The 56959-nt window shown below is 71.9% G+C and carries 51 protein-coding genes and 5 tRNA genes (2 of these 56 running past the window's edge); 18 read left to right on the top strand and 38 right to left on the bottom strand.

The window, feature by feature from the left end; translation table 11 throughout:
• From D7231_RS06400 to nsdA, 4 genes are all read right to left on the bottom strand, one after another.
• A protein-coding gene (locus tag D7231_RS06400) for a [protein-PII] uridylyltransferase (RefSeq protein WP_120753916.1) crosses the window boundary here: on the bottom strand, positions 1-1731 show its 5' portion. 699 nt of this gene lie to the left of the window's left edge; 1731 of the gene's 2430 nt are visible here — the first part of the coding sequence; it begins with the start codon at positions 1729-1731; its stop codon lies beyond the left edge, outside the window.
• Positions 1732-1895: 164 nt separating this feature from the next.
• Positions 1896-2234, bottom strand: coding sequence for a P-II family nitrogen regulator (locus tag D7231_RS06395; protein WP_120753915.1), 339 nt, complete (start codon positions 2232-2234; stop codon positions 1896-1898).
• Positions 2231-3541 carry an ammonium transporter gene (locus D7231_RS06390; protein WP_241999589.1) on the bottom strand — a complete coding sequence of 437 codons (1311 nt, stop codon included), beginning with the start codon at positions 3539-3541 and terminating at the stop codon, positions 2231-2233. The genes D7231_RS06395 and D7231_RS06390 overlap by 4 nt, the downstream gene beginning before the upstream one ends.
• 397 nt (positions 3542-3938) lie before the next feature.
• Entirely contained in the window at positions 3939-5429 is a 1491-nt protein-coding gene (gene nsdA / locus D7231_RS06385; protein ID WP_120753914.1) for a transcriptional repressor NsdA, read from the bottom strand.
• Between the two features lie 474 nt (positions 5430-5903).
• Between nsdA and D7231_RS06380 the strand changes: the two genes are divergently transcribed.
• Entirely contained in the window at positions 5904-6581 is a 678-nt protein-coding gene (locus D7231_RS06380) for a bifunctional DNA primase/polymerase (RefSeq protein WP_120753913.1), read from the top strand.
• A gap of 179 nt (positions 6582-6760) precedes the next feature.
• Here D7231_RS06380 and ftsY read toward each other — a convergent pair whose 3' ends face one another.
• Complete coding sequence (gene ftsY, locus D7231_RS06375) at positions 6761-8005, bottom strand: signal recognition particle-docking protein FtsY (RefSeq protein WP_120753912.1); 1245 nt, start codon at positions 8003-8005, stop codon at positions 6761-6763.
• A gap of 208 nt (positions 8006-8213) precedes the next feature.
• Here ftsY and D7231_RS06370 point away from each other — a divergent pair, with 208 nt between their 5' ends.
• Positions 8214-9698, top strand: a complete 1485-nt coding sequence (locus tag D7231_RS06370; RefSeq protein ID WP_120753911.1) for a purine-cytosine permease family protein — start codon at positions 8214-8216, stop codon at positions 9696-9698.
• Between the two features lie 652 nt (positions 9699-10350).
• Here the strand turns inward: D7231_RS06370 and D7231_RS06365 are convergent.
• From D7231_RS06365 to D7231_RS06345, 4 genes are all read right to left on the bottom strand, one after another.
• Positions 10351-11769, bottom strand: coding sequence for a sugar porter family MFS transporter (locus D7231_RS06365; protein WP_120753910.1), 1419 nt, complete (start codon positions 11767-11769; stop codon positions 10351-10353).
• A 222-nt stretch (positions 11770-11991) separates the two neighbouring features.
• Positions 11992-15609: a chromosome segregation protein SMC gene (gene smc / locus D7231_RS06360; RefSeq protein WP_120753909.1), complete on the bottom strand. Its 3618-nt coding sequence runs from the start codon at positions 15607-15609 to the stop codon at positions 11992-11994.
• Between the two features lie 270 nt (positions 15610-15879).
• A complete protein-coding gene (locus D7231_RS06355) occupies positions 15880-16086 on the bottom strand; it encodes a hypothetical protein (RefSeq protein ID WP_030369319.1) in 207 nt (68 codons plus the stop codon).
• A 443-nt stretch (positions 16087-16529) separates the two neighbouring features.
• Entirely contained in the window at positions 16530-16811 is a 282-nt protein-coding gene (locus D7231_RS06345; RefSeq protein WP_120753908.1) for an acylphosphatase, read from the bottom strand.
• Positions 16812-17175: 364 nt separating this feature from the next.
• On the opposite strand from D7231_RS06345, the gene D7231_RS06340 reads away from it, so the two are divergent.
• Complete coding sequence (locus D7231_RS06340; protein ID WP_120753907.1) at positions 17176-18012, top strand: CAP domain-containing protein; 837 nt, start codon at positions 17176-17178, stop codon at positions 18010-18012.
• Positions 18013-18038: 26 nt separating this feature from the next.
• Here the strand turns inward: D7231_RS06340 and mutM are convergent, their stop codons facing one another.
• The 9 genes from mutM to D7231_RS06295 form a co-directional block, all read right to left on the bottom strand.
• Positions 18039-18929 carry a bifunctional DNA-formamidopyrimidine glycosylase/DNA-(apurinic or apyrimidinic site) lyase gene (gene mutM, locus D7231_RS06335; RefSeq protein ID WP_120754025.1) on the bottom strand — a complete coding sequence of 297 codons (891 nt, stop codon included), beginning with the start codon at positions 18927-18929 and terminating at the stop codon, positions 18039-18041.
• Positions 18930-19084: 155 nt separating this feature from the next.
• Positions 19085-19966: a ribonuclease III gene (rnc, locus tag D7231_RS06330; RefSeq protein WP_120753906.1), complete on the bottom strand. Its 882-nt coding sequence runs from the start codon at positions 19964-19966 to the stop codon at positions 19085-19087.
• Positions 19967-19985: 19 nt separating this feature from the next.
• Positions 19986-20159, bottom strand: coding sequence for a 50S ribosomal protein L32 (gene rpmF, locus D7231_RS06325; RefSeq protein WP_015657589.1), 174 nt, complete (start codon positions 20157-20159; stop codon positions 19986-19988).
• A 2-nt stretch (positions 20160-20161) separates the two neighbouring features.
• Entirely contained in the window at positions 20162-20758 is a 597-nt protein-coding gene (locus D7231_RS06320) for a YceD family protein (protein ID WP_199739311.1), read from the bottom strand.
• Between the two features lie 213 nt (positions 20759-20971).
• The gene (locus D7231_RS06315; protein WP_120753905.1) at positions 20972-22090 is read right to left on the bottom strand and encodes an ATP synthase F0 subunit B; all 1119 of its coding nucleotides are present in this window, start codon (positions 22088-22090) and stop codon (positions 20972-20974) included.
• 97 nt (positions 22091-22187) lie between these two features.
• Positions 22188-22697, bottom strand: coding sequence for a pantetheine-phosphate adenylyltransferase (gene coaD, locus D7231_RS06310; RefSeq protein WP_120753904.1), 510 nt, complete (start codon positions 22695-22697; stop codon positions 22188-22190).
• Complete coding sequence (gene rsmD / locus D7231_RS06305; RefSeq protein ID WP_120753903.1) at positions 22694-23293, bottom strand: 16S rRNA (guanine(966)-N(2))-methyltransferase RsmD; 600 nt, start codon at positions 23291-23293, stop codon at positions 22694-22696. Before rsmD ends, coaD begins: the two co-directional genes overlap by 4 nt.
• Before the next feature lie 236 nt (positions 23294-23529).
• Positions 23530-25788 carry an ATP-dependent DNA helicase RecG gene (gene recG, locus D7231_RS06300; protein WP_199739310.1) on the bottom strand — a complete coding sequence of 753 codons (2259 nt, stop codon included), beginning with the start codon at positions 25786-25788 and terminating at the stop codon, positions 23530-23532.
• 95 nt (positions 25789-25883) lie between these two features.
• On the bottom strand, positions 25884-27683 hold the full coding sequence (locus D7231_RS06295; protein WP_199739320.1) for a DAK2 domain-containing protein: 1800 nt from the start codon (positions 27681-27683) through the stop codon (positions 25884-25886).
• A gap of 292 nt (positions 27684-27975) precedes the next feature.
• Here D7231_RS06295 and rpmB point away from each other — a divergent pair, with 292 nt between their 5' ends.
• Positions 27976-28161 carry a 50S ribosomal protein L28 gene (gene rpmB, locus D7231_RS06290; protein ID WP_078660562.1) on the top strand — a complete coding sequence of 62 codons (186 nt, stop codon included), beginning with the start codon at positions 27976-27978 and terminating at the stop codon, positions 28159-28161.
• Between the two features lie 239 nt (positions 28162-28400).
• Here the strand turns inward: rpmB and thiD are convergent, their stop codons facing one another.
• Together thiD and D7231_RS06280 are read right to left on the bottom strand one after the other, a co-directional pair.
• Positions 28401-29192, bottom strand: coding sequence for a bifunctional hydroxymethylpyrimidine kinase/phosphomethylpyrimidine kinase (gene thiD / locus D7231_RS06285; RefSeq protein ID WP_120753902.1), 792 nt, complete (start codon positions 29190-29192; stop codon positions 28401-28403).
• 168 nt (positions 29193-29360) lie between these two features.
• Positions 29361-30332 (bottom strand): thiamine-phosphate kinase, encoded by a 972-nt coding sequence (locus D7231_RS06280; RefSeq protein ID WP_120753901.1) that lies wholly within the window; start codon positions 30330-30332, stop codon positions 29361-29363.
• A gap of 137 nt (positions 30333-30469) precedes the next feature.
• Here D7231_RS06280 and D7231_RS06275 point away from each other — a divergent pair, with 137 nt between their 5' ends.
• Together D7231_RS06275 and D7231_RS06270 are read left to right on the top strand one after the other, a co-directional pair.
• Positions 30470-30703 (top strand): Lrp/AsnC family transcriptional regulator, encoded by a 234-nt coding sequence (locus D7231_RS06275; protein WP_030369306.1) that lies wholly within the window; start codon positions 30470-30472, stop codon positions 30701-30703.
• 20 nt (positions 30704-30723) lie between these two features.
• Positions 30724-31227, top strand: a complete 504-nt coding sequence (locus D7231_RS06270; RefSeq protein WP_120753900.1) for a DUF3515 domain-containing protein — start codon at positions 30724-30726, stop codon at positions 31225-31227.
• A gap of 15 nt (positions 31228-31242) precedes the next feature.
• Here the strand turns inward: D7231_RS06270 and D7231_RS06265 are convergent, their stop codons facing one another.
• The 3 genes from D7231_RS06265 to D7231_RS06255 are packed head-to-tail and all read right to left on the bottom strand — an operon-like array spanning position 31243 to position 34173.
• Entirely contained in the window at positions 31243-32391 is a 1149-nt protein-coding gene (locus D7231_RS06265) for a D-alanine--D-alanine ligase family protein (RefSeq protein WP_120753899.1), read from the bottom strand.
• Between the two features lie 34 nt (positions 32392-32425).
• Positions 32426-33427: an NAD(P)H-dependent glycerol-3-phosphate dehydrogenase gene (locus D7231_RS06260; protein WP_120753898.1), complete on the bottom strand. Its 1002-nt coding sequence runs from the start codon at positions 33425-33427 to the stop codon at positions 32426-32428.
• On the bottom strand, positions 33424-34173 hold the full coding sequence (locus D7231_RS06255) for a lysophospholipid acyltransferase family protein (protein WP_030369302.1): 750 nt from the start codon (positions 34171-34173) through the stop codon (positions 33424-33426). The genes D7231_RS06260 and D7231_RS06255 overlap by 4 nt, the downstream gene beginning before the upstream one ends.
• A gap of 161 nt (positions 34174-34334) precedes the next feature.
• On the opposite strand from D7231_RS06255, the gene cofC reads away from it, so the two are divergent.
• Positions 34335-35069 (top strand): 2-phospho-L-lactate guanylyltransferase, encoded by a 735-nt coding sequence (gene cofC / locus D7231_RS06250; protein WP_120753897.1) that lies wholly within the window; start codon positions 34335-34337, stop codon positions 35067-35069.
• A 9-nt stretch (positions 35070-35078) separates the two neighbouring features.
• On the top strand, positions 35079-35303 hold the full coding sequence (locus D7231_RS06245; protein WP_120753896.1) for a hypothetical protein: 225 nt from the start codon (positions 35079-35081) through the stop codon (positions 35301-35303).
• A 93-nt stretch (positions 35304-35396) separates the two neighbouring features.
• Here the strand turns inward: D7231_RS06245 and D7231_RS06240 are convergent, their stop codons facing one another.
• The 4 genes from D7231_RS06240 to leuC form a co-directional block, all read right to left on the bottom strand.
• A complete protein-coding gene (locus D7231_RS06240; protein ID WP_120753895.1) occupies positions 35397-36098 on the bottom strand; it encodes an HU family DNA-binding protein in 702 nt (233 codons plus the stop codon).
• A gap of 125 nt (positions 36099-36223) precedes the next feature.
• Positions 36224-36469 carry an SCO5555 family protein gene (locus D7231_RS06235; RefSeq protein WP_120753894.1) on the bottom strand — a complete coding sequence of 82 codons (246 nt, stop codon included), beginning with the start codon at positions 36467-36469 and terminating at the stop codon, positions 36224-36226.
• A gap of 169 nt (positions 36470-36638) precedes the next feature.
• A complete protein-coding gene (leuD, locus tag D7231_RS06230) occupies positions 36639-37232 on the bottom strand; it encodes a 3-isopropylmalate dehydratase small subunit (protein ID WP_120753893.1) in 594 nt (197 codons plus the stop codon).
• A 6-nt stretch (positions 37233-37238) separates the two neighbouring features.
• Complete coding sequence (gene leuC, locus D7231_RS06225; RefSeq protein ID WP_241999588.1) at positions 37239-38708, bottom strand: 3-isopropylmalate dehydratase large subunit; 1470 nt, start codon at positions 38706-38708, stop codon at positions 37239-37241.
• A 127-nt stretch (positions 38709-38835) separates the two neighbouring features.
• Between leuC and ndgR the strand changes: the two genes are divergently transcribed.
• Positions 38836-39564, top strand: a complete 729-nt coding sequence (ndgR, locus tag D7231_RS06220; protein ID WP_030369295.1) for an IclR family transcriptional regulator NdgR — start codon at positions 38836-38838, stop codon at positions 39562-39564.
• 195 nt (positions 39565-39759) lie between these two features.
• Here the strand turns inward: ndgR and D7231_RS06215 are convergent, their stop codons facing one another.
• On the bottom strand, positions 39760-40263 hold the full coding sequence (locus D7231_RS06215) for a DUF4188 domain-containing protein (RefSeq protein WP_120753892.1): 504 nt from the start codon (positions 40261-40263) through the stop codon (positions 39760-39762).
• Between the two features lie 81 nt (positions 40264-40344).
• On the opposite strand from D7231_RS06215, the gene D7231_RS06210 reads away from it, so the two are divergent.
• Positions 40345-41016, top strand: a complete 672-nt coding sequence (locus tag D7231_RS06210; protein ID WP_120753891.1) for a MerR family transcriptional regulator — start codon at positions 40345-40347, stop codon at positions 41014-41016.
• Positions 41017-41161: 145 nt separating this feature from the next.
• On the opposite strand, the gene D7231_RS06205 is transcribed toward D7231_RS06210, so the two are convergent.
• From D7231_RS06205 to D7231_RS06160, 10 genes are all read right to left on the bottom strand, one after another.
• Entirely contained in the window at positions 41162-42151 is a 990-nt protein-coding gene (locus D7231_RS06205; protein ID WP_120753890.1) for an MEDS domain-containing protein, read from the bottom strand.
• The gene (locus D7231_RS36435; RefSeq protein WP_158673722.1) at positions 42141-42482 is read right to left on the bottom strand and encodes an STAS domain-containing protein; all 342 of its coding nucleotides are present in this window, start codon (positions 42480-42482) and stop codon (positions 42141-42143) included. Before D7231_RS36435 ends, D7231_RS06205 begins: the two co-directional genes overlap by 11 nt.
• Before the next feature lie 252 nt (positions 42483-42734).
• Positions 42735-42810, bottom strand: a tRNA-Glu gene (locus D7231_RS06195).
• 43 nt (positions 42811-42853) lie between these two features.
• Positions 42854-42925 (bottom strand) — tRNA-Gln (locus D7231_RS06190).
• A gap of 18 nt (positions 42926-42943) precedes the next feature.
• Positions 42944-43016 (bottom strand) — tRNA-Glu (locus D7231_RS06185).
• A 39-nt stretch (positions 43017-43055) separates the two neighbouring features.
• A tRNA-Glu gene (locus D7231_RS06180) sits at positions 43056-43128 on the bottom strand.
• Between the two features lie 81 nt (positions 43129-43209).
• Positions 43210-43281: transfer RNA gene (locus D7231_RS06175), tRNA-Gln, on the bottom strand.
• Positions 43282-43486: 205 nt separating this feature from the next.
• On the bottom strand, positions 43487-44959 hold the full coding sequence (gene gltX, locus D7231_RS06170; RefSeq protein WP_120753888.1) for a glutamate--tRNA ligase: 1473 nt from the start codon (positions 44957-44959) through the stop codon (positions 43487-43489).
• On the bottom strand, positions 44952-45734 hold the full coding sequence (locus D7231_RS06165) for a fumarylacetoacetate hydrolase family protein (protein ID WP_120753887.1): 783 nt from the start codon (positions 45732-45734) through the stop codon (positions 44952-44954). Before D7231_RS06165 ends, gltX begins: the two co-directional genes overlap by 8 nt.
• A 175-nt stretch (positions 45735-45909) precedes the next feature.
• Positions 45910-46128 carry a hypothetical protein gene (locus D7231_RS06160; RefSeq protein WP_120753886.1) on the bottom strand — a complete coding sequence of 73 codons (219 nt, stop codon included), beginning with the start codon at positions 46126-46128 and terminating at the stop codon, positions 45910-45912.
• Between the two features lie 485 nt (positions 46129-46613).
• Here D7231_RS06160 and D7231_RS06155 point away from each other — a divergent pair, with 485 nt between their 5' ends.
• The 8 genes from D7231_RS06155 to D7231_RS06120 all read left to right on the top strand — a co-directional run.
• Entirely contained in the window at positions 46614-50426 is a 3813-nt protein-coding gene (locus tag D7231_RS06155) for a nitrate- and nitrite sensing domain-containing protein (protein ID WP_199739309.1), read from the top strand.
• Positions 50427-50435: 9 nt separating this feature from the next.
• On the top strand, positions 50436-50849 hold the full coding sequence (locus D7231_RS06150) for a roadblock/LC7 domain-containing protein (protein ID WP_190022198.1): 414 nt from the start codon (positions 50436-50438) through the stop codon (positions 50847-50849).
• A gap of 104 nt (positions 50850-50953) precedes the next feature.
• On the top strand, positions 50954-51361 hold the full coding sequence (locus tag D7231_RS06145) for a DUF742 domain-containing protein (RefSeq protein WP_030370003.1): 408 nt from the start codon (positions 50954-50956) through the stop codon (positions 51359-51361).
• Positions 51342-51938, top strand: coding sequence for a GTP-binding protein (locus D7231_RS06140; RefSeq protein WP_120753884.1), 597 nt, complete (start codon positions 51342-51344; stop codon positions 51936-51938). The genes D7231_RS06145 and D7231_RS06140 overlap by 20 nt, the downstream gene beginning before the upstream one ends.
• 373 nt (positions 51939-52311) lie before the next feature.
• The gene (locus tag D7231_RS06135; RefSeq protein WP_120753883.1) at positions 52312-55518 is read left to right on the top strand and encodes a nitrate- and nitrite sensing domain-containing protein; all 3207 of its coding nucleotides are present in this window, start codon (positions 52312-52314) and stop codon (positions 55516-55518) included.
• Position 55519: 1 nt separating this feature from the next.
• On the top strand, positions 55520-55942 hold the full coding sequence (locus tag D7231_RS06130; protein WP_049717348.1) for a roadblock/LC7 domain-containing protein: 423 nt from the start codon (positions 55520-55522) through the stop codon (positions 55940-55942).
• Between the two features lie 82 nt (positions 55943-56024).
• Positions 56025-56549, top strand: a complete 525-nt coding sequence (locus D7231_RS06125; RefSeq protein WP_120753882.1) for a DUF742 domain-containing protein — start codon at positions 56025-56027, stop codon at positions 56547-56549.
• Positions 56530-56959, top strand: the 5' portion of a protein-coding gene (locus tag D7231_RS06120; RefSeq protein ID WP_049717346.1) for a GTP-binding protein. The gene runs 152 nt beyond the window's last position; the window shows 430 of its 582 coding nt (coding positions 1-430); the start codon lies at positions 56530-56532; the stop codon falls past the right edge of the window. Before D7231_RS06125 ends, D7231_RS06120 begins: the two co-directional genes overlap by 20 nt.

Here is a 56959-nt window from a genome sequence, read left to right as displayed (position 1 = left end):
CCCCGCGAGGGCCGCCGCGGCCCGGCGGACCAGATCGGCGACGAGCGACGCGCGCCAGGCGCTCCATGCGGCGGGCCCCGTGGCGAGGGCGTCGGCCTCGGTGAGGGCGTGCAGGAGCTCCAGCGTGGCCGCGTCCGGTACGGCGTCGGTGACAGTGCGGACGGTCGCCGGGTCGGCGAGGTCGCGCCGGGTGGCGGTGTCGATCAGCAGCAGGTGGTGGCGGACGAGCGTGGCGAGGACGTCGGTGTCGGCGGCGTCGAAGCCGGTCCTGCGGGCGATGTCACGCGCGAGGGCCTCGCCCGTGACGGAGTGGTCGCCGGGCAGCCCCTTGCCGATGTCGTGCAGCAGGGCGGCGACGAGCAGGAGGTCCGGGCGGCCGACGCGGCGCGTGAGGCCGGCGGCGCGGACGGCCGTCTCGACGAGGTGCCGGTCGACGGTCCAGCGATGGACGGCGTTGCGCTGGGGGCGGCAGCGCACGTGTTCCCACTCGGGCAGCAGCCCGGAGACGATCCCCTCGGCTTCGAGGGCCTCCCAGACGGGCACGGTGGGCGGCCCCGCGCCCAGGAGCGTCACGAGCTGTTCGCGGGCCTCAGCGGGCCAGGGCTGCGGCATGGGGCCCGCCGAGGCGGCGAGGCGGCGCACCGCATGGGGCGACAGCGGCAGGCCGGCCTGGGCCGCCGCCGCGGCCGCACGGAGCGCCAGAACGGGGTCGCGCTCGGGCCGCGCGGTGCGGGCGAGCCCGGCCTCGCCGTCCTGCTCCACCACCCCGTCGGCCAGGGAGAGCCGTTCGACCTCGGCGAAACCGCCCCGCCCCCCGCGCCCGCCCAGGATGCGCCGCAGCCGTGGCCGCACGGAGCGGGCGCGCAGGACCCGGCCGACCTCGCGCCAGGTGATGTCCGCGGCGTAGGAGACCGTACGGGCCGCCTCGTACACGCCGTGCAGGAGGGCGTCGGCGTCGGCGAGGCCGAGGGCCTCGGCGACCTGGTCCTGCTCCTGGAGGGCGAGCCGGTCGGTGGCGCGCCCGGTGGTGAGGTGGAGGGCGTCACGGACGTCGAGGAGGTGCGTGCGGGCGCGTTCGAGCCCCGCACGGGGCGCGTCGGCGAGCCATGAGGCGGCGACGGCGCGCAGGGCGGTGGCGTCGCGGAGGCCGCCCCGTGCCTCCTTGAGGTCGGGTTCGAGGAGGAAGCGGAGCTCGCCCTGGTGCCGGGTGCGGTCCTCGCCGAGTTCGCGGAGTTCGGGGAGGCGGGTGGGGGCCTGGGCGCGCCAGTCCGCGTAGGCGGTGGTGCGCAGGGCCGCGGTGAGCTGTTCGTCGCCGGCGAGGTGGCGGGCGTCGAGGAGGCCGAGGTGGACCTTGAGGTCACCGGCGGCGGTGCGGCGGGCCTCGGCGGGGGTGCGCACGGAGTGGTCGAGCGCGAGGCCCATGTCCCAGACCGGGTACCAGACGCGGTCGGCGATGGCGGCGATCTTGGAGATGTCCGCGGTGCCGTCGTGCAGGAGGAGGACGTCGAGGTCGCTGCGGGGCGACAGTTCGCCGCGCCCGTAGCCTCCGACGGCAACGAGGGCGACTCCCCGGGTCTCGCCGAGCAGGGCGCCGAGCCACTGGTCGGTGATCCGGGCGAGGGCGGCGCGGCGCGGCGGTCCGGTGAGCGCCCCCTGGTGCAGGAGGTGCAGCCGGGCCGCCGCGTAGCCGCCGGGCTCGGTGTCGGCGGGGCGGGTCTGCGGGCCGGTCAACTCGGCTCCCTTCGCGGCGTGCTGATGGGGTCGCGTCCGGTGGAGTGGGTCCGGCCGGCCGGCCCACCGGGTGAGCCCGGCGGGCCGGGCCCGGCACCGCAAGGCTCGGCGGGCCCGGTGGATCGAGCCCGCCGCATGGGGCCCGACGGGCCGGGCCCCACGGGTCAGATGGCGTCGGGGCCGCGTTCGCCGGTGCGTACGCGGACGACGGTCTCGACGGGGACGACCCAGACCTTGCCGTCGCCGATCTTGCCGGTGTGGGCCTTCTTGACGATGACGTCGATGACGTCCTCGGCGTCGCCGTCCTCGACGAGGACCTCGATGCGGACCTTGGGGACGAGGTCGACCTGGTACTCGGCGCCGCGGTAGACCTCCGTGTGGCCGCGCTGGCGGCCGTAGCCGCTGGCCTCGGTGACGGTCAGGCCCTGGATGCCGAAGGTCTGAAGGGCTTCCTTGATGTCGTCGACGCGGAAGGGCTTGACGACTGCGGTGATGAGCTTCATGCGTCCACCTTCTTGTTCTGCGGGGTGCCCGCCTCGTCCGGTCCGGCCTGTTCCGGGGTGCCGGCCGGGCGCTGCGGGGCGGGCGCGGCGCTGCGGGTGACGGCGCCGACCCCGGTGAGGTCGTAGGCGGTCTCGGCGTGGAAGGCCTGGTCGATGCCGCCGACCTCGTCGTCCTCGGTGGCCCGGAAGCCGATGGTCTTGTCCACGAGTTTGGCAAGGAGCCAGGAGACGGTGAACGAGTAGGCCATGACGGAGAAGGCGCCGACGGCCTGCCGGCCGAGCTGCGTGGCGCCACCGACTCCGTCGGTGGCGAGGAGGCCGACGAGGAGGGTGCCGATGACGCCGCCCACCAGGTGGACGCCGACGACGTCGAGGGAATCGTCGAAGCCGAGCCGGAACTTCAGGCTGACGGCCCAGGAGCACACGGCGCCGGCGACGACGCCGATGAGGAGGGCGCCGAAGGCGTTGACGGCGGCGCCCGAGGGGGTGATGGCGACGAGCCCCGCGACGGCGCCCGAGGCGGCTCCCAGGGTGGTGAAGGCCCCGTGCCGGATGCGCTCGTAGGCGAGCCATCCGAGCATGGCGGCGCCGGTGGCGACCTGGGTGTTCATGGCCATGTTGGCGGCGGTGCCGTTGGCGGCGAGCGCGGAGCCCGCGTTGAAGCCGAACCAGCCGAACCACAGCAGCCCCGTGCCGAGCACCACCAGCGGCAGGCTGTGCGGGCGCATGGGGTCCTTCTTGAAGCCGATGCGCTTGCCGACGACGAGGACCGCGGCGAGCGCGCCGATGCCCGCGTTGATGTGGACGGCGGTGCCGCCCGCGAAGTCGATCACCTTGAGCTTGAACAGCCAGCCGTCGGCCTGCCAGACCCAGTGGGCGACGGGGAAGTAGACCACGCTGACCCAGAGGGTGATGAACAGGGCCCAGGCGCTGAACTTCACGCGGTCGGCGAGGGCCCCGCTCATCAGGGCGGGGGTGATGACGGCGAACATCAGCTGGAAGAGGGCGAAGGCGAAGACGGGGATGCCTTCCTTGCCCCCGGTCAGGGTCTCGGGGCTGATGCCCTTGAATCCGATGTGGCCGAGGTCGCCGAGCAGTCCCACGCCGACGTCGTCGCCGAAGGCGAGCGAGTAGCCGTAGAGCACCCACAGGACGGTGACGATGCCGAGCGAGACGAACGACATCATCAGCATGTTCAAGGCGCTCTTGACCCGCACCATGCCGCCGTAGAAGAAGGCCAGTCCCGGTGTCATCAGCATCACGAGTGCGGCACTGATCAATACGAATGCGGTATCCGCGCCATTCATGGTCGGTGTCTCCTCGAAGCGGTGGCCCGAGCGGGCCGGTTTTCGCCATGAGGTTGGCGCAGCGGGATTTCAGCCGATGAAGCTGCTTGTTTCGCGGCAGTGACGAAGGCGGCGGGCGTGTTACGCCCGGGTGAAGCGGACGCGGCGGGTACGTGATCGCCGCTACTCTCCGCCGCCCCCTTCGGGCGTACGAGGCCGGTGCTCCGGCGTGCAGGGCCGGCCCTCCAAGGCGCGAGCCTGAGGGCATGAGGCCGGGCACGGGGCCGGTCCTCCCGGGGCATGAGGCCGCGGGCATGAGGCCGGCCGCGGCGTCCGCCCGGGTGACCTGGCATGGGGGAGCCGAGTCGGGTTGTTCGGGAGGAGCACCGCGGCCGGGTAGAGGGGCCGGCAGGGGTGGTCAGACCGCCTGGACGGCTTCCGGCGATTCCGGCAGCTGGACGGAGATCTGCTCGGTGAGGGCGAGGACTTCGGCCACGTCCCCGTAGTCGCGCGCGGCATTGCCGACGGTCTTGCGCAGGCGGTTGTTGACCCGCTCGGAGCGCACCTGCTTGGCGAGCTTGAGGGCCTTGCCCGCGACGACGGTGGACTGCTCGGGCTCGCCCTCCATGAGGTGGACGGTGGCCATGCCGATGAGATTGAGCGCATACGAACGGGGGTGCTCGTTGTCCTTCGCGAAGAGCTCCACGGCGCGCTGCATCTTGGGCCGGGCGAGGGAGGTGTACGTGGGGCTGCGGCCGGCCACGTAAGCGAGGTCGCGGTACGAGTGGGCGTTCTCCGCGTTGAGCTCGGCCTCGGAGAAGAAGCGGATCCAGTCGGGGTCGCCGTCGCCCGGGGTGCAGTCGGAGAAGCAGTCCTCCGCCATGTTGACCGCGCGCTTGCACTTGGCGGGCTGGCCCATGTTGGCGTACGCGCGGGCCTCCACCGCGTACAGCATCGCCTGGGTGCGCGCGGTGGCCGTCTCCCGGGATCCGTACTGGCCGAGGTGGATGAGCTCCAGGGCGTCGTCCGGCCGGCCGAGGTGGATCATCTGGCGGCTCATGCAGGACAGGATGTACGCACCCAGGGGGCGGTCTCCGGCCTCTTTGGCGGCGTGGAGCGCGAGGACGAAGTACTTCTGGGCGGTGGGGTGCAGGCCGACGTCGTAGCTCATCCAGCCGGCCAGCCCGGCCAGCTCGGCAGCGGCCTTGAACAGCCGCTTGGAGGTGGCCTCCGGCTGGGACTCCTGGAGAAGGTCCGTGACCTCGTGGAGCTGGCCGACCACGGCCTTGCGGCGCAGGCCGCCGCCGCACTGGGCGTCCCACTGGCGGAACATCACCGTGGTCGACTCGAGGAGGTCGAGCTCGGGGCCGGAGAGGCGGCCCGGCCGCGAGCGCTCCTGCGACAGCACGCCGGAGCCGTCCTTGCCGCCGGAACCGGGGGCCAGCCAGCGCTGCATGGGCTCGATGAGCCCGGGGCCGGCGGAGAGGGCGAGCGAGGCGCCGAGGAAGCCGCGCCGCGCCAGCATCAGGTCGCTGCGGGAGAACTCACTGATCAGCTCGACGGTCTGCGGGCCGGCCCAGGGCAGGTCGACGCCGGAGACGGACGGGGACTGGTGGGCCGTCCGCAGGCCGATGTCCTCGATGCCGACGACGCAGCCGAAGCGCTCGGAGAACAGCTCCGAGAGGATCTTCGGGATGGGCTCGCGGGGCTGCTCGCCGTCCAGCCAGCGGCGCACGCGCGAGGTGTCCGTGCTGATGTGATGGGCGCCCAACTGCCGCGCCCTGCGGTTGACCTGGCGCGCCAGCTCGCCCTTGGACCATCCGCTCCGCATGAACCAGGAACCCAACTGCTCGTTGGGGCGCTTGTCAGCCTTCTCGGCACCGCCAGCGCCGCTGCCGTTGCTGCCCACCTGGAAGCCCCCATCCCGAACTCTGCCGTCTGTGCGTGAACCGTGTGAACCACCCACAGCTTGCCGCCTCTTGCGGCTGTCCGTGTGGCGATGCACCCCCGGGCCGCGAGGAATTCCGGCCTGGCGACGAGACGGTCCATGCCCCCGGCATACCCACCGGTGGGGCACATCTCCCTTGGGTTCGTGCACCGAAAGTAATCCTACGATCACTGCTGGGGCGAGAGCAGTCCAGTAAACGCCACCATTCGCCACCCCAAGGAATGAACCCGCCCGCTCCTCCACGCGATTGACTTGACACCGGACGATCAGGGAGGGCCCAGGGAAAGGGTGGACCGATGCACGCTCCGGCGCACATCCGGCTCCGCACTACCCGTCGCACACCGTCACGCCGCCTCCCGAAGGGATTCGGCAACGGTCCGTGTTCGAGACACTCCGACTCGTAACCATCTGCGAGCACGACCCGTTGGAGGGGGCATGGGCTTCACAATCGGCGGCATCCGGGACCTGCGCTCGGGCTCACGGCGCCGCGGACGCACGTCGGAGTGCGTGACGACGGTGGCGGAGTACACCGGCCTGTGGGGGTGGGATGTGGTGCCCGGCGCCCGCGCCTCCCGCACGGGGCGTCCGTCGGGCGCGGTCTGCTCGTGCGGTGCCGGCGACTGCCCCTCCCCCGGGGCGCACCCGCTCTCCTTCGCCCCTGCGGTGCCCGCGGGGGCGACGCTGGACGCTGCCGCGGCCGCGTGGGCCGAGGTGCCGGGCGCAGCCGTGCTGCTGCCCGTGGGGCGCTCCTTCGACGTCCTGGACGTCGCCGAGGCGGCCGGGCGGCACGCTCTGGTCCGGCTGGAGCGCATGGGGCTGCCGCTCGGGCCCGTGGCACTCACACCGGACGGCCGGGCGCTGTTCTTCGTCGCCCCGGGCGCCGCGCAGGAGCTCCCCCAGCTGCTCTACCGCATGGGGTGGGACGACGCCCGGCTCGACCTGCGCTGCCTGGGGCCCGGCGAGCACGTCACCGCGCCCCCCTCGGACCACGCCGGCCTCGGCCCCGTGCGCTGGCTCCGCCCGCCCACGCTGGACACCGCGGGGCGCCCCCCGCAGGCCCGGCTGCTCCTCGGCACCCTCGCCTATGTGTGCCACCGGTCGGCGGCCTCCTGAGCCTCGGCGGCCGCGCCCGCCCCGGCCCGCCCCGTACGAAAGGGCCCCTTTCGCAGCTGCACCTGCGAAAGGGGCCCTTTCTCGGCCCGGCTTCCGGGCCCGGGCGGGACGTCGGCGCGTGCGTCTGCGGAACCAGCCGAGGCACCGGCCGACGCGCCGGCCTATGCGCGTACGGAGCGTCAGTCGCCGATGAGCGCGTCGACGAACGCCTCCGGCTCGAACGGCGCGAGGTCGTCGGCGCCCTCGCCGAGACCGACGAGCTTCACGGGCACGCCCAGCTCGCGCTGGACGGCCACGACGATGCCGCCCTTGGCGGTGCCGTCGAGCTTGGTGAGGACGATGCCGGTGATGTTGACGACCTCACCGAAGACGCGCGCCTGCACGAGGCCGTTCTGACCGGTGGTGGCGTCCAGGACGAGCAGCACCTCGTCGACCGAGCCGTGCTTCTCGACGACCCGCTTGACCTTGCCGAGCTCGTCCATGAGGCCGGTCTTGGTGTGGAGCCGGCCGGCGGTGTCGATCAGGACGACGTCGGCGTTCTCGGCGATGCCCTCCTTGACGGCGTCGAAGGCGATCGACGCCGGGTCGCCGCCCTCCGGCCCGCGGACCGTACGGGCGCCGACGCGCTCGCCCCAGGTCTGCAGCTGGTCGGCCGCGGCAGCGCGGAAGGTGTCGGCGGCACCCAGAACGACGGACTTGCCGTCGGCGACAAGCACACGGGCGAGCTTGCCCGTGGTGGTGGTCTTGCCGGTGCCGTTGACACCGACGACCATGACGACGCCGGGCTTCTCCTCGCCGTTCACGCCCACGCCCGGCTCGGTGTGGACGGTGCGGTCGGCGTCGGTGCCGATGAGGGTGAGCAACTCCTCGCGGAGCAGGGTGCGCAGTTCCTCGGGGGTGCGGGTACCGAGCACCTTGACGCGCTCACGGAGGCGCTCGACGAGCTCCTGCGTGGGGGCGACGCCGACGTCGGCGGTCAGCAGGGTGTCCTCGATCTCCTCCCACGTGTCCTCGTCGAGGTGCTCGCGCGACAGCAGGGTCAGCAGGCCCTTGCCGAGCGAGTTCTGGGAGCGGGACAGCCTGGTGCGCAGCCGCACGAGGCGGCCTGCGGTGGGCTCGGGAACCTCGACCGCGGGCGCGGCGGGCGCCTCGGGCTCGGCCGGGGCGGCGGGGGCCTCGGGGGCGGCTTCGGCGGCCGGCGCCTCGGCGGCCGGCAGCTCGACCTCCTCCACGGTCCGGCGCGGCTCGGCGCTGGGGGGCTCGGCCTCCTCGCCTACGTGGGGCTCGGCGGGCGGCGCGGTGACGGACGGGCTGCTCGGCGGGGCCGGGGGCAGCTGCTTCTTCTTACGGCTGCTGACCACGAGCCCGCTGATCGCGCCGAGCGCGACCACAGCGATGACTACAGCAAGGATGACGATTTCCATAACGCCCCCAGTATCGGACACCGCGCCGCCGGCGGGGGGTCTCGGCGGGTGACGTGCGCGTTCGGGGATTCCTCCAAGGAGGAATCGCCCCAATGGGCTAAAGTTGGAGCAAAGTACGATGGCGTGGGGCTGTGCGACGCGCGTAGAGTCCCCTAGACCTTTTCTGCCCAGGCTTCCCGCCCCGCTTCACCCGCACGGAGCCCCCCACATGGACAACGCGTCCAAGCTGTCCGCCGCCGAATCCGGCGGCGCGATAGAAACCCGCGGTATCGAGCCCGTTCCGGATCATGAGCGTCACGGCCGGGTCCGTGAACTCTTCCCGACGTGGGTCGCTGCCAACATCAGTGTGCTGCTGCTCACCATGGGCGCGGCCCTGGTGGTGTTCAACAAGCTGAACTTCTGGCAGGTCCTGATCGTCGCCGCCTGCGCCGCGCTCGCGTCGTTCGGCATGGTCGGCGTCCTGTCGGTCTCCGGCAAGTGGGGCGGTGCGCCCGGCGCGATGCTCTCCCGCGCGACGTTCGGCGTCCGCGGCAACCTCTTCCCGGGTGCGATCCTGTGGGTCGCGCGCTTCGGGTGGGAGACGATCAACGCGGTCACCGGCGCGTACGCGGTGCTGACCGTGCTCGACCTGGTCTTCGGGATCAAGAGCAACACCCCGCTGATCGTCGTCACGCTCTTCGCGTTCGTCGCGTGCACGTTCCTGGTGAGCGGCATGGGGCGCAAGGCGCTCAACGTGTGCAACAAGTGGTCGACGTACCTCTTCGGCATCTTCAGCGTCCTGGTGCTCGTCTACCTGATCGCCAACATCAAGTGGGACGACGTCTTCTCCAAGCCGGCCGGCACCACCGCGATGATGATCGCCGGCATCGGCACCATCGCCGCCGGCGGCATCAGCTGGGTGCCCACCGGCCCCGACTTCGCGCGCTACCTGCCCCACGCGGCGTCCGGCAAGAAGATCGTCGGTGCGACGCTCTCCGGTGCGGGCATCGTGATGGTCCCCATGGTCCTCATGGGCGGGGTCATGGCCGTCGCCACCCCCGACCTGGCCGAGGCCCCCGACCCGGTCTCCTTCCTCGGTGACATCCTGCCGACCTGGCTGGCCGTCCCGTACCTGATCACCGCCATCGTCGGCATGCTGCTGATCAACAGCCTCTCGATGTACTCGGCCGGCTTCACCGCCCAGACGATGGGCGTCAAGCTGCCCCGTGCGATGGCCGTCAGCATCAACGCGATCATCTCGCTGGTCGGCGGTCTGCTGCTGATGCTGGTCGCGAAGAGCTTCCTGAGCTCCTTCATCACCTTCCTGATCCTGCTCGCGGTCTCCTTCTCCGCCTGGATCGGCGTCTACGCGGTCGACATGGCGCGCCGCAAGTCCCGCGCCGTGCGGTACGACGCGGAGGCCCTCATGGACACCGGCCGCACCAGTCGGTACTGGTACGTGGGCGGCTTCTGCTGGCAGGCGATGACGGCCTGGGCCGTCGCGCTGGCCGCGGGCATCTGCTTCACCCAGTGCGACTGGTTCACCGGCCCGCTGGCGTCGACGTTCGTCGGGAAGTACGGGCTGGGCTGGGCCGCCACGATCGCCATCTCGGCGCTGATCATGGCTGTGCTGCCGGCGCCGCGGGAGGTCTCCGCGGTGGAGGCCACGGACGCCGCCGCCGATGACTCGGAGCGGGTGAAGGTCGGCGCCTGACGCGCCACTGCTCCCTGCACGAGGGCGCCCCCACTGCTACGGCGGTGGGGGCGCCCTCGTTTGGGCATGGCGCGTCCCCTGCGCCTTGTGGCAGCGGGGCGTGCCGACAGTGAGGCGTACGTGCATCCGCGCCGGGCCGGACGGCTCACGGACAGCGGGCGGTACGGCGCCGCTTGGTCCGTGTGCCCGGCGGCCCGGCAGCCCGGGCGTGAGGCCCACTACGGGGGCGTATGGCTCCCTGCCGCCCCCGTAGCGGCGTCGTCCTGCGCGCCGCATGAGGCGCGGTCAGGGCAGGAGGCGCCCCGGGCATGAGGCGCTGCACGAGGCGCCCCATGCCACGCCGCATGGGGCGCAGCACGGGAGCGTTGCATCGGGCGCCGCATGGGGCGCTCCCGGACCGCCTCATGCCTGGGGGCCTCATGCCCTGACCGCCCCATGCCCAGGGGGCCTCATGCCCGGCCCGCCTCATGCGGCGCCCCGGGAGCGCCTCATGCGCCGCCTCATGCGCCGCCCCATGCAGCCCCTCGCCCGGCACCATCCGACCCGCCCGCATGAGGCGGCGCCCGCCCACCCCCGTACGCAAACAGGACGCTGCCCCGGCTCGTCGGTGAGCCGGGGCAGCGTCCTGTTGAGGAGAGGGCGGCGGGGGGGGTTAGCCCATCTCCTCCAACGCCTTGCCCTTCGTCTCCTTGACGTACTTGAGCACGAAGGGGATCGAGAGCACGGCGAAGACCGCGTAGATGACGTACGTACCGGAGAGGTTCCAGTCCGAGAGGCTCGGGAAGCTCGCGGTGATGGCCCAGTTGGCGATCCACTGCGCGGAGGCGGCGACGCCGAGCGCCGCGGCGCGGATGCGGTTGGGGAACATCTCGCCGAGGAAGACCCAGACCACGACGCCCCACGAGAGGGCGAAGAAGAGCACGAAGGCGTGCGCCGCGATCAGGGCGACCGTGCCCTGCGTGGTGGGCAGGGAGCCGTCGCCGGCCTGTGCGGAGAAGGCCCAGGCCTCGAGGGCGAGGGAGACGGCCATACCGGCGGAGCCGACGAGGGCGAGCGGCTTGCGGCCGACGCGGTCGACGAAGATCATCGCGATCACGGTGCCGACGATGTTGATGATCGACGTGGTGAACGAGTAGAGGAACGAGTCGCTCGGGTCGATGCCGACGGACTGCCACAGGGTGGCCGAGTAGTAGAAGGCCACGTTGATGCCGACGAGCTGCTGGAAGACCGACAGGCCGATGCCGACCCAGACGATGGGCAGGAAGCCCGCCTTGCCGCCGATGAGGTCCTTGAAGGTGGACTTCTCCTCGCTGTGCATCGCGAGCTCGATCTCGGTGACGCGCTTGTCGAGGTCGACGCCGTGGCCCTCGACGTCGGCGAGGACGGCCTTCGCCTTGTCGATCTTGCCGACGGAGATCAGGAAGCGGGGCGACTCGGGGATCGCGAAGGAGAGCAGACCGTAGAGGACGGCCGGGACGACCATGACGCCGAGCATCAGCTGCCACGCCTCGATGCCCAGGACGTGACCGCGCTGGTCGCCGTCGGCGAGGTTGAGGATGCCCCAGTTGACGAGCTGGGAGACGGCGATGCCGACGACGATCGCGGCCTGCTGGAACGAGCCGAGGCGGCCGCGGTAGGCGGGCGGCGAGACCTCGGCGATGTAGGCCGGGCCGATGACGGAGGCCATGCCGATGGCGATGCCGCCGAGGACGCGCCAGAAGGCGAGGTCCCACAGGGCGAACGGCAGGGCGGAACCGACGGCGCTGATCGTGAAGAGCGTCGCCGAGATCTGCATCACGCGGATGCGGCCTATGCGGTCCGCGAGGCGGCCCGCGGTGGCCGCGCCGATCGCACAGCCGATGAGGGCGATGGCGATGACCTGGGCCAGGGCTGCGGAGCCGATGTCGTACTTCCCGCGAATGCCCTCGACGGCGCCGTTGATCACGGAGCTGTCGTAGCCGAAGAGAAAGCCACCCATGGCCGCGGCCGCGGTGATGAAGATGACATGGCCGAGGTGGTCCGGCTGGGCCTTGCGGCCCTCGGACCCCTGCGCCGTCGCAGTGCTGGTCAACGTGTACTCCTGAGGCCCGGCGGCACTGCCGGGCGTGGGGGCTGGCTCTTCAAGTGGGGCACAGGACTTGGGGGCCCACCACTTGAAGGTATTAGCAACGATGCAGACCCTATGTCTTCATTTTCTTAAGTCAATAGGTCGTAACCAAGAAGTTTCCACGAGGCATCTCACAGGTTGAGTTCAACACTTGAAGAAGTGAAGTCGCCTACGCGGATTACAAGATCAACGAAGTCGCTGGCTGATCACCTTGGAGACGCCGTCGCCCTGCATCGATACGCCGTACAGGGCGTCGGCGACCTCCATCGTCCGCTTCTGGTGCGTGATCACGATCAGCTGCGAGCTCTCCTGGAGCTCCTTCATGATCCCGATCAGCCGCTGGAGGTTGGTGTCGTCCAGCGCCGCCTCGACCTCGTCCATCACGTAGAACGGGCTCGGCCGCGCCTTGAAGATCGCGACCAGCAGCGCCACCGCGGTCAGGGAGCGCTCGCCGCCCGACAGCAGCGACAGACGCTTGACCTTCTTGCCCGGCGGGCGCGCCTCGACGTCCACGCCGGTGGCCAGCATGTCGTCCGGGTCGGTGAGGACGAGCCGCCCCTCGCCCCCGGGGAAGAGCCGGGAGAAGACGCCCTCGAACTCGCGGGCCGTGTCCCGGTACGCCTCGGTGAAGACCTCTTCCACTCGCTTGTCGACGTCCTTGACGACCTGGAGCAGGTCGCTGCGGGTCTTCTTGAGGTCCTCCAGCTGCTCGGAGAGGAACCGGTGCCGCTCCTCCAGCGCCGCGAACTCCTCCAGGGCGAGCGGGTTGACCTTGCCCAGCTGCTGATAGGCGCGCTCGGCGGCCCGCAGCCGCTTCTCCTGCTCCGCGCGGACGTACGGGGCCGGCCGGTTCCTGGGGTGGTCCGGGTCCTCCGGGAGCTCCTCGCCCTCGGCCGGCAGGGACGGCGGTACGGGCTGGTCCGGTCCGTACTCCGCGACCAGGCCGGCGGGTTCGACGCCGAGCTCCTCCAGGGCCCTGGCCTCCAGCTGCTCGATGCGCAGCCGCTTCTCCGCGCCGAGCACCTCGCCCTTGTGCACCGAGTCGGTGAGCTTGTCCAGCTCGCCCTTCAGCTCACGGCCCCGGTTGCGCTCGGCGACGAGCTCGCGCTCCCGGGCGCCCTTCGCCTCTTCCGCACGGCGCCGCTCCTCGTCGGCGCGCACGAGGGAGACCTCGACGTGCGCGAGGAGCTGCCGGGCGCCGGACGCGACGGCCCCGGCGACCGCCGCCTCGTGCCGCAGCCTGAGGCGGCGCTGCTCCGCGCGGGCCCGGGCCTCGCGCTCGGCGCGGGCCGCGCGGTCCAGGCCGTCCGCCCGGCCAGCGAGGGCCTTGACGCGCTCCTCGTGCGTACGGACCTGGAGCCGCGCCTCCATCTCGGTCTGCCGGGCGTTCGCACCGTCGGCGGCAAGCCGGTCCCGTACGGAGGTGTCGGGCTCGCCGGCCCCCTCGCCCGGGGCGGCCTCCTCGGCCACCTCCAGCCGCTCGGCGAGCTCTTCGGCTTCTTCACGGGCCCGCGCGAGGGCCTCCTCGGCGCGGGCCACGGCCGCGGCCGTCCGGCCGGCCTCGTCGGCCGCCGCGCGTGCCTGCCCGGCGAGCCGCCCGAGGGCTTGGGCGACCTGGGACTTCTCCCGGTCGGCGGCGCTGCGCCGGGAGGCCAGCTCTTCTACGCGTGCGGCGCACTCGGCGCGCCGTGCGGCGGCGTCGTGCTGGGCGGTCTGGAGGACGGCGCACCGTGCGTCCAGGTCGGCCAGTTCGGCGGTGGCTTCGTCGACGGCCGCCTGAACCTCCAGGAGGCTCGGTGCGCCGCCGGAGCCGCCCTGGGCGAAGTGGGCTCCGAGGAGGTCGCCTTCGGCGGTCACGGCGACGGCACCGGGCCGCTCCTCGACCAGTTCTTCGGCGTCCTCCAGCGTCGCGACGACCACAACGTCGCGCAGCAGGGCGCGGACGGCGTCGAGGGCAGGGGCGGGGCCGTCGACGAGTTCGAGGGCGGGGCGGGGGCCGCATGAGGCGGCTCCCTGCGCGCCCCGTGCGGACGACGGCATGAGGCCCGGCACGGAGCCCTCGCTCTGCACCGCGCCGCGCTCCAGGCCCCGTGCCACCACGAGCGCCGCCCGCCCGGCGTCCTGCTTGCGGAGCAGTCTCAGCGCCTCAGCCGCCGTAGCGGTGTCCGTGACAGCGAGTGCGTCGGCGGCGGCTCCGAGGGCGGCGGCGATCGGCAGTTCGTAGCCGGGGGCGACGGTCAGCAGTCCGGCCGCCGGGCCCAGCAGTCCGGACAAACGATCCTGCGCCGCCAGCAGCGCGCCCGTGCCGTCCTTGCGGCGCAGCCCGAGGGCGAGCGCGTCGCGGCGTGCGCCGGTCGCCGCGCGGCGGCGCTCGGTGGCCGTGGCCTCTTCGCGGGCCTCGGTCAGTGCGGCTTCGGCGGCGGCGAGCTCCGTCTTGGCGGCCTCATGCCGGCTCGCCAGTTCGGCGTCCCCGGCGTCGAGCCCCTCGACCTCCGCCTGCTGCCGCTCGTACTCCTCCTGGGCGGCGGCCGCGCGCTCCCGGGCCTCGTCGCGCGCGGCGACCAGCCGGTCGATCTCTGACTGTGCGGAGGCCGCGCGGCCCCGTGCGGCGGTGACACGCCCCTGGAGCCGGGCGAGCTCCTCGCGGTGGTCGGCGATGGCCCGGGCGGCGTCCCTGAGGCGGCGTTCTTCCTCCGCCAGCTGCCGCTCCAGGGCGGCACGGTGCTCGCTGGTGTCCTCCAAGGCGCGGCTCGCCGCCTCGAGGGCGGCCTCCAGTTCGGCCTCCTGCTCGCGGATGCGGGCCGCCTCGCGCTCCAGGTCCTCCGGGTCGCGGCCGCGCCGTTCCTCCGCCGGGGCGTTGGTCGCGCTGGTGACACGCGCGTCGGCGAGGCCGATCGTGCCCCGTACCCGCTCGGCGAGGCGGGAGAGTTCGTACCAGGTCTGCTGGGCGCCGGCCAGGCGCGGGGTGAGCGCCCGCACCTGCTCCTCCAGGGCCGCCTCGCGCTGGAGCGCGGTCCGCAGCTCGGCCTCGGCGGCGTCCTTGCGGGACTTGAGCGCGGCCTCGTCGGCGAGCTCGGTGCGCAGCGCCTCCCGGAGGATGACGAGGTCGTCGGCGAGGAGCCTCAGGCGGGCGTCGCGCAGGTCGGCCTGGATGACGGCGGCGCGGCGCGCGACCGCGGCCTGCCGGCCGAGCGGCTTGAGCTGGCGCCGCAGTTCGTCGGTGAGGTCCTGGACGCGGGCGAGGTTGGCACGCATCGCGTCGAGCTTGCGGAGCGCCTTCTCCTTGCGCTTGCGGTGCTTGAGGACGCCCGCCGCCTCCTCGATGAAGGCGCGGCGGCCGGCCGGGTCGGCGTGCAGGACGGAGTCGAGCTGTCCCTGGCCGACGATGACGTGCATCTCGCGGCCGATGCCGGAGTCGGAGAGGAGCTCCTGGATGTCGAGGAGCCGGCAGGTGTCGCCGTTGAGCTGGTACTCGCTGCCGCCGTTGCGGAACATGATCCGCGTGATGGTGACCTCGGAGTAGTCGATCGGCAGGGCTCCGTCGGAGTTGTCGATCGTGAGGGAGACCTCGGCGCGGCCCAGCGGCGGGCGGCCGGTCGTCCCGGCGAAGATGACGTCTTCCATCTTGCCGCCGCGCAGGGACTTGGCCCCCTGCTCGCCCATGACCCAGGAGAGGGCGTCGACGACATTGGACTTGCCGGAGCCGTTGGGCCCCACGACGCAGGTGATCCCGGGCTCGAAGCGCAGGGTCGTCGCGGAGGCGAAGGATTTGAACCCCCGCAGGGTCAGGCTCTTGAGGTGCACGCGGAAGGACTCTACCGCCCGGTCCTCTTCCGGCACCGACCCGGACGGGGCGCTGGCGCGCCGTGCCGTCGCAAAGGGTTTCACCCGGGAAGGGGCAGGGCACATCAGTCGTTAAGAGCGCACCGAAAAGTGGGAAAAAATAGCCGCAGTCACCAGAAATACCGCGACCATATGATGATCGGAATATGACGAAGGGACGCCGAAGCGTCCCTTACAACTCTCAAGCGGCTGACAGTGCAGCCCGACCGGCCCCCGGGGCAGGGCCTCTGGTCAGGCGAGCGCAGGCTCCGCCTTGGAAACGTCGATGCTGTCGAGCAGCGAGTCGCCGTGGTGAGCGGCGGCAGACAGCGCGTCATTCTCGGCCTGCATCCGGATGAGCTCGGATTCGAGGTCCTGGACACGCTGCTGAAGCCGTCGCATCTCGGCGAGGACTCGGGGGTCGGAGCCGCCGACGTAACCGAGAAGCGCCTTTGCCATGATGGATGGTCCTCCACACTGAGTGACCGACCGAAGCGGTGTGGGTCGTGAGGGATTCGCACCCGCGGTGTCTGCCATCGCTACTGCGTGCTCAATGCCAAACAGCTAAGGTGCGCGGGGCTTCCAGAGTCTCACCAAAAGGTTTGACGGTCAACACGATCACACCCCGTATCCGCGGGCGTCCCAGGGGGCGCGGCGGTACGTATGCGGCGCCGACTCTGCCGGGGCCCGTAGGGGCGTGGAGATCATCCGTTGTCTCGCAGCCTTCCACGCCGGGGCCGTCTTGGCAACCATCAGGGAATTTCTGCCCTTCGCATATGCCAAAGACATATCACTAAGGTCATCGCGGCCCTTCGCACCCGCCCTTCACGGCCCCCGCGCGCCCCTCCCTGTTCCCTCCTGGATGATTTTCCGTTTTCCGAACCGTTATGTCGGCGGATCCGTCAGCGGATCTCGAACCCGTCATATCCGCCCCGCGGGTCACCCCAGATCTCGGTGACCCCGTCCACCCGCCCGGGCGTGTCGCCGGCCCGCAGCCAATCGAGCAGAAGTTCGCATCCTTCTCGCGGGCCTTCCGCGACGATCTGGACCCGGCCGTCGGAGAGATTCGACGCGAAGCCTGCCAGCGCTCCGATGCGCAAAGCGTTCTCCCTCGTGAACCACCGGAAGCCGACACCTTGCACATGTCCACGGACCCACGCCGTGAGACGGACATTCTCGTTCATGTCTGCACGCTAACCGGCCAATTGCATAATCAGCACTTCGACCCCTCATGTATTGCCGTACAGTCGCCGGTCGACAGGTCGCCCCGTACGAGTGACGCACACCGAGCCGAACACGTAAGGAAGGCAGCGGATGGGTCGCCACCGACGCTCTGGCCCACGGACCGCAGGCAGCCCCGTCCCCGCTCCCCCGGCAGCCGGGGGGACGCACGGCGCCCCGGAGTCCAGGCCCCCTGACGAACCCGGCGGCACGCCTGCCGGGTCGTGGCCCCCGGGCTCGCGCCGCCCCGCCCGCGGCCGGGCGAGGACACCGGTACGGACGGGCCTGCTGGGCGCGTCCGCCGCGATGGCCATAGGAGTGGTCGCGATGACCTCCGGCCTCCTCTCCGGCGGCGGCACCCTCCAGCTCGGCAGCGACAGCAGCGGGGACCGGCAGGTGCGGACCGACGAGCCGCCCGTCGAGTTCGCCCTGCCGGACGGCGCCGGGCCCGGCCGGGGGCAGCCTCACGTGAGCCGCAACGCCGAGCGGCCTCAGGCGCGCGGGGCGGACACCGCGGCGCCCGTCGCCGCCTCGGCGCCTGCCGCGCCCGCCACGCCCTCGGCAGCGCCTTCCGACCCGTCACCCGGCCCCGGGGCCGGGCCCGGGGAGCCGCATGAGGCGGACACCGGCTCCGAGGACTCCGGCGAGGCGCCCCCCGCCGACGCCCCGGACGAGGACGGTACGGACCCCGCGGGCCGGGCCCGCGACCAGGCTCAGGACCAGGTCCAGGCCGCCGGTCATGCGCAGCCGGCGGAGCGGGAGAGCGCGGCCGAGCAGGCCGGCATGTATCCGGCGATGGCGCGGCAATTGCTCGCCCTGGTCAATCAGGAGCGCGCCAAGGCGGGCCTCCGGCCCCTGCGGGCCAGTGCCCAACTGACGAGGCTCGCCCAGTCGTTCAGTGACGACATGGCCCGGCGGGGGTTCTTCAGCCACACGGACCCGGACGGCCGCACCCCCTGGGACCGGGCCGCCAAGAGCGGCATCCGCAACCTCGGCGGGGAGAACATCGCCCGGGGCCACCCCGACGCCCGCGCCGTCATGGACGCCTGGATGCACAGCGCGGGCCACCGCGCGAACATCCTCAACGGCGAGTACCGGACGCTCGGCATCGGGCTCAACACCAGCGGCAGCGGCCCCTGGTGGACGCAGGACTTCGGCTACTGACGGGGCCTCCCCGCCACCGGGCGCCGCTAGGAGGCGGCGCTCGGGCGCGGGGGGCGCTGGCAGCGGGGGCAGAAGTAGCTGGAGCGGTTCATCCAGGGGCGGCGGCGCATGGCCGTGCCGCAGCGGCGGCACGGCTCGTCCTCGCGCCCGTACGCGTCCAGCGAGCGGTCGAAGTAGCCGGACTCGCCGTTCACGTTGACGTAGAGGCTGTCGAAGCTCGTACCGCCGACGGCGAGGGCCTCGTTCATGACCTCACGGATGTGCGTGAGCAGCTCGGCGCTGCGCGGGCGGGTCAGGGTCGCGGTGGGGCGGTCGTAGTGCAGCCTGGAGCGCCACAGCGCCTCGTCGGCGTAGATGTTGCCGACCCCGCTGATCAGCGACTGGTCGAGCAGGGCGCGCTTGATGGTCGTACGGCGCCTGCGCAGCGCGGCGTGGAAGGCCGCCTCGTCGAAGGCGGGGTCCAGAGGGTCGCGGGCGATGTGCGCGATGACGTCGGGGAGCCCCTCGGGGTCCCCGGGCACCGTGTCGTGCAGGGAGAGCCCGCCGAAGGTGCGCTGGTCGACGAAGCGCAGCTCCGTGCCGGCATCGTCGGCGAAGCGGATGCGGATGCGCAGGTGCTTCTCGTCGGGGGCCTCGTGCGGCTGGACGAGGAGCTGGCCGCTCATGCCGAGGTGGGCGAGGATCGCGCGGTCGGGCCCCGTGGGGCCGTCCGTCTCCAGAGGCAGCCACAAGTACTTGCCGCGCCGGCGGGCCGCGCCGAGGCGGCGGCCGGTGAGCTGGGCGGCGAAGTCGCCGGGCCCGGCGAGGTGCCGGCGGATGGCACGGGGGTGGAGCACGTCGACGGCGGCCACGGTGCGGCCGCAGACCCAGCGCTCCAGGCCGCGGCGTACGACCTCGACCTCGGGCAGTTCGGGCACGGTGCTCCTCCAGCGCATGGGGCGGCCGCGCATGGGGCGGCCGGTACTCCGGATGCCGGTACTCGCGTACGGCGGCTGCTCGCGTAAGGCGGCGCATTCGCCGAACGCCGGGCGGGCCTGGAGTCAGGCCCGCCCGGCGTCCGGGGATGTGCGCGTCAGGATGCGGTGCCGGCCTCGGGCGCTTCGGCCCCGGCCCGCTCCTCGGCGTCGGCCTGGGCGGCTTCAGCCTTACCGGCGTCGGCCTTGCTGGCGTCAGCCTTACCGGCGTCAGCCTGGGCGGCCTCGGCCTTCTGGGCGGCAGCAGCGCGTGCTTCAGCCGCCTCATGGATGGCGCGCCAGGCGGCCTCGGCCGCCTGCTGCTCCGCTTCCTTCTTGCTGCGGCCGGTGCCGGTGCCGTACGCGACACCACCGACGCGGGCAGCAGCCGTGAAGGTCTTCTCGTGGTCGGGACCGGTCTCGGAGACCAGGTACTCGGGCACGCCGAGACCCTCCGTCGCGGTCAGTTCCTGGAGGCTGGTCTTCCAGTCCAGGCCGGCGCCGAGGTTCGAGGACTTCTCGATCAGGGGATCGAAGAGCCGGTGCACGAGCTCGGCAGCGGCCTCCAGGCCCTGGTCGAGGTAGACCGCACCGATCACCGCTTCAAGGGTGTCCGCGAGGATGGACGCCTTGTTGCGGCCTCCCGTGCCCTCTTCACCGCGGCCGAGCCGGATGAAGGAACCGAGGTCGAGCCCGCGGCCGACCTCCGCCAGTGCACGGGAGTTGACCACCGCGGCGCGCAGCTTGGCGAGCTGGCCCTCGGGCAGGTCGGGGTGGATGCGGTAGAGCGTGTCCGTGACCACGAGGCCCAGCACGGAGTCCCCGAGGAACTCCAGGCGCTCGTTGGTCGGCAGACCGCCGTTCTCGTACGCGTAGGAACGGTGGGTCAGCGCACGCACCAGAAGGGCGGTCTCGAGTTTGTACCCGAGCCGCCCTTCCAGAAGCGTGTGAGACGAGGCCGTGTCCGCCGGCGCCCTCTTCGGCGTAGTGGCGTCTGACATGAAGCCTGTCACCCGCCGATCAGACCTCGAGGACCTGGCGCTTGTTGTAGGTGCCGCAGCTCGGGCACGCGATGTGCTGCTGCTTCGGCTCGTGGCAGCGCTCGCACGCCACCAGGGGGGTGACCGCAGCCTTCCACTGCGACCGGCGGTGGCGCGTGTTGCTGCGCGACATCTTCCGCTTCGGAACAGCCACGGCTACTTCTCCTGTGAGTCATCCCCGCCGGAGCGGGGTGCGTTGTCCTTCTCGCCGTCCTGGTCGGAACCGGCGAGTCCCTGCAGTGCCGCCCAACGGATGTCGACGGTCTCGTGGTGGTGGTCCGGGTCGTCCGCCAGCCGTGCGCCGCATTCGGAGCACAGGCCGGGGCAGTCTTCCTGGCACACCGGCTGCAGCGGCAGTGCGAGCACCACCGCGTCGCGCAGCACGGGTTCGAGGTCGAGCAAGTCGGCCTCGAGAAAGAGCGTGTCCTCTTCGTCTTCCTCGGCGTCGTCGCCGGTATCCGCGGGGCGGCTCCGGTCATCGGCGTCGGGGTAGGAGTACATCTCCTGGAAGTCCACTTCGAGCTCTCGCTCGAGCGGCTCCAGACACCTTACGCACTCCCCGGTGAGCGGCGCACGGGCGGTGCCTGTGACAAGCACCCCTTCCATGACCGACTCCAGTCGGAGGTCGAGCTCGACGGTCGCGCCCTCGGCCACGGAGATGACCTCGATACCGAGGTGATCGGGGGCCGGGACGGAGCGGGAGTGCCGCTTCAGCGCACCGGGACGCCGCCCCAGCTCGCGTGTGTCGAACACGAGAGGAGAACGGTGATCGAGGCGGGCGTTCAGGGCTTCCTGCTTTCTACGCTGCGGTAACGGCGGCCCTGCGGCCGCAAGGGATGCGGGCAGCCGAGATCGCGAATGCACACGCGACCGAAGAGCCAGGATACTGGACGGGTCGCCGTAGACCCAATCGGCCGCATGAGGCGGCTGATCAGGCACCGGCGGGCCGGAGCCCGCCCCGTGCGGTCAGCGGCCCTGCTCGTACCTGCGGAGCTGTTCCAGGTCGATCATCGAGGTGTCGAAGAGGCTCGTCTCGTCCAGGGCGCCGCCCGCATGGGGCGGGCTCTGGGCGGGCTGGTGCTGCTGGGGCTCGTAGCCGCCCTGGGCGGCCCCGTAGCCGTCTCCTTGAGCGTGGGCGGGCCAGGCGTAGGGGTCGGCCTGCTGGTAGCCGCTCTGGACCGCGTACGGGTCCGGCTGCTGCTGCCCGTGGGAGCCGCTGTCCGCCCCGTACTGCTGCTGATAGGTGTACGGGTCCGGCTGGTAGGCCTGGGGCTCGTAGTAGCCGTCGTAGCCGCCCGCATGAGGCGCGGCATGAGGCGCCCCGTGCGCGGCCGCCGCCGGCTCCGGTGCGGCCGGCGCCTGGGGCGCGGCCAGTCCGGCGAGGAAGTCGGCGTCGCTGGTGGGGTGAGCGGCGCGGAGGCCGTCCTGGGCGGCCATGTGGGCGCCCAGCTCGTCGGCGGGGCGGGCGCCGAGGAGCTTCTCGCGGCCGCGGCCGACGGCCTCCAGCGTCTTGCTCAGGACCGCCGAGACGGCGCCCAGCTTGGCGTCGACGTAGGCGTCGGCCTGCTGCCGCTGGACGCGCGGGTCGGAGCTGGGCTCCGGGGCGTCCCCGCCGGGGTCGCCCTGGCCGCCGCCCTCCCCCGTGCGTCCCAGGAGCTTCTCGCGTCCCCGGTCGACGGATCCGATGGTCTTGGTGAGGACGACCTCGAAGTTGGCGAGCTTGCTGTCGACGTAGTCGTCGGCCTCGGTGCGGACCTCCTCGGCCTGTCGGCGGGCCTCCGCGAGGATGCGGTCGGCCTCCTCCTGGGACTGCCGGGCGACCTCGGTGTCGGAGATCAGCGATCCGCGGTGGGCCCGAGCGGACTCGATGATCCGCTCGGCCTCCTCGCGAGCCTCGGCGACCAGCTGTTCGCGGTCGCCGATCACTTCCTGCGCGCGGGCGAGCGACCCCGGCATCCCGGCACGGAGCTCCTCGAGGAGGGCGAGCAGCTCGGCGCGGTTGATGACGCATGAGGCGGACATCGGCATGGACCGTGCGGCGGTGACGGTCGCGACGATCTCGTCGAGCTTCTTCTGGACGTCCACCTGGCGCTCGCCACTTTCTTCTGCCGGACGACACGAACGGGGACGACTGTACGGGCAGTCGGGCCCCGCCCGACAGCCGCCGGCGGAGGGGTGGGCGTCAGCGCTCGCCGAGGCGTTGCGTGAGCGCTTCCAGCACCAGCGGGGGCACCAGGTGGGAGACGTCGCCGCCCCAGGCCGCGACCTCCTTGACCAGGCTGGACGACAGGAAGCTGTACGTCGGGTTGGTGGGGACGAACAGGGTCTCCACGCCCGAGAGCCCGTTGTTCATCTGGGCCATCTGGAGCTCGTAGTCGAAGTCGCTGACCGCCCGCAGCCCCTTGACGATGGCGGGGATGTCGCGCTGCTTGCAGAAGTCGACGAGCAGGCCGTGGAAGGACTCGACCTTCACGTTCCCGTACTCGGCCGTGACCCGGCGGAGCAGGTCTATCCGCTCCTCGACCGTGAACAGGCCCTGCTTCGACTGGTTGATCATCACTGCGACGTGGACGACGTCGTACAGCCTGGAAGCGCGGGCGATGATGTCGAGGTGTCCATTGGTGACGGGGTCGAACGACCCCGGACAGACGGCGCGGCGCAACGGTGTCTCCTCGCTCTCCGGTCCATTCATGACGCGCGGGGAGATGTCTCTTCGGCGCACGTCGAGGCGGCGCGACCGTACCAAAGCGTCCCCTCGCCGTAGCGACGGGCCCTCAGTGCCTCGAAGCCGTCCGGCCAGGGGAATTCCCCGCCTCTGGTGCTCCGCTCCACGGTGACCAGCACATCGTCGGCAAGCCACCCTCCGGTACGGAGTGTGAGGAGAATCTCGCGGAGCGCCTCGTCGGTGACGGCGTAGGGCGGGTCCAGGAAGACCACGTCGTACGGGGCGGCGGGCGCGGGTCCGGCGACGGTCTGCTCGGCCTTGCCGGCGCGGACTTCGGCTCCGGGGAGGCCGAGGGTGCGGACGTTCTCCCGGATGGTCCGCACCGCGCGGGCGTCGGACTCCACCAGCAGGACGTGCGCGGCGCCGCGCGAGAGCGCCTCCAGGCCGACCGCGCCCGAACCGCCGTACAGGTCGAGGACGCGGGTGCCGTGGAGGGTGCCCAGGAGCGACTCCAGGGTGGAGAACAGGCCCTCGCGCGCCCGGTCGGAGGTGGGGCGGGTGCCGGTGCCGGGCGGCACGGCGAGGCGGCGTCCGCCGGCGGTGCCGGCGATCACGCGGGTCATTGAGGTCCTCGGTCCTTCGCGACGGTGTGACGGAGCGGCGGCGGCCTGACAGTCGGCCGGTCGGGGCGCCGCCCCTTCAGCCTAGGGCGTCGGCGCCCGGCGAGCGCCTCCGCGGGACCTTTGACGAGGGGCTCCACGGAGGCCGGGACGCCTGCTTGCCGGTCCGGCGCGGTGTGCGCGGCACCGCGCTCCCTCAGCCATACGTCACTGGCCGTACGTACGTCACAGGCCGTACGTCAGCCCTTGTCCAGGTACTGCTCGCGCTCCTCATCCAGCAGGGCGTCCAGGGCGGTGCGCAGCTCGGGGAGCCCCTCCAGCTCCGGATCGGCGGCGACGACCGCGGCGGCCTCCTCGCGGGCCGCGGCGATGATCTCCTCGTCGTCGATGACGGCGAGCATGCGCAGGGACGAGCGCACGCCGGACTGGGCCTGGCCGAGAACGTCGCCCTCACGGCGCTGTTCGAGGTCGATGCGGGACAGCTCGAAGCCGTCCAGCGTGCCCGCGACGGCGGCGAGGCGGGCGCGGGCGGGGCTCGCCTCGGGGGCGTCGGTGACGAGCAGGCACAGGCCCGGGGCGGAGCCGCGGCCGACGCGGCCGCGGAGCTGGTGGAGCTGGGAGACCCCGAACCGGTCCGCGTCCATGATCACCATGACGGTGGAGTTCGGCACGTTCACACCGACCTCGATGACGGTCGTGGCGACCAGGACGTCCACCTCGCCGGCGGCGAAGCGGCGCATCACGTCGTCCTTCGCCTCGGGCTGCATGCGGCCGTGCAGCACCTCCACGCGGAGCCCCTTCAGGGGCCCCTTGGTGAGCTGTTCTGCGACATCCACGACCGCGAGGGGCGGGCGCCGCTCGCCGTCTCCCTCGGCGGCCTGCTCGGCGTCGCCCTTGGTGCCGCCGGAACCACCGGCGCCGCGCTTCGCGGCCGTCTTGGTGCCGTTCTCCTCCCCCAGGTCGTCGCCGATGCGGGGGCAGACCACGTACGCCTGGTGCCCGCCCTCGATCTCCTCGCGAACCCGCTCCCAGGTGCGCGCGAGGAAGTGGGGCTTGTCCTTCGCGGGCACCACGTGGGTGGCGATGGGCGAGCGGCCGGCGGGCAGCTGGTCCAGGACGGAGGTTTCCAGGTCTCCGAAGACGGTCATGGCGACGGTGCGCGGAATGGGGGTCGCCGTCATCACCAGGAGGTGCGGCGGCTGCTTGCCCTTGGAACGGAGGGCGTCCCGCTGCTCGACGCCGAAGCGGTGCTGCTCGTCCACGACGACCAGGCCGAGGTCGTGGAACTGCACCTTGTCCTCGATGAGGGCGTGGGTGCCGATGACGATGCCGGCTTCGCCGGTGACGAGGTCGAGCAGCGCCTGCCGCCGGGCCGCCGTCCCCATGGAGCCCGTGAGCAGCACGACCTTGGTGCTGCGCTCGGCGCCGCCGAGCATGCCGCCCTCGGCGAGCTCCCCCATCATCTCGACGACGGAGCGGTGGTGCTGCTGGGCGAGCACTTCGGTGGGAGCGAGCATGGCGGCCTGGCCGCCCGCGTCGACGACGCCGAGCATGGCGCGCAGCGCCACCATGGTTTTGCCGGAGCCGACCTCTCCTTGAAGGAGGCGGTGCATGGGGTGCTCAGTGGCCAGGTCGTCGAAGATCTCCGCCGAGACGGTGCGCTGGCCCTCGGTGAGGGTGAAGGGCAACTTGGCGTCGAAGGCGTCGAGGATGCCGCCGGCCACGGGTTTGCGGGCGACGGCGGGCAGCTGGGAGTCGGCGTGCCGGCGGCGGGCGAGGGCGACCTGGAGGACGAACGCCTCGTCCCACTTCAGGCGGGCTCTGGCGTCGTCGATGTCGGCCTTGGTGCGGGGCCGGTGGACCTTGCGGAAGGCGTCGGGGAGCTCCGCGAGGCCGCGGCCGTCGCGCAGGGACGGGGGCAGCGGGTCGGTGAGGCCCTGCCACTGCTCGGCCTCGAAGAGGTCCAGCAGGGTGTCGACGGCCTTGGTGAGCTTCCACGACTGGAACTGCTTGCAGGCGGGGTAGATCGGCAGCAGGCGGCCCGCGAAGGCCTCGGCCGCGTCGGCTCCGCTGTCGCGGTCCAGGAGCTCGTAGTCGGGGTGGAGGAGCTGGCGGGTGCGGTTGAAGACGGAGACCTTGCCCGCGAACATGCCGCGGCGGCCGGGGATCAGCTCCTTCTCCCGCGCGTAGGCGCCGCGGCCGAAGAAGACGAGCGTCAGGGAGCCGCTGCCGTCGGTGACGACGACCTCCAGGCGGACGCCCTTGCCGTGGTTGAAGGTCTTCATGGCGGCCTTGGCGACCTGGGCGACGACGGTGACGTGCTCGTCCAGCGGCAGGTCCGCGAGGCGGGTCAGCTCACCGCGCTCGGCGTAGCGGCGCGGGTAATGGTGCAGCAGATCGCCGGCCGTGTGCAGGTCGAGGTGCTCGGCCATCACCTTCGCGGTGCTGCCGCCGAGGATCTTCTTCAGGGGTTCATGAAGCGCGGGCACGGGTCCCATTGCACACCACGGCACTGACAGGCCGCGTCACGCGGCGCCGTCCGCCGTCGTCCGAGCCGTGTCACCGGGGTCATTCGATGGGGTCGTCCATGGGGTCATTCGATGCCGATGAGCAGCGGCGGCGACTGCTGTCCGCCCCGGTAGACGACCGTGTCGACGGCGAGGTGCGCGCCCCGTACGTGCCGCTCCAGGCGGTCGGCGACGGCGTCCGGGACGCCGGCACCGAGGACGAGGGTGACCATCTCGCCGCCCGCGGCGAGCATGCGGTCGAGGACGGTGCCGGCGGTGACGGCGAGATCGGAGCCGATGACGACCACGTCGCCGTCGATGAGGCCGAGCACGTCGCCGGCCTGGCAGACGCCGGCCATGGTCCAGGCCTGCCGTTCGGCGACGGCGAGCTCGGCGTAGCGGGTGGCGCCCGCGGCGGAGGTCATCGCGACGACGTCCTCGTCGAAGCGGCGTGCGGGCTCGTGGACGGCGAGCGCGGCGATGCCCTGGACGGCGGCGCGGGTGGGGATGAGGGCGACGCGGACGCCCTCGGCGCGTGCCTGCTCGGCCGCGGCGGCCGCGGTGTGCTGGAGTTCGGGGTCGTTGGGCAGCAGGACGACCTCGCGGGCGTTGGCGCGCCGGATGGCGTCGACGAGCTCGCCGCTGGCGGGGGGCTCCCCGGGGCGGGCCGCGACGGCGGTGGCGCCGGCGTCGGTGCACAGGGCGGCGAGGCCCTCGCCGGGGACGACCGCCACGACGGCGCGCTGGGCGGGCTCGCGGGTACGGGCCGCGGCCGGTTCGCCCGGGGCTGCCGCGGTGGCGCCGGAGCCGGCGAAGTGCGTGATGCGGATGCGGTGGGGGCGGCCCGCGTCGATGCCGGCTTCGACGGCGGCTCCGGCGTCGTCCACGTGGACGTGGACGTTCCACAGGCCGTCGCCGCCGACGACGACGAGGGAGTCGCCCAGGGCGTCGAGGCGGGTGCGGAGGCGGGGGATGGCGGTGTCGTCGGCGTCGAGGAGGTAGATGACCTCGAAGGCCGGCGTGGTGCTGCCGCCTGGGGCGGCGGTCGGGCAGGGCATGGGGCCGTGGGCGGAGGCCCGGGGCCGGGGCTCGGCATGAGGCGGGGGCTCGGCATGAGGCGGGGCCGGCTCGGGGTGCTGCCGGTACGGGGCGGGGGGACGCGTCCACGCGCGCGCCCCACGCGGGCTCCATGGGGCCGTCTCGCCGGACAGGGCCCGGGCGAGGGCTCCGATCACCTCCACGAGGCCCAGGCCGCCGGAGTCGACGACTCCGGCCCTGCTCAGGGCGTCGAGCTGGCCGGGGGTCATCGCGAGGGCGGAACGGGCGGCCTCGTCCGCGGCGCGGGCCACGGCGGCGCTGTCGCCCTGCGCTTCGGCTGCGGCGTCCGCCGCGGCCGCGGCGACGGTGAGGATGGTGCCTTCGACGGGGCGGGCGACGCCTTCATAGGCGGACTCGACGGCCCGCCGCAGGGCGCGGCGCAGCTGCCCGGCGTCGTCCGGGCCCCCCATGCCCCCCATGCCCTCTGCGTCCGCGTCGTCTACGCCCTGCGCTACGTCCGCCGCCAGGACCTCGGCCATGCCGCGCAGCAGCTGGGCCAGGATCGTGCCGGAGTTGCCGCGCGCACCTATGAGGGCGCCGTGCGCCATGGCGCGGACGGCGTCGGGGAGCGTGGGGCGGGAGGCCGGGCCGGTGGTGGCGTGGCCGTCGAAGACCGCGTCGACGGCGCGGGCGGCGGATTCGACGGTCAGGTACAGGTTCGTGCCCGTGTCGCCGTCCGGGACGGGATAGACGTTGATGGCGTCGATCTCCTCGCGGGCCCGCCCCAGTGCGTCGAGGGCCAGCGCGCACCAGGTGCGTACCGCAGCGGCGTCGAGCGTGTGCGGCACGTGTGTCCTCCTCGGACTCCCTGGGGCTGTGGAACGGTGATCGCAGACTAGCCCCGGGGCGGGTCCCGGCGGGAAGGCGGGCGGCCGGGGGCGGGACGACAGGTCACAGCCCGGGCAGCCATGGTAGTTTCGTGGAGCGGGAGCAGTCGTTGTATGCTGCTCCGGTTGCCTGATGAAAATCAGGACATCCCCCCTGGTAATGCCGGTCACTACAGATTTCGGCACGCAGGGATTTTCCGTACGTGCCTGTCGTCTCCGCGTAAGCGGGGGTGACCCGTCTTTGGAGTAACCCGTGGCTGCCAACTGCGACGTCTGCGGCAAGGGGCCGGGCTTCGGCAACGCTATTTCGCACTCGCACCGCCGTACCCCCCGCCGTTGGAACCCCAACATCCAGCGGGTGCGTGCTGTGGTCGGTGGGACGCCGAAGCGGCTCAACGTCTGCACCTCGTGCATCAAGGCCGACAAGGTCTCGCGCTAAGCGAGTGCTGTCCCCCGCGCAAGCGGGGGAAGCCGGTCTCGCTGTGACGTTATGTCGTGGCGCAGCCCATCCGGTTGCCTTGAGAGCCGGTCCACCTCACGGTGGGCCGGCTTTTCGCCGTATCCGGACGCCGTACCCGGACCGCACTCATGACTCATTGCCGCGCGTCCGGACCGCGCCTCATGCGGCGCCCCGTGCCCCCGCACGGCGCGCCCCGCAAGCCCCCCCGGCGGCACGCCCTACAGCCGCCCGCGCCACCCGTGGTCGACGGGCCCGATGCCGCCCCCCAGCGGGAAGCCCGCCGCGATGGCGCCCGTCACGTAGTCCTTGGCCTCCGTCACCGCTTCCGGCACCGTGCGCCCCTTGGCGAGGCCACTGGCGATCGCGCTCGCCAGCGTGCAGCCCGTCCCGTGCGTGTGGCGGTTGTCGTGGCGCGGAGCCCGCAGCCAGTGCTCCTCCGTGCCGTCGGTGAGCAGGTCCACCGCATCGCCTTCCAGGTGGCCGCCCTTGATGAGCGCCCACCGGGGCCCGAACGCCAGCACCTCGTCCGCTGCCCGCCTCATGCCCTCCTCCGAGGTGACCCGCAGGCCCGTCAGCCAGGCGACCTCGTCGAGGTTGGGGGTGGCGACGGTGGCGACCGGCAGCAGCTTCGTACGGACGGCGTCCAGGGCGGATGCGGCGAGCAGTGCGTCACCGTGCTTGGAAATGCCCACGGGGTCGACGACGACGGGGACGGGGGTGCCGGCGAGGAGTTCGGCGACGGTCCGCACGAGTTCGGCCGAGGCGAGCATGCCGGTCTTGACGGCCTGGACGCCGATGTCGTCGACGACGCTGCGGTACTGGGCCCGCACGGCCTCCGCGGGCAGCTCCCAGGCCCCTTGCACGCCGCGGGAGTTCTGCGCGGTCACGGCCGTGAGCACGCTCATGCCGTGCACGCCGAGCGCGAGCATGGTCTTGAGGTCGGCCTGGATGCCCGCACCGCCGCCGGAGTCGGATCCGGCGACGGTCAGTACGCGTGGGGGTATCGGCATGGGGCCGAATCTACAGCGCCGCCCCGGCCGCATGAGGCGGGGCATGAGGCGGTCCGCATGAGGCAGGGCACGAGGCGGTCCGCACGATGCAGGCCGCCTCATGCGGGCCGCATGAGGCGCGCCCCCTACTGCTCCGCTCCCCTTACTGCTCCACTCCCCCGTGCCGCGCTACTCCCCCGGTTCCAGGTCCCCGAAGTGGTCCCAGCCGCTGGTCTTGTCCCACGGGGCGCCGTCCACCGTCACCTGGGGCAGGGCCGAGGGGCTGACGACCTCACCGATGACCTTCCAGCGGGCGGGCAGCTTCACGTCCGGCGGGAAGGTCGCGACGATCGCGTGGTCCTCTCCCCCGGTCAGCACCCACTGGAGCGGGTCGATGCCGACGGCCTGCCCGATGTCCGACATCTGGGTGGGGACGTCGATGGCCGCCGTGCGCAGGTCGATCCGGACCTTGCTGGCCTCGGCGATGTGCCCGAGGTCGGCGACGAGGCCGTCGCTGACGTCCGTCATCGCGGTGGCGCCGAGGCTCGCCGCGGCCGGGCCGGCGTGGTACGGGGGCTCGGGGCGGCGGTGGGCCTCCACGAAGGCACGGGGCGAGCGGAAGCCGCGGGCGAGGACCGCGAGGCCGGCGGCGGACCAGCCGAGCCATCCGGTGACGGCGACGACGTCGCCGGGCTGGGCGCCGGAGCGGGTGACCGGCTCGTGGTTGCGCAGGTCACCGAGGGCGGTGATGGCGACGGTGATGGTGTCGCCGCGCACCACGTCGCCGCCGACGACGGCGGCACCGGCGACCTGGCACTCGTCGCGGATGCCGTCCATGAGCTCGGTCGGCCAGGTGGCGGGGAGTTCGGCGGGCACGACCAGGCCGAGCAGGATCGCGGTGGGCACGGCGCCCATGGCCGCGATGTCGGCGAGGTTCTGCGCGGCGGCCTTGCGCCCGACGTCGTAGGCGGTCGACCAGTCGCGGCGGAAGTGCCGCCCTTCCAGAAGCACATCCGTACTGGCCACGACCCTGCGGTCGGGCGCAGCCACCACCGCGGCGTCGTCACCCGGCCCGAGCCGGACCGCAGGGGTGGTGGTGAGCCGGGAAGTAAGCTCTCTGATGAGCCCGAACTCCCCCAACTCGCCCACGGTGCCTTTCACTGAGCTCCTCCTAGGAGTATCGGTTGTGACGTACGCCGCGCCGCGCAGGCAGCGCGGGTCTCCCCGCGCCGTGCGGCGACGCGGTACCGTGGCGTCTCTTCTCCCCACATGATCCTCGTAGCCGCCCTGGAGGTTCCGTGGTACAGGCGTACATCCTGATCCAGACCGAGGTCGGCAAGGCGTCGACCGTGGCCGAAGTCATCTCGAAGATCTCGGGGGTGATCCAGGCCGAGGACGTGACCGGTCCGTACGACGTGATCGTGCGCGCCCAGGCCGAGACCGTGGACGAGCTCGGCCGCATGGTGGTGGCCAGGATCCAGGCCGTGGAGGGCATCACCCGCACACTGACCTGCCCGGTCGTCCATCTCTAGGTCCCCCGTATGCTCGGCCGGTGAAGTCTTTCCTTCGCCGGCCCTTCGGCCTGCCCGCTGTCGTCGTGCTGTGCGCGGCCGCCGGCTGCTCGCCGGCGGGCGGCACGGAGGGGCCCGCGGTGCCCACGCCGCCGGCGCGGGCCGCCGGGCTCTGCCGGGCGCTGCACAAGGAGCTGCCGAAGACCGTGGGCGGGAAGGAGCGGCGCACCGCCGATCCCGTCTCGGACTTCACCGCAGTGTGGGGCGATCCCCCGATCGCCCTGCGCTGCGGGGTGGAGCGTCCCGAGATCATCAAGCCCGGTTCCGAACACTACAACCCCGCCGCGGACTCGGTGGAGATCGACGGTGTGGACTGGCTGCCGGAGCGGCAGCCGGACGGCAGCGTCCGCTGCACGACCACCCTGCGGGAGGCGTTCGTGGAGGTGACGCTGCCGGGGCAGGTCGTCGGCGGGGCCGGCGATCTCAGTGCGCTCACCGATCTCGCCGGCGCCGTCGCGAAGACGATCCCGGTGGGGGTCGTCTAGCGCGGTGCGCGGGGGCTAGCGCAGGCCGGTCGGCCGGCGCAGCGCCGCCTGGATGAGGCGGTCGATCAGCTCGGTGTAGCCGACGCCGCTCTCCTGCCACATGCGCGGGTACATGGAGATGGGCGTGAAGCCCGGCAGGGTGTTGATCTCGTTGATGACGAACTCGCCGTCCTCGGTGAGGAAGAAGTCGGCCCGCACGAGGCCCTCGCACGAGGCGGCGTCGAAGGCCTCGATGGCGAGCTCCTGCACCCGTGCCGTCTCCTCCGGCGTCAGCGGCGCGGGGACGAGGCCGGCGGCGGAGTCGATGTACTTCGCCTCGAAGTCGTAGAAGTCGTGGGCGGTGACCGGGGGGATCTCGGCGGGGACGCTGGCGCGCGGCCCGTCCTCGAACTCCAGGACGCCGCACTCGATCTCCCGGCCGCGCAGCAGCGACTCGACGAGGATCTTCGGGTCGTGGCGGCGGGCCTCGGCGACGGCGTCGTCCAGGCCGGAGACGTCGTCGACCTTGGTGATGCCCATGGAGGAGCCGGCGCGGGCGGGCTTGATGAAGACGGGCCAGCCGTGCTCGCCGGCGAAGTCGACGATCTTCTTGCGGGCTGCGGCCGGGTCGGTGTCCCACTCGCGGGGGCGGATGACCTCGTACGGGCCGACGGGCAGGCCGAAGGAGATGAAGACGCGCTTCATGTACTCCTTGTCCTGGCCGACGGCCGAGGCGAGCACTCCGGCGCCCACGTACGGGATGCCGGCGAGCTCCAGCATGCCCTGGAGGGTGCCGTCCTCGCCGTAGGGGCCGTGCAGCACGGGGAAGACCACGTCGACCTCGCCCAGGGCCTTGGGCACGGCGCCCGGCTCCGTGTAGACGATCTCGCGGTCGGAGGGGTCGACCGGCAGGACGACGGTGCCGTCGGGCGACTGGGCGAGCCCCGCGACGCTCGGCAGCGTGCGGTCGGCGATGGCCATCCGCTCGGGGTCGTCGGCGGTGAGCGCCCAACGTCCTTCGGTGGTGATGCCGATCGGCAGCACGTCGTACTTCGTGCGGTCGATGGCGCGCAGCACGGCGCCGGCGGTGACCACGGAAATGGCGTGCTCGGAACTGCGGCCGCCGAAGACGACCGCCACACGCGGCTTCCGGCCAGGGCTCTGGGGGGTGATCTCGCTGCTCATATCGCGACGAGAGTACCTCGTGGTGCGGGCCGCGTCAGTGCCGCTCGGGCTTGGCGCTGCGCGACATCAGCTCCTTGAGGGCGACGAGCGGCGGCTTGCCCTCGTGCACGATCTCCACGACGGTCTCCGTGATCGGCATGTCGACGCCGTGGCGGCGCGCCAGATCGAGCACCGACTCGCAGGACTTGACGCCCTCCGCGGTCTGCTTGGTGACGGCCACGGTCTCGGCGAGGGTCATGCCGCGGCCGAGGCTCGCGCCGAAGGTGCGGTTGCGGGAGAGCGGCGAGGCGCAGGTGGCGACGAGGTCCCCCATGCCGGCGAGGCCGGCGAAGGTGTGCGCGTCGGCGCCCATGGCGAGCCCCAGGCGGGTGGTCTCGGCCAGGCCTCGGGTGATGAGGGAGGCCTTGGCGTTGTCGCCGAGCCCCATGCCGTCGGCGATGCCGACGGCGAGGGCGATGACGTTCTTGACGGCGCCGCCGAGTTCGCAGCCGACGACGTCGGTGTTGGTGTACGGGCGGAAGTAAGCGGTGTGGCAGGCGGCCTGGAGCCGCTTGGCCACGGACTCGTCGCGGCAGGCGACGACGGCGGCGGCGGGCTGCCGGGCGGCGATCTCCTTGGCGAGGTTGGGGCCGGTCAGGACGGCCACCTGGCCGGCGGAGACCTTGGCGACCTCTTCGACGACCTCGCTCATGCGCTTGGCGGTGCCGAGCTCGATGCCCTTCATCAGGGAGACGAGAACGGTGTCGGCGGGCAGCAGGGGCGCCCACTCGGTGAGGTTGCCGCGCAGGGTCTGGGAGGGGACGGCGAGGACGGTGAATTCGGCGCCCCGTGCGGCCACGGCGGGATCGGTGGTGGCCCGTACGGAGGGCGGGAGCTCGGTGCCCGGGAGGTAGTCGGGGTTGGTGCGGGTGGTGTTGATCGCCTCCACGACGGCGGCGCGCCGGCCCCACATGGTGACCTCGCAGCCGGCGTCCGCGAGGATCATGGCAAAGGCGGTTCCCCAGGAACCGGTGCCGTAGACGGCGCAGCGTGTCACTTGTCGTCCTCCTGGGCCTTGCGGCGGGCCGCGGCGCGGGCCTTCTTGGGGTTGTACGGCTCGGCGGGGGCCGGCTCGCCGCGCAGTTCGGCGAGGAGGGCGGTGATGGCGGTCATGATGTCGTCGGTCGCGGCGCGCAGGACGTCCGCGGTGGGCTCCTTGCCGTAGTACGCGGAGAGGTCCACGGGCGGGCCGGCGATGACCTTGAGGGTCTTGCGGGGGAAGAGCTGGAGCTTCTTCTCCTTGGCGTACGGCGGCATGGCCTCGTTGGCGCCCCACTGGGCGACGGGGATGACCGGGGCGCGGGTGAGGAGGGCGACGCGGGCGGCGCCGGTCTTGCCCTCCATGGGCCACATGTCAGGGTCGCGGGTGAGGGTGCCCTCGGGGTAGAAGGCCACGCACTCGCCCTTGTTGATGGCCTCGACGGCGGCCTTGAAGGCGGCCGCGGCGTCGGCCGACTCCCGGTAGACGGGGATCTGGCCGGTGCCGCGCAGGATCGCGCCGACGAAGCTGCCCTTGAACAGGGCCGCCTTGGCGAGGAAGCGGGGGACGCGCCCGGTGTTGTACTGGTAGTGCGCGTAGGAGAGCGGGTCGAGATACGAGTTGTGGTTGACGGCGGTAATAAAACCGCCGTCGGCCGGAATGTGCTCCATTCCTCGCCAGTCCCGCTTGAACAGAACCACGAGCGGCGGTTTTGCCAACACCGCCGTAAAGCGGTACCAGAAGCCGATTCTGTGGCGGGACACTCGGACACCCTTCTCTTGGGACCTGGGCTCTGTGCTGAACCCGGAGGCCGCACAAGTGTCGCCCCAGGTCCCCGGTCTGTCGAGAACACCGTAACCCCGCGCTCCGTGGGCGGCTGCGGCAGCGGGTGACAATGAGGCTGTTGCGAAGAGAGGGGGCGGATGTGGTCTGGACGCTGGTGGTGCCGGTGAAGCCGCTGGCCCTGGCCAAGAGCCGTCTCGCCAGGGGGGCCGGGGAGGAGGCGCGGGCCGGCCTCGCGCTGGCGTTCGCGGTGGACACGGTGGCCGCGGCACTGGCCTGTGCGGCGGTACGGGATGTGGTGGTCGTCACGGGCGATCCGCTGGCGGGGGCCGAGCTGACCGCCCTCGGGGCGCGCGTCGTGGCCGAACCCGGGGGGCCCGGCGGCCTGAACGGCGCCCTTGCGCACGGTGCGCGGAGCGTACGGAGCGAGCGGCCGGACACGGCCGTGGCGACGCTCAACGCGGACCTTCCCGCGCTGCGCCCGGCGGAACTGGCGCGGGTGCTCGATTCGGCCGCGGAATTCCCCCGCACATTTCTCGCGGACGCGGCGGGAATCGGAACGACGCTGCTGGCGGCGGCGCCGGGAATGGAATTGGCGCCGGCGTTCGAAGGACATTCGCGCGCCCGTCACCTCGGTTCGGGAGCCCGCGAGATCGGGCTGGCCGGGGTGGATTCCGTACGCCGGGACGTGGACACGGAGGAGGATTTGCGGGCCGCTCTGGCGCTGGGCGTGGGGCCCCGTACGGCTGCTGCCGTGGGGGCGTCGGCGGGGGCGCATGGGGCATGGGGCGGCCGCCTCATGCGGCAGGGCCCCGTGGACGGTGCGCAGCCGCATGAGGCGCCCGCGGCGGAACGCTCCGCCCCGTGCGCCGACTAGGCTGCTGGCATGCAGGCCACCGCGTACACCTTCGACCCTCAGACGCGCTCCGGGAGCGTCCTCCTGGACGACGGCACCCCGCTGCCCTTCGACGCCGCGGCGTTCGACGCGGGGGGCCTGCGCCTGCTCCGGCCGGGCCAGCGGGTGCGCATCGAGTGCACGGGGCCCGCTGCCGGCGCCGAGGGGACCCCGGAGGGCCGCCGCGTGACGCTGGTGACACTGCAAACGTTCTGAGGGCGCCGCAAGCGCTCCTCCATGCGCCTGTACACACCGCGGGCCGGGCTCCCCGAGGGGAGCCCGGCCCGGCGCGTGACGCCGTTCGCCGCCTTACTTCTTGGCAGCGGTCTTCTTGGCGGTGGTCTTGCGCGCGGTGGTCTTGCGCGTCGTGGCCTTGGTGGCCGTGGCCTTCTTGGCGGGCGCCTTCTTCGCGGCGGCCTTCTTGGCGGTGGCGGCCGTGGTGGCCTTCTTCGCCGGAGCGGCCTTCTTGGCGACGGTCTTCTTGGCGGCAGCCGTCGTCTTCTTGGCCGTCGTGGTCTTCTTCGCCGTCGTCTTCTTGGCGGCGGCCGTGGTCTTCTTCGCCGTCGTGGTCTTCTTCGCGGCGGCCTTCTTGGCGGTGGCGGCCGTGGTGGCCTTCTTCGCCGTCGTCTTCTTGGCGGTGGCCTTCTTCGCCGCGGCCTTGGTGGTGGCCTTGCCGCCCGAAAGGCTGCCCTTGGGCGCCTTCTTGACGGAGACCTCGCCGCCCTTGGGCAGCTTCTTCGAGCCGCTCACCAGGTCCTTGAAGCCCTGACCCGCGCGGAAGCGCGGCACCGAGGTCTTCTTGACCCGCACGCGCTCACCCGTCTGCGGGTTGCGGGCGTAACGGGCCGGGCGGTCGACCTTCTCGAACGAGCCGAAGCCGGTGACCGAGACCCGGTCACCCGCGACGACCGCGCGGACGATCGCGTCGAGCACCGCGTCGACGGCGTCTGCGGCCTGCTGACGGCCGCCGAGCTTGTCGGCAATCGCTTCAACGAGCTGCGCCTTGTTCACGTCTTCCCCTTCGGAGACATTGCTGGAACGAATGCGCTCCAGCCTTTTCGCACGTTAGGCAGATATATACCGCAAATCAAACACGAAACGGTCTAATCACCCTTGTGCCGCAACGAACTCGACCATCACGGAGTTCCGTCACGGTCGGGCTCTTCGGGGAAACGGCCCTCGTCGAGGTCGTTCATCAGCCGGTCCAGACGCATTGCGGCGCCTGAGAGATCGTGCTTCGCCGCGGCCGTGATGGCCAGCAGCTTCCGGGACAGCGCCATCCGTACGCCCTCCGGGACTTGCAGTGTGCGCACCCGGGAGTGCGCTTCCTTGAGCCGGTCCGCAACGAGCCGGAAAAGCTCGAGTTGGCTGTCGCGTTCCATGCACCGATTGTGCCATCTGAGGCGAGTTGTCGCTTCACAGGGCCTCAACAGAGCGATGCGCCCCCTGTCCGAAGACAGGGGGCGCATCATGCCAAACCCTAGGTGAGCAGCGAAAATCCGGGGTCCTCCGGAAGCCCTCCGGGGCGGGCGGAGGGGCACGAAATCCGTGTCAGATCCGGGCTGTGGAGGGCTTGAAGGAGGGCCTTCCGGCCTCGAAAGAGGCGATGTCGGCCTCGTGCCGGAGGGTCAGGCCGATGTCGTCCAGCCCCTCCAGCAGACGCCACCGGGCGTTCTCGTCAAGGTCGAAATCAGCCGTGATCCCCTCGGCCCGGACCTGGCGCGCGACGAGGTCGACGGTCACCTCGGCGGTGGGGTCGGCCTCGGTCAGCTCCCAGAGGGCGTCAACGGTCTCCTGCGGCAGGACGACCGTCAGCAGACCGTTCTTGAGCGAGTTGCCGCGGAAGATGTCGGCGAAGCGCGCGGAGACGACCGCCTTGAAGCCGTAGTTCTGCAGCGCCCAGACCGCGTGCTCGCGGGAGGAGCCGGTGCCGAAGTCCGGGCCGGCCACCAGGACGCTGGCCCCGCGGCGCTCGGGGCGGTTCAGCACGAACTCGGGGTCCTTGCGCCAGGCCTCGAACAGACCGTCCTCGAACCCGTCGCGGGTGACCTTCTTGAGCCAGTGCGCGGGGATGATCTGGTCGGTGTCGACGTTGCTGCGGCGCAGCGGTACGGCGCGGCCGGTGTGCGTGGTGAAAGCTTCCATGACGGTTCAGGCCCCCAGGGGAGTGCGGACGTCGGACGCGCCGGCCGGGCCGGACGGGGCGGACTGGCCGGGGAGGTCGGAGAGGTCGGCCGGGGAGGCCAGATGGCCCAGTACGGCGGTGGCGGCGGCCACCTGGGGCGAGACCAGGTGCGTACGGCCGCCCTTGCCCTGCCTGCCCTCGAAGTTGCGGTTGGAGGTCGACGCGGACCTCTCGCCCGGCGCGAGTTGGTCGGGGTTCATGCCGAGGCACATCGAACAGCCCGCGTGGCGCCACTCGGCGCCGGCCGCGGTGAAGACCTTGTCCAGCCCCTCGCCGACGGCCTGGAGGGACACCCGTACGGAGCCGGGGACGACCAGCATGCGGATGCCGTCGGCGATCCGGCGGCCCTCCAGGACGGCCGCGGCGGCGCGCAGGTCCTCGATCCGGCCGTTGGTGCACGAGCCCACGAAGACGGTGTCGACGCGGATGTCGCGCAGCGGCTGACCCGCCGTCAACCCCATGTATTCCAGGGCCTTTTCGGCGGACAGGCGGTCGGACGGGTCGGGGTACGAGGCGGGGTCGGGGACGGCCGCCGACAGGGGGGCGCCCTGGCCCGGGTTGGTGCCCCAGGTGACGAACGGGGAGAGCTCGGCGGCGTCGATGACGACCTCGTGGTCGAAGACGGCGTCGTCGTCGGTGCGCAGGGTGCGCCAGTAGGCGACGGCGGCGTCCCAGTCGTCCCCCTGGGGGGCGTGGGGCCGGTCCTTCAGGTAGGCGAAGGTGGTCTCGTCGGGCGCGATCATGCCCGCACGGGCGCCCGCCTCGATGGACATGTTGCACACGGTCATCCGCGCCTCCATCGAAAGCTGCTCGATGGCCGTTCCGCGGTACTCGATGACGTAGCCCTGGCCGCCGCCGGTGCCGATGCGGGCGATGACGGCGAGGATCAGGTCCTTGGCGGTGACGCCCTCGGGCAGTTCGCCGTCGACGGTGACCGCCATGGTGCGGAACGGGGCCAGCGGCAGCGTCTGGGTGGCGAGGACGTGCTCGACCTGGCTGGTGCCGATGCCGAACGCCAGCGCACCGAACGCACCGTGGGTGGAGGTGTGGCTGTCGCCGCAGACGACGGTGGTGCCGGGCTGGGTCAGTCCCAGCTGCGGTCCCACTACGTGGACGACGCCCTGTTCGACGTCGCCCAGCGGGTGCAGCCGGACCCCGAACTCGGCGCAGTTCCTGCGCAGCGTCTCCAGCTGCGTGCGCGAGACCGGGTCGGCGATGGGCTTGTCGATGTCGAGGGTCGGGGTGTTGTGGTCCTCGGTGGCGATGGTGAGGTCCAGGCGGCGCACGGGGCGGCCGGCCTTGCGGAGGCCGTCGAAGGCCTGGGGGCTGGTGACCTCGTGGAGCAGGTGCAGGTCGATGTAGAGCAGGTCGGGCTCGCCCTCAGCGCGCCTGACGACATGGTCGTCCCAAACCTTCTCTGCGAGTGTGCGTCCCATCGCTGTCCCTCCGGCCGGCTTCGTCGCCGGTCACATTCCTGTGGCTGCGGGTGCTCTCCAACCAGGTTGAGGCTTCTCCGGGAAATTTGAACTTGCGTTTCACACTGTGAGACGCAAGTATCGTTGCATGGACAACACTGGTGGCGCCTCGAGCGGCGTGGGAGTACTCGACAAGGCGGCTCTGGTGCTGAGCGCGCTGGAGTCCGGTCCGGCGACCCTGGCGGGGCTCGTCACGGCCACGGGCCTGGCGCGCCCGACGGCGCACCGGCTGGCGGTGGCGCTGGAGCACCACCGGATGGTGGCGCGGGACATGCAGGGCCGGTTCATCCTCGGCCCGCGGCTGAGCGAGCTGGCGGCCGCGGCGGGCGAGGACAGGCTCCTGGCGACGGCGGGCCCCGTGCTCACCCACCTGCGGGACGTGACGGGCGAGAGCGCGCAGCTCTACCGCCGCCAGGGCGACATGCGCATCTGTGTGGCCGCGGCGGAGCGGCTGTCCGGCCTGCGGGACACGGTGCCGGTGGGCTCCACGCTGCCGATGAAGGCCGGCTCGGCCGCCCAGGTCCTGATGGCGTGGGAGGAGCCGGAGCGGCTGCACCGCGGCCTCCAGGGGGCCCGTTTCACGGCGACGGCGCTCTCGGGCGTGCGGCGCCGGGGCTGGGCGCAGTCGATCGGCGAGCGGGAGCCGGGCGTCGCCTCGGTGTCCGCGCCCGTGCGCGGGCCGTCCAACCGCGTGGTCGCCGCCGTCTCGGTCTCCGGACCGATCGAGCGCCTCACGCGGCACCCGGGGCGCATGCACGCCCAGGCGGTGCTGGACGCCGCGATGCGCCTCACGGAGGCGCTGCGCCGCAACGGCTGACGGGAGGGGCCGCGTGGGGCGGGTGCGGGGCGCATGAGGCGGGCCGCGTGAGGGCCTCATGCGGGCCCGTCCTGCTCCGCACAGCCCGCCTCACGCGACGGACAACCGTCGCCTCATGGGACCGAGCAGCGCCCCATGCGCCCGCCCCATGCACTGCCTCATGCGGCCGCCTCGGGCACTCCCCATGCGCCCGCCTCAGGCAGCCGTCTCGCCGCCGCTGCTCGTGAACCGCTCTGCCGCGCGTTCGCCGCGCCTGGCCACCGGCTCGACGCCGTAGGCCTTGCCGAGCCCGGTTTCCGGCATGCCGGAATAGATCGACTCGTACGAGCCGGCCGGCACGACGTACGTCTCGTGCCAGATGCCTACGGCTCCCTCGCTGCCCCGCGCGCGACGGTTGAACGCCGCCCACGCGGGGCGGTGCTCTTTGCTCCCGTCCGCGGCGTAGGCGAGCAGCTTCTCGCGGGATTCCCAGTACTGGATGACGACGAGGTTCCTCGGGCCGCTCGCGAACTGCCGGAAGCCCAGCAGTCCGCTGTGCTCGTCGCGCGCGAGCTCCTTGAGCATGCGCGGCATCGCGCGGAGGGCGGGTACCCAGTGGCGCACCGCCCGCCAGCGGTTGATCCGCATTCCGATCAGGAAGACGACCACGTCGCCTTCGGCCGCGGCGGTAACCCGTTCCGGTATCGGCTGTGCGCTCATGAGAACACTCCCCCATTCATTGGATAGCGTCGCTATCCATGCTTGGATAGTGCCACTCCCCAACGAAGGGCGCAAGAGGACATGCGACTGGCCGAGCTGAGCGAACGCAGTGGCGTGTCCACCGCCACGATCAAGTACTACTTGCGCGAGGGGCTGCTCCAGCCCGGCCGCAGGGTCTCCGCCACCCAGGCCGAGTACGACGACGCGCACGTCCGCCGGCTGCGCCTGGTGCGGGCCCTGATCCAGCTGGGCAAGGTGCCGGTGGCCACCGCGCGCGAGGTCATCGCCGCCGCGGAGGACGAGTCCCTGGACCACCATCTGAGACTCGGCGCGGCCACGTGGGCGCTGCCGGCCGAACCGGAGCCCCCGGAGGACGACCCTGACGCGGCCGCGGCGGGCCGCACGGTGGGCGCCCTCCTGGAGCACGTCGGCTGGCGGCACGACCAGAAGGCCGGGGAGGTGTCCCCCGCCCACCGCACGCTGGTCGCGGCGGTCGCCGCGCTCAGGCGCCTCGGCTACCCGTGCGGTGTCGCGCACCTGCTGCCGTACGCGCGGCTCGCCGCACAGCTCGCGGTCACGGATCTGGACATGGTCGAGGAGCAGCCCACGGAGGCCGGGCAGATCGAGGCGGCCGTCGCGCTCACGGTCCTCTACGAGCCGGTGCTGCTGAGCCTGCGCCGCCTCGCGCACGCCGAGGAGTCGGCGCGGCGCTTCATGGACGATGACGGGGCCGACAGCACCGCCGGGGCATGAGGCGGTGAGCCCCCAGGGCTCCGCAGCGCCTCAGGCGGGCCTCATGCCCGGGCGAGCGCCGCGCCTCATGCGGCCCTCACGCCCGCCTCATGCGCGCCCCCACCGCAAGCGCCTCACGCCCCCGCCGTCCGCGCCCCAGGCCCCCTCACAGCCGCTCCGCGTCGCCCGGGCCCGGCACTCTCAGCGTGAGGACCGTCTCCGGGCCCCGTGCGCGCAGTTCCAGGGAGTCGCCGAGGGTGCGGGCGAGCCACAGGCCGTCTTCCGCCCCCTGCGCGTCACCGGGCGGCCGGTAGCCCGCGAAGGGCGGGACATCCGCGTCCCGCCCTATGCGCCCGCCCTCCCGCTCCGTGCGCCGTAGCTCGTAGACCACGGCGCCCGGCTCCTCCCACGCCCTCAGCGTGACGCGCGCGCCCTCCGCGGCCAGCAGGTAGGCGGCGGCCTCATGCGCGGCCAGTTCGGCCAGGGCGAGCCGGCCGCCGGTCAGGCCCGCCCCTGCGGCCCGTTCGCGGGCGAGACGGCGCAGCACGGACGCGTCGCCCGTGGGCCCCGTGCAGGCGGCCGACGGCGGCGCGCATGAGGCGGCCGGCCCGTCCACCGCAGCCGCGTAAGCCGCCGGGTCCGCGTACGACGCGCACGGGGCCTGCCGCTCGCCGTCCAGGCGGACGGGATGGGTGGCCAAGGCCGCCTCCGCCACGTCATTGGGAACGACGCGGGTGTCGTAGGGGCAGACCATCCACACGGGCAGTCCGGCGAGGAGCACGTTGAGCCCGGACTCCATGCGTTTCCACTCGGCGGTCTGGCGGGCGGAGCGGCCGGCCCACACCGGTTCGGCGATCATGCGGGTGCGCCGGCCGGGCCGGGCGCGCCGTTCGTGATGGCGCAGGAAGGCGGAGACCCGTTCGACGGGGCGGCGGCCGAAGTAGGCGGTCTCGGCGGTGTCGAGGTGGTGGGCGCTCTCGCCCAGGGCCTCGCGCAGCAGCTCGATGTTGGCGGGCGTCGTGGCGGCGAGGACGGGTTCCCCGGCCGCGAGCCCGTCCCGTACGAAGGGCACCGCCATCGCCAGGAACTCCGCGTCGGAGCCGTACAGGCAGGCGTGGTGGACGAACGCGGCCGGGCCGGTGCGGTCAGCAGCCATGCGCGGCCCCCAGCCGCAGGCCCGGCGTGGCGTCCCAGCCGATGAGGGTGATGACCTGGAGCAGGTGGGGCGGCACTCCGGCGAGCTCCACGGTGCAGTGGCGGGCGGCGCGGGCCCGGGCGAAGGTCATGAGCAGCCGCAGCCCGGCGAGGTCCAGGAACTCCACGCGGGACATCTCCAGGCGCAGGTCGCCGCGGACGGAGGCCACCGACTGGAGGGCCTCCCTGAGGTGGCGGTGGGAGTCCGCGTCGACCACCCCTTCGATCCGCAGTCCCGGCGGGCTGACGGTGGCGACGACGGTCAGTTCGGCCGTGCGGACGAGAGGATCCACTTCGACGCTCCTGGAATGGGCCGCTGCGGGGGCGCCCGGCGCGGCGGGCTCTCGGCGGCGGATGTCGTGCGGACGCTGCGGAGGCGCCCCGCCGGCGCCCGAACTCCGCGGCGGGCAGGGCTCCGTGGCGCGGCGGGACCGGCGCCGGCCGCCGCTGGGATGGGCCATGGGGGGATTATCGGGCCGGGCCGGGGCGCGCGGAAGGCCGCATGAAAAAATGCCCCCCGCGTATGCGGGAGGCATTCTCTCCTGTGGTACCCCCGACCGGATTCGAACCGGCGCTACCGCCTTGAGAGGGCGGCGTGCTAGGCCGCTACACAACGGGGGCCTGCTTTTTATTTTGCTCTTGCAGACTCAAAAAGCAATCTGCGCTGGGCTACCAGGACTCGAACCTAGACTAAATGAACCAGAATCACTCGTGCTGCCAATTACACCATAGCCCATGGTGGTTTGATAACCAGTACCCCCGACCGGATTCGAACCGGCGCTACCGCCTTGAGAGGGCGGCGTGCTAGGCCGCTACACAACGGGGGCCCTAGCGATCTCCTTCAGGTCCCCCTGAGTGGAAATCTGTACCCCCGACCGGATTCGAACCGGCGCTACCGCCTTGAGAGGGCGGCGTGCTAGGCCGCTACACAACGGGGGCTTGCACTTCACTTTTGCGCTTTCGCGCGTTTCTACTTTACCAGTAGTTTTGCGAGAGAATTTCGGTGAAGAATTTCTCTTGCTGGGGTACCAGGACTCGAACCTAGACTAAGGGAACCAGAAACCCTCGTGCTGCCAATTACACCATACCCCACCGTAACTCCACCCCCCTCAGGGGGTCTTGTCCGGCTTGCGCCCTCCGCTCCGGCCTCTCGGCCCTCTCGGGCGGCGCAGGAAGAACATTACCCGAAGGAGGACGGGGCGCCAAAATCGATAGACGCTCCCGCACAGACGCCGCGGGGCCCGGCAGCTCCGGGAGGGGCTGCCGGGCCCCGTGCGGGCCGTGCGTCAGGCGGCGATCACGCGGTGAGCTTCGCCAGCGCCGCGTCCACGCGGGCGAGCGTGCGCTCGCGCCCCAGGATCTCCAGGGACTCGAACAGCGGCAGGCCGACCGTGCGGCCGGTGACGGCGACGCGGACCGGCGCCTGGGCCTTGCCGAGCTTCAGGCCGTGCTCCTCGCCGGCGGCGACGACGGCGGCCTTGACGGCCTCGGCGTTCCACTCGGCGTCGGCCAGCTTGGCGCGGGCCGTGCGCAGCAGGGCGTCCGAGCCCTCCTTCATCGCCTTGGCCCAGGACGCCTCGTCCTCGGCCGGCTCGTCGAGGAAGAGGAAGTCGACGTTGGCGGTGATGTCGGACAGGACCGTGAGGCGGGTCTGGGCGTGGGGCGCGATGGCCTCCCAGGCGGCCCGGTCGAAGGCCTCCGGCGCCCAGGGGGCGTGGGGCGCCCGCAGCCAGGGCTCGCAGGCCTCGGCGAACGCCTTCACGTCCAGCTGCCGGATGTGGTCGGCGTTGATCGCCTCGGCCTTCTTGAGGTCGAAGCGGGCCGGGTTGGCGTTGACGTCCTTGATGTCGAAGGCCGCGACCATCTCGTCCATCGAGAAGATGTCCTGGTCGGCGGAGAGCGACCAGCCCAGCAGCGAGAGGTAGTTGAGCAGGCCCGCCGGGAGGAAGCCGCGCTCCCGGTAGAGGTTGAGGGAGGCCTGCGGGTCGCGCTTGGAGAGCTTCTTGTTGCCCTCGCCCATCACGTACGGCAGGTGGCCGAACTCCGGGACGGTCTTGGCGACGCCCAGCTCGATCAGCGCCTTGTAGAGGGCGATCTGCCGGGGCGTGGAAGAGAGCAGGTCCTCGCCGCGCAGGACGTGGGTGATCTCCATCAGCGCGTCGTCGACGGGGTTGACCAGCGTGTAGAGCGGCGCGCCGTTGGCCCGGACGATGCCGTAGTCCGGCACGTTCTCCGGGGTGAAGGTCAGCTCGCCGCGGACGAGGTCGGTGAAGGTGATGGCCTCGTCGGGCATCCGGAAGCGCACGATGGAGGCGCGGCCCTCGGCCTCGTACGCCGCCTGCTGCTCGGGCGTGACGACGCGGCACTTGCCGTCGTAGCCGGAGGGGCGGCCGGCGGCGCGGGCGGCCTCGCGGCGCTCGTCGAGCTCCTCGGCGGTGCAGTAGCAGCGGTACGCGTAGCCGCCGTCCAGGAGCTTCTGCGCGACGTCCTTGTAGATGTCCATGCGCTGCGACTGGCGGTACGGCGCGTGGGGGCCGCCGATCTCGGGGCCCTCGTCCCAGTCGAAGCCCAGCCAGCGCATCGAGTCGAGGAGCTGCTCGTACGACTCCTCGGAGTCGCGCGCCGCGTCGGTGTCCTCGATGCGGAAGACCAGGGTGCCGCCGTGGTGGCGGGCGAACGCCCAGTTGAAGAGGGCGGTGCGGACCAGGCCCACGTGGGGGTTGCCGGTCGGGGAGGGACAGAAACGTACGCGGACGTTCGCGTTAGCCACGCTTGATCACCTTGTTGGTGAGAGTGCCGATGCCTTCGATGGTGACGGCGACCTCGTCGCCGACGTTGAGCGGTCCGACTCCGGCCGGGGTGCCCGTGAGGACGACGTCGCCGGGGAGCAGCGTCATCGCCTCGGTGATGTGGACGATCAGGTCCTCGATGGAGCGCACCATGTCGGCCGTGCGGCCCAGCTGACGCTGTTCGCCGTTGACCGTGCACATGATCCCGAGGTCACTCGGGTCCAGCTCGGTCTCGATCCAGGGGCCGAGCGGGCAGGAGGTGTCGAAGCCCTTGGCGCGGGCCCACTGCTTCTCGCGCTGCTGGGCGTCGCGCGCGGTGACGTCGTTGGCGCAGGTGTAGCCGAGGATGACGTCCTTGACGCGCTCGCGCGGGACCTCGCGGCACATGCGGCCGATGACGACGGCCAGCTCGGCCTCGTGGTGCAGCTCGCTGGAGAAGGAGGGGTACTCGATGGCGGCGCCGGGGCCGATCACCGAGGTGGAGGGCTTGAGGAAGGCCACGGGGAGGTCGCCGACCTCGTTGCCGAGCTCGGCGGCGTGCTCCGCGTAGTTGCGGCCGATGGCCACGACCTTGCTGGGCAGGACGGGCGGGAGCAGCCGGACCTTGTCCAGCGGGACCTTCGTCCCGGAGCGCTCGAAGTCGCCGTAGGGGATGCCCTTGATGATGTCGAGGACGGGGCCGCCTTCTGTGGCGGCATCCCCCTCCACGACGCCGTAGCCGACGTTGCCGTCGATGGAGAACCTGGCGATGCGCACGGGAAGCTTTTGCCCCTATCTGATCCGGCCGGAGTCTGAGACCCCAGGCTATCGCGGGGGCCGCCGGGTCACCCGTGCGCGCCGGGTCCGGCCGCGGAGGCGGTCCCGCCGCGGAGGGCGGGTCCGGAGCCGGGCCGGGACGGGCCGGGGCCGCCGCCCCGGCCCCCGAGCGGGCTCAGTCCTGCGGGAGGACGATGACGGGGGCCGTCATCAGCACGGTGCGGCGCGGGTTCGCGGTGACCTGCGGGAGCTCGGTGGCGTGGGCGACGGCCTCGGCGATCCGCAGAGAGGCGCTGTCGTCGAGGTGGACGAGCGTCGTGCGACGCGGGTTGGCGGTCTTGCGGTTCGCCTTCGGGGTCGCATTCCGGGACGTCAGCTTCGTCGTCGTGGTCATCACTTACTGCCTCGCGGTGTCGTGGTGCGCTGGTCGTTCTCGCGGCCTGTGTAAAGGACCAGGCTAGGCGCGCCTATCCCCACGCGTCCGCGAGTGAAGTCCTCAGCTGCTTGTGAGTTTGCTCACGAGTACGCCGAAATATGCCGCAAACCGGACGGCGGTTCAGCGCTCGCGAAACGGACATTGCAGGCCTGAACCTGACGTTCCGCTCCTGATCATGGAATCTGGGACACCCGACGAGCCTCCTCGCCGACCCTGCGATCTGTCCGAATAAGCCCCTTATAAAGGCCCTGGTCCTCTACGCCCCGTGACGAATTCCGGCACTGAGCGTGATGCCGGAGCCGGTGCGGTGCACCGGCCTTGTTGGAGATCTGCCACTGTGCTGGAATTCCACGGACCGCCAGGGGGCAACCGCGGTCCCCCCACGACTCGACACCGTCCCGCCTTCTACCGGCGGGGCGCCTGGTCCAGAGGTTGCGACGCTAGTGCAGGGACGTTTCAAGAGGGATGGCAGCGCTGCGGCGGAGCCGGAGCCGCGCGGTGCGACCGACCGCGGCCCGTCCGCCGAGGGGCAGGCCGGCGACGGATCCGCCGACCGGCCGCAGGCCACGTCAAAGGCGAAGGCCAAGGCGAACAAGGCCAAGCTGCCGAGCGGGCCGGGCTCACGAATAGCCCTGCGCAACTGGCGCATTAGTACCCGCCTCGTCTCCCTGCTGGCCCTGCCGGTCGTCGCCGCGACGACGCTGGGTGGTCTGCGGATCAACGACGCGCTCACCAACGTCGACCAGCTCGACCACATGAAGCTCCTCACGGACATGACCGGCAAGGCGACCCAGCTCGCCAACGCGCTCCAGGAGGAGCGCGACCGGTCCGCCGGCCCGATGATGGACGGCAACCCCGGCGACGACGCCGTGACCGCGTCGCGGGAGAAGACCAACCAGGCCATCGACGCCTTCAACGGGACCACCCGGGGCGTGAAGCCGACCGACCCGACGATGGTCGGCGTGCAGACCACCCTGGTCGACATCACCCGGCAGCTGAACAAGATCAAGCAGGTCCGGGACGACTCGTTCAAGCCGAGCCAGAGCGACTACATCGCCCGGTCGGTCAACAACTACGACGGCCTGATCAACGCCCTGCTGTCGCTGTCCCAGGACATGGCCCAGGCGACCAGCAACGCCGATATGATCACCAGCACGCGTGCCCTGGCGACGTTCTCCGCCGCCAAGGAGTACGCGTCGATCCAGCGCGCCGTCATCAGCGCCGCCCTCGCCAACAAGAAGGGCCCGTACCTCTCGCAGAACGACCAGCAGTACGGTCGCGAGGCGTACGACGCGGAGAACGAGGCGATCCGCCGCTTCACCGCCATCCGCGGCGGCGACTCCCAGCAGCTGCTCCAGGCGATCAACGGCGGCAACCCGGACATCACGACCGCCAAGACCTACACCGACCGCGTCTTCACCAAGGCCGACGGCATCAAGAACGAGCCGAAGTCCTACAAGGACTGGTACGACCAGGCCTCGGTCAAGCTCGGCGAGATGTCCAAGATCGAGCAGACCCTGCTCTCCCAGATGGAGCAGAAGGCCCTCGAGCTGCGTGACGAAGCCCAGCAGGAGGCCATCCTCAACGGTGTCCTGATCATCCTCGTCCTCGGCATCTCGCTCGTCGGCGCCTTCGTCGTGGCCCGCTCCATGGTGCGCTCGCTGCGCCGCCTTCAGGACACCGCCCAGCGAGTCGCCCAGGACCGTCTGCCCGAGCTCGTCAAGCAGCTCTCCGAGACCGACCCGCAGGACGTCGACACGTCCGTGGAGTCCGTCGGCGTGCACAGCCTCGACGAGATCGGCAAGGTGGCCGCGGCCTTCGACGACGTGCACCGCGAGGCCGTCCGCCTCGCCGCCGAGCAGGCCCTTCTGCGGGGCAACGTCAACGCGATGTTCACCAACCTCTCGCGCCGGAGCCAGGGCCTCATCCAGCGTCAGCTCTCGCTCATCTCCGAGCTCGAGAGCCGCGAGGCCGACCCGGACCAGCTGTCCTCGCTGTTCAAGCTCGACCACCTCGCGACCCGCATGCGCCGTAACGGCGAAAACCTCCTCGTCCTCGCGGGTGAGGAGCCGGGCCGCCGGTGGACCCGCCCCGTGCCGCTCGTCGACGTGCTCCGCGCCGCCGCGTCCGAGGTGGAGCAGTACGAGCGCATCGAGCTGAGCGGCGTGCCGCCGACCGAGGTCGCCGGCCGCGTTGTCAACGACCTCGTGCACCTCCTCGCCGAGCTGCTGGAGAACGCGACGTCGTTCTCCTCCCCGCAGACCAAGGTCAAGGTCACCGGCCACGCCCTGCCCGACGGGCGGGTGCTGGTCGAGATCCACGACACCGGCATCGGTCTCTCCCAGGAGGACCTCGCCTCCATCAACGAGCGGCTCGCCAGCCCGCCGACCGTGGACGTCTCGGTCTCGCGGCGCATGGGTCTGTTCGTGGTCGGCCGCCTGTCCCTGCGACACGGCATCCGCATCCAGCTCCGGCCGTCCGACTCGGGCGGTACGACCGCGCTCGTCATGCTGCCGGTCGACGTCGCCCAGGGCGGCAAGAAGCCGATGCCCGGCGCCGTGCCCCCGGCCGGCGGCAACGGTGCGCCCGGCGCCCCGGGCGGCAACCCCGGCCTCGCGGCTCCCGCCCCGCGCCGGCAGGTGCCGGCCGCGGGCGGCCAGCAGCGCCCCGCGCTGCCCCCGCGCCAGGGTGCGCCCGACGGCGGCCTGCCCGCGCGTCCCGCCCCGGCGCCCGGTGGCGCCAACCCCGCCGCGGGCAGCCTCTTCGACACCACGCCGCGCGGCGGTGCGGGCCAGGCGCCCGCCCAGGGTGCCGGCGGCCGCCCCGCGCTGCCGACCCGTGGCAACGGCGGCCCCGCCGCGGTGCCGCCGCCCGCGCCTCAGGCGGGCACGCCTCAGGCGGGCAAGGGCCGCCGCAAGCAGCAGCCCGCGCAGCCGAACCAGCAGGGCGGCCGCCCCGGTCAGCCGGGCCAGAACGGTCAGAACGGCCAGTCCGGTCGCGGCAACGGCGCCGGCGAGCTTCCGGCCCGTCAGGCCCCGAGCTGGGGCAGCGAGCAGTCCTCCGGCGCGCCCAAGGCGCCCCAGGCGCCGAAGCCCGCCGCCCCCGTGGACGACTGGCCGGTCGCCGGCAACAACTCCTCGCGCTCCGCGCAGGACACGCCGCGCGGTCACGAGGACGTCGAGCGCACGGGGCAGTTCCCCGCGCCTCAGGCCTCGCCCCGTGCGGCCCTGCCGAGCGCCGGTCCCGGCGACACCGCCGAGTTCCCGGCGATCGGTGCGGGTCCGGACGCGTCCGGCGGCACGGGGCAGTTCGAGCGCCCCCGCCCCGTCGACGCCCCGAACAGCACGTCGGGCCAGTTCGCCCGCCCCATGCAGGGCGACACGCCCAGCAGCACGTCCGGCCAGTACGAGCGCCCCGCCCTCGGCGAGGCACCGAACAGCACGTCCGGTCAGTACGCCCGCCCCATGCAGGGCGACACGCCCAGCAGCACCTCGGGCCAGTACGACCGCCCCGCCCTCGGCGAGGCACCGAACAGCACGTCGGGCCAGTTCGCCCGCCCCGTACAGGGCGACACGCCGAACAGCACCTCCGGCCAGTACGCCCAGCCGGAAGCCGATGACGACCCGCTGACCAGCACCACCGGTCAGTTCGCCCGTCCGGCGCTGCGTGAGGCCGGGCACAGCTCGCCGCTGTTCGAGGAGCTGGAGTCCAACTGGTTCCGGGGCACCGCCGAGGACCAGGCCGCCGCGCCGGAGCAGTCCGCGCAGGCCCCGTCCACGGACAGCCTTCCGAAGCGTCAGCCGAGCCGGTCCCTCCAGGACCCGGAGCGCGGTCCGCTCGGCGACGTGCCGCGGGCCCCGCAGGCGGGCCGGCCGGTCCGCCCCTCGCAGGCCCGCCCCGTCCCGCAGACCCGCCAGGCCCCGCAGGCGCCCCAGGCCCAGCAGCCCGCGGCCGACAACTGGCGCCAGTCCCCCAACGACGAGCGCTGGCGCCGGGCCGAGCAGGTCCGCGAGCCCGCCTCGGGCGGCACCACCGCCTCCGGCCTGCCGCGCCGCGTGCCGCGCGCGAACCTCGTCGACGGCACTGCGGAAACGCAGGCGGTCCCGCAGGTCGGCCCGCAGGTCTCGCGTGCGCCCGACGACGTGCGCGGCCGTCTGACCAACCTCCGCCGGGGCATCCAGCAGGGGCGTCAGGCCGGCAACACCTCGACCACGGGCAACCACAACGTTGACCCCACCTACCAGCAGGAGCGTTAGTTGAGTCCGATGAGCCAGGCGGCGCAGAACCTGAACTGGTTGATCACCAGTTTCGTGGAGAACACCCCAGGGGTGTCCCACACCGTCGTGGTCTCCGCCGACGGACTCCTTCTGGCGATGTCCGAAGGTTTCCCGAGGGACCGCGCCGACCAGCTGGCGGCCGTGGCCTCCGGCCTGACGTCGCTGACCGCCGGAGCCTCCCGCATCTTCGAGGGCGGCCCCGTCAACCAGACCGTAGTGGAGATGGAGCGCGGCTTCCTCTTCATCATGTCCGTCTCCGACGGTTCTTCGCTGGCCGTGCTGGCGCACCCCGAGTGCGACATCGGCCTCGTCGGCTACGAGATGGCCCTCCTCGTCGACCGCGCGGGCAACGTCCTCACCCCGGACCTCCGCGCCGAGCTCCAGGGCAGTCTGCTGAACTGACCGATGTTTACCGCCGATCCCGTCCGACCGTACGGCCGAAAACCCCCCACCGGCCCGCGCCCGACGGCATTATTGCCAGTCCTGCTGTCCCGTCCGGAGGATTCATGACCCCGCCCGCCTCGCCCGGCCCGTACGGCGCCTCTCATCATGCGCCGTACGGGAGTGAAGGCGAAGAGCCGCTGATCCGCCCCTACGCCATGACGGGCGGCCGCACCCGGCCGCGCTACCAGCTCGCCATCGAGGCGCTGGTCAGCTCCACGGCCGACCCGGCCGTGCTCGGGACCCTGCTCCCCGAGCACCAGCGCATCTGCCACCTGTGCCGCGAGGTCAAGTCGGTCGCCGAGGTCTCGGCCCTGCTGAACATGCCGCTCGGCGTGGCGCGCATTCTCGTCGCGGACCTGGCGGAGGCCGGCATGGTGGCGATCCACCAGCCGGGCGGCAGCGGAGAGTCCGGCGGGACGCCGGACGTGACACTGCTCGAAAGGGTTCTCAGTGGACTTCGGAAGCTCTAGCGGGGGGATGGGTGGTGGCGGCACGGGCCGCTCCACCACCTCCGCGAAGATCGTGGTGGCGGGCGGCTTCGGCGTGGGCAAGACCACGTTCGTCGGCGCGGTCTCGGAAATCAGTCCGCTGCGCACCGAAGCCGTCATGACCTCCGCCTCGGCGGGGATCGACGATCTGAGCCACGTTCAGGACAAGACCACGACGACCGTGGCGATGGATTTCGGCCGTATCACCCTCGATGACGACCTGATCCTCTATCTGTTCGGTACGCCGGGCCAGGACCGTTTCTGGTTCATGTGGGACGACCTGGTCCGCGGTGCCATCGGCGCCGTGGTGCTCGTCGACACCCGCCGTCTCGCCGACTGCTTCCCCGCGGTTGACTACTTCGAGAACAGCGGCCTGCCCTTCGTCATCGCCCTCAACGGCTTCGACGGGCACCAGCCCTACGCTCCCGAGGAGGTCCGCGAGGCGCTCCAGATCGGGCCGGACACGCCGATCATCACGACCGACGCCCGCCACCGCAACGAGGCGAAGAGCGCTCTGATCACTTTGGTCGAGCACGCCCTGATGGCCCGGCTGAAGTAGCTCTTCGGTGGCTGTTCGTCAGAAACTTCCGGCACGTCACGCGTCACGTACATTGCCCCTTGCGGCACTGCCGCGAGGCTGTGGCATTGGACACGACCCGGCCCGGAGTTCATAACGTTTCGACAGAGAATCGGCCGGACGCGGCAACAGACCGCGTTCGGCCGGTTTCACTCTGCGCACATGTCGCCCGCCATTTGGCGCCGCTCGCTCTTAATGCCCGTTTTATGTCGGGCAAATCGAGTGGCCTGGCGGGAGCCCCCGCTGTTTGGAATGCGCACCCCCGACGTGCTGGAATTCCAGGAACTGAGCAGTAACGGCTCAGTTCGAAAAACGGCACACACCCCGGGTGCCGACGCCGAGAGGTTTTGGTCGAGTGACGCGCAGAAAGACGGGCGCCGCACAGCAGACGCAGGACGGGCGAGGCAACTTCACCCCGCCGTCACGCGCAGCGGTGCCGCCTTCGGCTTCCCCTGCTTCCAGCGTGCCCGAGACCCCGGCTCCCGCCGCGGGCTCCGGCGGCCGGTTCTCACCCCGCAACTGGCGGGTGCCCGTCCGGCTGAACGCGATCCTGCTCATCCCCGTGATCGTGGCCCTCGTCTTCGGCGGCCTCGACATCAAGGGATCGGTCGACACCTGGGAGGAGGCGAAGGACGCCGCGAACACCGCGCGAGTGGTGCGGGCCGCGGCCACCTACGCCCACGCGGTGATCGACGAGCGCGACCTGACGGCCAAGCCGCTCCTCACGGGTGACCGCGAGAACCCGGTCATCAAGAAGACCCAGGACGCGACGGACGCCGCCCGCGCGGAGTTCGACAAGACCGTCAAGAACATGCCGGACACCGCGTCGCTGCGCCGCCGCATGCAGCTCTTCCGTGAGGCGGAGCGCAACCTGCCGGAGCTGCGCAAGAACGCGTACACGGCGAAGCTGGGCGGCGTGAAGACCGAGGACGGCTACGGCGCGATCCAGCGTCCCCTCATGGCCTTCGCCAACGAGCTGGGCACCGGTCTGGGCAGCGACAGCGTCGCCTCGTACGGCCGCATGGTCTACGCCGTCTCGCTGGCCAAGGCCGCCGAGTCGCTCCAGCGCTCCATCGGCGTCCACCTGCTCGTCCAGAACAACGCGGACCCGAAGGAGCAGCAGCTCCAGCGGACGTCGTTCTCCTCCTACTACTTCCTCGAGTACATCGCCCGCGCCGAGTACGACGCGAGCGGCACCGAGGACGACATCAGCCGGCTCAACGACGCCATCGCCACCAAGGCGAAGTCGTCGGAGCAGGAGAAGATCGCCGGCGCCATCATGGCCGGCAAGACGCCGAAGCAGCTGGAGACCGCGGGCATCACGGCCGACGGCTGGCTGGACGCCTCCACGGCGAAGTTCGACGCGTACCGCTCGGTCGAGACGTACCTGACCGACAAGGCGGTGGACGAGGCCGAGAAGATCTCCTCCGACGCCCAGCGCGACGCGATCGTCAACTCCTCGATCATGATCGTGGCCCTGCTGCTCGCGTTCTTCGTGGCCGGCATGATGGCCCGCTCCATGAGCCGCAACATGCGCCACCTGCGGCGCGCCGCCTTCGACGTGGCCGAGCAGCGCCTGCCGGCCCTGGTCGACCAGCTGTCGCGGACCGACCCGGGCCGGGTCGACACCCGCGTCCAGCCGATCCCGATCACCACCCGGGACGAGATCGGCGAGGTCGCCCGCGCCTTCGACCAGGTCCACCGCGAGGCCGTCCGGCTCGCCGCCGAGCAGGCCCTGCTCCGTGGCAACGTCAACGCGATCTTCACCAACCTCTCGCGCCGCAACCAGAGCCTCATCGAGGGTCAGCTGACCCTGATCACCGAGCTCGAGGAGCACGAGGCGGACCCGGACCAGCTGGAGAACCTCTTCCGCCTGGACCACCTGGCCACCCGTATGCGCCGCAACGGCGAGAACCTCCTGGTCCTCGCCGGCGAGGAGCCCGGCCGCAGCTGGGACCAGCCGGTCCCGCTGGTGGACGTGCTGCGCGCCGCCTCCTCCGAGGTGGAGGCCTACGAGCGCATCGAGCTCTCGGGCGTCCCGGAGGCGGACATCCACGGCCTCGCCGTGACCGACCTCGTCCACCTGCTGGCCGAGCTCCTGGAGAACGCCACCACGTTCTCCTCCCCGCACACCAAGGTGCGCGTCACCGCGACGCGGCTGCCCGACGGCCGCGTGATGGTCGAGATCCACGACAAGGGCATCGGCCTGACCGCCGAGGACTTCGCGGACATCAACCACAAGCTGGCCAACCCGCCGACCGTGGACGCCGCGATCTCCCAGCGCATGGGCCTGTTCGTGGTCGGCCGCCTGGCAGGGCGGCACGGCATCCGGGTCCAGCTGCGCCCCTCGGGCGAGCAGGCCGGCACGACCTCGCTGGTCATGCTGCCGGACCGGATCACCCACGGTGGCGGCGGCGAGGACGAGCAGTCCCCCGACAGCTTCACGGTCTCGCAGATGGTCCCGGAGCAGCCGCAGCAGCCGCAGGCCGGTCAGGCGCCCGCCATGGGCCGCATGCGGACCGCGGCGGAGCTGGGCTTCGACGACTCCCGCTACGAGCAGCAGGGCGGCACGGCGAGCCCCGCGCTGGACCCGGTGAACCGTTCGCGGCTCCGCGAGGAGCGGCGCGCGGCGCTGGAGGCCGCGGCGGACAACCGCCCGCTGTTCCGCGACGAGGTGCCCCAGCAGCAGCACGAGCAGCAGCCCTACGAGCAGCAGCAGTCGCAGTTCGACCAGCAGCAGCCGTACGAGCAGCAGGGCCACCAGCACACCGAGCAGTTCCCGGCGATCGGCGACCAGCCGTACGAGGAGTCGTACGACCGCTCGTACGAGCAGCAGCAGCCGCAGCACGGCTACCAGGACTCCGGTTACCCGGAGCAGGAGTACGCCGAGCAGGGCTACGCGGACTCCGGTTACCCGCAGCAGCAGTCGTACGGGGAGACCACCGGTCAGACCCGGAGCGACGTCTGGCAGCAGCCTGGTACGTACCAGGACGGCGTACAGCAGGGTTACGGTGCGGATTCGGAATCACTGCCGCCCGCTGACACGGCGCAGCCCGAGCGCGTAGAGTTCGACCGTCCGGGCCCCGCTTCGAGCGGCTCCCACTCGCTGACCGGGTCCGGTCTGCCGCGCCGCGCGACGCAGTGGCAGCAGTCCGAGTCTGTCGAAGAGGCCGCGGGGGCCGGCGAACCGGAGCAGCCCCGGCAGGACGTCCCACAGCAGCCTCACGAGGGTGACAACCCCGACTGGCGATCGGAGAACGACGAGCGCTGGCAGCGTGCCGAGCAGCTCCGGGATCCGAAGGCCGGCGGAGTGACCCCTTCCGGACTGCCCCGCCGAGTGCCCAAGGCCAATCTGATCGAGGGCAAGGCGGCGCAGACGCCGCAGGGCGGACCCCAGATATCCCGTGCCCCTGAGGACGTACGCGGCCGGCTGAGCAATCTCCGCCGCGGCGTCCAGCAGGGGCGCACCGTGGGGGCCGACAGCGGTTCGGCCACCACTTCGCAGCATGAGCAACACGACCAGGGCTTCGGCCCCGGCGGCACCTACGATCAGGAGCGTTAGTGTGAGCCCGATGAGCCAGGCGGCGCAGAACCTGAACTGGTTGATCACCAGTTTCGTGGAGAACACCCCAGGGGTGTCCCACACCGTCGTGGTCTCCGCCGACGGACTCCTTCTGGCGATGTCCGAAGGTTTCCCGAGGGACCGCGCCGACCAGCTGGCGGCGGTCGCCTCCGGCCTGACGTCGCTGACCGCCGGAGCCTCCCGCATCTTCGAAGGCGGCGCCGTCAACCAGACCGTAGTGGAGATGGAGCGCGGCTTCCTCTTCATCATGTCCATCTCCGACGGTTCTTCGCTGGCCGTGCTGGCGCACCCCGAGTGCGACATCGGCCTCGTCGGCTACGAGATGGCCCTCCTCGTCGACCGCGCGGGCAACGTCCTCACCCCGGACCTCCGCGCCGAACTGCAGGGGAGCCTTCTCAACTAGCAAAGAGGCAGTGCGTTTCGCGCCACCGCGCCATAGGGTGCGGTGGCGCGACCAGCAGCAGACAGCACGTTGAGGAGGAGACGTGGCAACGCCCCCCGGCGGTTACCCGTATGGCAATGATCAGCAGGCTCAGCCTCCGCTGAACCGCTTCAACTTCCCCTCCGCACCCAGTCCGCGTGCGCAGGCGGAGCCATCACGGCCGCCGCAAGTACCACAGACGTCCCAGCATCGCAGGGCGTCGCAGTCCCCCTCCGGGGGCAAGCGGAACAACCCGCTGGTCCGCCCCTACGCGATGACCGGCGGCCGGACCCGGCCGCGGTACCAGCTCGCCATCGAGGCGCTGGTGCACACCACGGCCCAGCCGGCCCAGCTTCACGGGCAGTTGCCGGAACACCAGCGCATCTGCCACCTGTGCACCGAGATCAAGTCGGTCGCCGAGATCTCGGCGCTCCTCACCATTCCCCTCGGCGTCGCCCGAATCCTCGTCGCCGACTTGGCGGAGGCCGGGCTCGTCGCCATCCATCAGCCCGGCGGCGACGAGTCCGCCGGCGGCCAGCCTGACGTGACACTGCTCGAAAGGGTGCTCAGTGGACTTCGGAACCTCTAGCGGCGAGGCAGCCCGCTCCACCACCTCCGCGAAGATCGTGGTGGCAGGCGGTTTCGGCGTGGGCAAGACCACGTTCGTCGGTGCGGTCTCGGAGATCAACCCGCTGCGGACCGAAGCCGTGATGACGTCCGCCTCGGCGGGCATCGACGACCTCACCCACGCGCCGGACAAGACCACGACGACCGTGGCCATGGACTTCGGCCGTATCACCCTGGACCAGGACCTGATCCTGTACCTGTTCGGTACCCCGGGCCAGGACCGTTTCTGGTTCATGTGGGACGACCTGGTCCGCGGTGCCATCGGCGCCGTGGTGCTCGTCGACACCCGCCGTCTCGCCGACTGCTTCCCCGCGGTCGACTACTTCGAGAACAGCGGCCTGCCCTTCGTCATCGCCCTCAACGGCTTCGACG

It is taken from the genome of Streptomyces klenkii (assembly GCF_003626645.1).
GTDB classification, from domain to species: domain Bacteria; phylum Actinomycetota; class Actinomycetes; order Streptomycetales; family Streptomycetaceae; genus Streptomyces; species Streptomyces klenkii.
Note: the sequence above shows the minus strand (reverse complement) of the source record. Positions and strands in the feature narration are given on the sequence as shown.

What these genes read in the sequence shown, in the direction of transcription:
- D7231_RS06390 (WP_241999589.1), bottom strand. Translation starts at nt 3,541, where the DNA reads ATGAATGGCGCGGATACCGCATTCGTATTGATCAGTGCCGCACTCGTG.
- thiD (WP_120753902.1), bottom strand. Translation starts at nt 29,192, where the DNA reads ATGCCGATACCCCCACGCGTACTGACCGTCGCCGGATCCGACTCCGGC.
- D7231_RS06380 (WP_120753913.1), top strand. Translation starts at nt 5,904, where the DNA reads ATGGGCTTCACAATCGGCGGCATCCGGGACCTGCGCTCGGGCTCACGG.
- D7231_RS06265 (WP_120753899.1), bottom strand. Translation starts at nt 32,391, where the DNA reads ATGAGCAGCGAGATCACCCCCCAGAGCCCTGGCCGGAAGCCGCGTGTG.
- D7231_RS06395 (WP_120753915.1), bottom strand. Translation starts at nt 2,234, where the DNA reads ATGAAGCTCATCACCGCAGTCGTCAAGCCCTTCCGCGTCGACGACATC.
- ndgR (WP_030369295.1), top strand. Translation starts at nt 38,836, where the DNA reads ATGGACAACACTGGTGGCGCCTCGAGCGGCGTGGGAGTACTCGACAAG.
- D7231_RS06235 (WP_120753894.1), bottom strand. Translation starts at nt 36,469, where the DNA reads ATGGAACGCGACAGCCAACTCGAGCTTTTCCGGCTCGTTGCGGACCGG.
- coaD (WP_120753904.1), bottom strand. Translation starts at nt 22,697, where the DNA reads ATGAATGGACCGGAGAGCGAGGAGACACCGTTGCGCCGCGCCGTCTGT.
- D7231_RS06215 (WP_120753892.1), bottom strand. Translation starts at nt 40,263, where the DNA reads ATGAGCGCACAGCCGATACCGGAACGGGTTACCGCCGCGGCCGAAGGC.
- leuC (WP_241999588.1), bottom strand. Translation starts at nt 38,708, where the DNA reads ATGGGACGCACACTCGCAGAGAAGGTTTGGGACGACCATGTCGTCAGG.
- D7231_RS06150 (WP_190022198.1), top strand. Translation starts at nt 50,436, where the DNA reads ATGAGCCAGGCGGCGCAGAACCTGAACTGGTTGATCACCAGTTTCGTG.
- D7231_RS06340 (WP_120753907.1), top strand. Translation starts at nt 17,176, where the DNA reads ATGACCTCCGGCCTCCTCTCCGGCGGCGGCACCCTCCAGCTCGGCAGC.
- D7231_RS06370 (WP_120753911.1), top strand. Translation starts at nt 8,214, where the DNA reads ATGGACAACGCGTCCAAGCTGTCCGCCGCCGAATCCGGCGGCGCGATA.
- leuD (WP_120753893.1), bottom strand. Translation starts at nt 37,232, where the DNA reads ATGGAAGCTTTCACCACGCACACCGGCCGCGCCGTACCGCTGCGCCGC.
- D7231_RS06145 (WP_030370003.1), top strand. Translation starts at nt 50,954, where the DNA reads ATGACCCCGCCCGCCTCGCCCGGCCCGTACGGCGCCTCTCATCATGCG.
- D7231_RS06160 (WP_120753886.1), bottom strand. Translation starts at nt 46,128, where the DNA reads ATGACCACGACGACGAAGCTGACGTCCCGGAATGCGACCCCGAAGGCG.
- rnc (WP_120753906.1), bottom strand. Translation starts at nt 19,966, where the DNA reads ATGTCAGACGCCACTACGCCGAAGAGGGCGCCGGCGGACACGGCCTCG.
- D7231_RS06205 (WP_120753890.1), bottom strand. Translation starts at nt 42,151, where the DNA reads ATGGCTGCTGACCGCACCGGCCCGGCCGCGTTCGTCCACCACGCCTGC.
- D7231_RS06245 (WP_120753896.1), top strand. Translation starts at nt 35,079, where the DNA reads ATGCAGGCCACCGCGTACACCTTCGACCCTCAGACGCGCTCCGGGAGC.
- D7231_RS06355 (WP_030369319.1), bottom strand. Translation starts at nt 16,086, where the DNA reads ATGGCAAAGGCGCTTCTCGGTTACGTCGGCGGCTCCGACCCCCGAGTC.
- ftsY (WP_120753912.1), bottom strand. Translation starts at nt 8,005, where the DNA reads ATGGAAATCGTCATCCTTGCTGTAGTCATCGCTGTGGTCGCGCTCGGC.
- D7231_RS06210 (WP_120753891.1), top strand. Translation starts at nt 40,345, where the DNA reads ATGCGACTGGCCGAGCTGAGCGAACGCAGTGGCGTGTCCACCGCCACG.
- recG (WP_199739310.1), bottom strand. Translation starts at nt 25,788, where the DNA reads ATGGGACCCGTGCCCGCGCTTCATGAACCCCTGAAGAAGATCCTCGGC.
- rsmD (WP_120753903.1), bottom strand. Translation starts at nt 23,293, where the DNA reads ATGACCCGCGTGATCGCCGGCACCGCCGGCGGACGCCGCCTCGCCGTG.
- D7231_RS06345 (WP_120753908.1), bottom strand. Translation starts at nt 16,811, where the DNA reads ATGAACGAGAATGTCCGTCTCACGGCGTGGGTCCGTGGACATGTGCAA.